This is a genomic window from Psychroserpens sp. Hel_I_66 (assembly GCF_000799465.1).
Classification (GTDB): domain Bacteria; phylum Bacteroidota; class Bacteroidia; order Flavobacteriales; family Flavobacteriaceae; genus Psychroserpens.
This window is the reverse complement of sequence record NZ_JUGU01000001.1, coordinates 1550001-1607671: the sequence shown is the minus strand read 5'-3', so window position 1 is coordinate 1607671 and position 57671 is coordinate 1550001. Positions and strand designations below refer to the sequence as shown.

Here is a 57671-nt window from a genome sequence, read left to right as displayed (position 1 = left end):
GGCTCTACCTTTTCTTTCATGTTAAAATATTGGTCTTTTATTTCAATTTTGATGACTTCTCGTTCATATTGCTCATTGATATCGTTTGTAAGATTGAGCATCACTTCTTTTCTTGCTTTGAAATGATCTTTATCGTGGTCGCGAATGATGTACTGTAAAACAGTTTCATCAACTTTTCCCTCTATATTGTGGAGATGGAAAAACCCTTGGTAATCTTCGGTATGCTCTGGAGTTTCCAGTCTTGGCAGTGAATTAATAAATTCTGTAGCGATGTACATTGAATTTACCATTTTACCTTTTGCATAACCGGGATGTACGATTTTACCTTGTATAGTGATTTTTGCGCTTGCTGCATTAAAGTTTTCATATTCCAGTTCTCCAATTTGGCTGCCATCCATCGTATAAGCCCAATCTGCTCCAAATTTTTTAACGTCAAATTTGTGTGCTCCACGACCAATTTCCTCATCTGGCGTAAAGCCAATTCTTATGTTTCCGTGCTTTATTTCTGGATGGTTGATGAGGTATTCCATAGCGGAAATTATTTCGGTAATTCCAGCTTTATCGTCTGCGCCAAGTAACGTTGTACCATCTGTAGTGATAAGCGTTTGTCCTTTGTAGAGAAGAAGATCTTCAAAATAGTCTGACGAGAGCACGATGTTTTCCGCAGCATTTAAGATAATATCCTTTCCATCATAATTCTCAATAATTTGAGGTTTTACGTTGGCTCCCGTGAAATCTGGCGTGGTATCAAAATGAGACACAAAACCAATTGTTGGTACTTTATGATCAACGTTGCTTGGTAGTGTAGCCATGATATACGCATTATCATCTATAGTGACATCGCTCAAACCAATTTGTTTTAACTCTTTAACGAGTGCATTTGCCAAATCCCATTGTTTTGCGGTGCTTGGTGTGGTGTCACTTTCTGGATCTGATTCTGTATCAACCGTAACATAGCTTATAAATCGTTTTGTGATGTCTTTTTTGTTTATCATTTGTAATCTAAATTATATGAATATAAAGTTACCGATTTTAATCAAATCTGTATTATTTTTGCAAAAGAAATGATTTCTTATGTACAAGCTTCTATTAAGACCCATATTATTTTATTTTGATCCCGAGAAGGTGCACCATTTCACATTTTCATTAATTAGAAATATTTCAAAAATACCGGGATTTACAGCATTATTCAGAAGTTTGTATGTGGTAAAAGACCCATCTTTGGAGCGTGATTTCTTCGGAATTAAATTCGCGAACCCAGTAGGTTTGGCAGCAGGTTTTGATAAAAATGCGGTACTGTATAATGAGTTGGCGAACTTTGGGTTTGGTTTTATTGAAATAGGCACCGTAACACCAAAAGGTCAAGTAGGAAACCCTAAAAAAAGATTGTTTAGATTGAAGGATGATAAAGGGATCATCAACCGAATGGGTTTTAATAATGACGGACTTGAAGCTGCAATCTCCCAGCTTAAAAAGAATAAAGGAAAATTGATTATTGGCGGAAACATTGGTAAAAATACCGATACAAAGCCAGAAGATTATACCAGAGATTATTTACAATGCTTTAATAGTTTACATCCTTATGTAGATTATTTTGTACTAAATGTGAGTTGCCCAAACGTTGGCAGTCACGCTAAATTAAATGACAAAGATTATTTACTGGAGCTCATTAATGCGGTGCAAAAAGATAATGGAAATTTTGGTGAGCAAAAACCGATTTTATTGAAAATCGCTCCAGATTTGAACGACCAGCAATTGGATGAAATTATCGAAATCATTGCTGAAACAAAACTTGACGGAGTTATAGCAAGCAACACATCTACTGATAGAACAGGTTTAAAGGTGTCTAATGAGCGTCTTGCTGAAATTGGAAACGGTGGATTAAGTGGGCAACCCATTAAAGCAAAATCTACACGAGTTATAAAATATTTGGCAGAGAAAAGCAATAAATCGTTCCCGATCATTGGAGTAGGAGGTATTCATTCCTCAGAAGATGCCTTGGAGAAAATAGAAGCGGGAGCAGACCTCCTTCAGGTTTATACTGGATTTATTTACGAAGGTCCTAAGTTGATTAAAAACATCAATAGAGCACTTATAAAAAAAGCGAATTCACTGTAAAGTCAATTCGCTTTTGAGTTTTAATATTTCCGAAGCATTAATTTTTATAATTGTATTTATAAAACAACTAATTTACTTTAAAAAAATAATTGATAGACTTTAATATCCTTTTATCATTTGCTGTAGCAACTTCAATTCTCGCAATATCTCCAGGTCCAGATAATATTTACGTATTGATGCAAAGCATTGTTAATGGTAAAAAATATGGTTTGGCAACCGTTGCAGGTTTAATTACTGGCTGCTTAGTGCATGCCACATTGGTTGCCTTTGGCGTGTCTGCCATTATAAAAGAAAGTGACATCCTTTTTTTTGTAATTAAGCTATTTGGCGCACTTTACTTATTGTATCTGGCTTACAAAGTCTATAAATCTAGTGATGAGTTGAGTATAAGTAGCGATAACATTCCGAAGAAAAATCTATCGCAACTCTTCAAGCAAGGTTTCGTTATGAACGTTTTAAACCCCAAAGTATCTATCTTTTTTTTGGCGTTTTTCCCTGGGTTTTTATTTAGCGAAACCATAAGTACCGTAATTCAATTTTATGTGCTTGGTCTTTTGTTTATGTTAGTTTCTGCGATTATTTTTTCGTCAATTGCAGTTTTGGCTGGTTCAATTTCAGATTATATTACGCAACATAAGCGTATCGGGTTTTACTTAAAATGGCTCCAAATAATTGTCTTTGTTGGGATTGCGATTTTAATTTTTACTTCGGAAAAATAAAACCATCTTTTCCCCAATATTGCTATCTTTGAACAAGATGAGCAAACCTGTAAAAATAATCGAATGTCCTCGTGATGCCATGCAAGGTATCAAGGATTTTATTCCTACGGAAAAAAAAGTGCAGTACATCCAATCGTTATTGAGAGTTGGCTTTGATACGATTGATTTTGGGAGCTTTGTCTCGCCAAAAGCAATTCCGCAAATGGTGGATACTACAGAGGTTTTGTCGCAGTTGGATTTAAGTAAAACAACAAGTAAGTTATTGGCAATTATCGCCAATACAAGAGGAGCAGCAGATGCTTGCCAACATCCAGAAATTGATTATTTGGGCTATCCGTTTTCAATTTCAGAAAATTTCCAGATGCGAAATACACACAAAACAATTGCACAGTCGGTTGTCACACTTTCTGAAATTCTGGAACTCGCCAACAAACATAATAAAGAAGTTGTCGTCTATATTTCAATGGGATTTGGTAATCCATATGGAGACCCTTGGAATGTTGATATCGTAGGCGAGTGGACAGAACGGTTAAGCAAAAAGGGAGTGAAAATTCTTTCACTTAGCGATACCATTGGTAGCTCAGATCCCGAAAATATTGATTATTTGTTTTCTCATTTGATTCCACAGTATTCTAATATTGAGTTTGGTGCGCACTTGCATACTACACCAACAACATGGCACGAAAAAGTAGATGCTGCGTTTAAAGCTGGTTGTTTCCGTTTTGATGGAGCGATTCAAGGTTTTGGCGGTTGCCCAATGGCAAAAGACGAACTTACAGGCAATATGCCAACCGAAAAGTTATTATCTTACTTCACGTCTTCAAAACATAATAACCTCAATGCGATGAGTTTTGAGAGTTCATATAACGAGGCCACAAAAATCTTTTCCCAATACCATTAAGAGCGTTAAATTGAAATTTTAACATTCTCTAATTTTCAGAAAATTAAGGACTTATATCTTAATTTAAAAAGTTATTTAAATTTAATCTAAATAAACTTTGAGGATTAAAAGATGTGTTTTATTTTTGCAATCGAAATACAATTATTATTTGTATCAAGTCTAAATAAAAACAAAAAGACCAATCAAAAATGAAAAAAATCGCCTTAAGTTTATTAGTTATATCAAGTTTTTTAACATCCTGTTCAAGTGACGATGATAGCAATAATCTAGAACAACAAATTGAAACACCAGCAACCTACAGCTTTGAAAGAGATGGAGCGTCTACGGTAGATTTTAATGGGCAGTCAACAAGAATTGCAATGGCTGGAGAACTAACATCTGCATTAAAAATAGAGACCAATACAGAAGCTCAATTAGATGGTATGTTTGCACACGTTGAAGGAAATGATGATTTTTCAGAAGCAAGTTTAAATGCATCAGATAAAGATATTAGATCAAAAGTAGCTGCATCCCGAGATTATTTTTCTTCAAATGCCACATTGTCTAATGCTATTAAATCAGATTTCGATTTATGGATTGCAGATCAAGCAAATAATGTTTTTTCAAACTGGAATACCATTGCTACTGCGGGAAATGCTGGACAATTACAACAAGCAGGTGGTGGAGCTGTTCGTTATATCAATGCAAAAGGTTTTGAGATTAATCAATTGGTTGCTAAGGGGTTAATTGGTGGTTTGATGACCGATCAAATACTTAATAATTATTTAAGTCCTTCGGTTTTGGATGAAGGTTCCAACATTGAAGATAACAATAGCGATGTTGTTGTAACGGGAAAATCTTACACAAATATGGAGCACAAATGGGATGAAGCTTTTGGCTACCTTTATGGTGCAGAACTAGATGCATCAATGCCAGTGTTGGGAGCAGATTCTTTTCTTAACGAATATCTAGATCGTTTAGAGGCAGATGATGATTTTGCAGGAATCGCACAAACGGTTTTCAATGCCTTTAAATTGGGACGTGCAGCCATTGTTGCAAAAGATTATGACCTTAGAGATGCGCAAGCCAATATTATAAAAGAAAACCTTTCTAAAGTGTCTGCTGTAAGAGCAGTACATTATTTACAGGCAGGAAAAGTAAAATTAAATGAAGGTGATATGGCAAGTGCTTTTCACCAGTTATCTGAAGGTTTTGGATTCATTTACAGCTTACAATTTACAAGACAGCCAAACTCATCTAATCCGTATTTTACAAATGCAGAAGTTATGGATTATATCGCAGAACTTTCCGAAGGAAATGGGTTTTGGGATGTCACACCGGAAACTTTGGATATGATTTCCGAAGATATTGCAGCACGTTTTAACTTTACAGTTGAAGCTGCAAATTAATTATTAAGTTGTCTAAAAAGCAAATGCATCTCATTAGGTTGAACGCATTTGCTTATTTATCTTTGCAAACTGAAAAAAGAAAATTTAAATTATGATTAAAAAAATTGTTTTAAGCGTATTCGCCATCGCACTTATGGTTGCGTGTTCAAAGTCTGATGATTCTGGATCTGGATCACAATCTGATGGTTTTGATAGACAAGCCATGTTGACCAATTGGGCAGATAATATTATCATTCCAGCTTTTCAGGATTTAAATTCGAAATTATTGACTTTAAAAACCGATAAGGATACGTTTTTGGCGACTCCCAATCTAACCAATCTAGATGTGCTTAGAGCGTCTTGGTTAGAGGCTTATAAAACTTGGCAGTATGTGGAAATGTTTGATATTGGTAAAGCAGAAGAGCTTAACTATGCAGATCAAATGAATATTTACCCAACAAGCGTTACACTTATTCAAAATAACATCACGACAGGAGAATATGATCTATCAAATCCAAATCTTAATGCTGCGGTTGGTTTTCCAGCTGTAGATTATATGTTATATGGGCTTGCAAATAATAATACAGATATACTAACCACGTACAATAATGCTGCAAATGCACAGTATTTATCAGATTTGGTTGATCAAATGCAATCATTAACTGCTATAGTATTAAATGATTGGACAACAGGTTATAGAAATGTTTTTGTAAATAGCACAGCAAATACAGCTACGAGTTCTACAAATAAATTGACTAACGATTTTATCTATTATTACGAAAAAGGATTAAGAGCTAATAAATTCGGTATTCCTGCTGGAGTGTTTTCAACAACCACATTCAATGACAAGGTTGAAGCATTTTATAATAAAGAAGTATCTAAGGTTTTGTCTCAAGAAGCACTAAAAGCTGTTCAGAATTTTTTTGTTGGTATATCCTACAACACATCCGTAAATGGAGATAGTTTTAGTTCGTATTTAAACTATTTGAATACTATTAAAAATGGGGAAGATTTGAATGAGTTGATCAATAACCAATTCAATATTGCAGAAGGGAAAATTCAGCAATTAGATAATAATTTTTCTCAACAGGTTGAAACAGATAATACTAAAATGCTCCAAACTTATGATGAACTTCAAAAAGCAGTAGTGCTTTTAAAAGTAGATATGGTTCAAGCAATGAACATCAGTGTTGATTTTATTGACGCAGATGGAGACTAGTAAAGGTTAACATAATACACCTGAGATTCTTTAGTGATAACATTCGCTAAAGAATCTTTTTTTTAAATGACTATTAAAATCAAAACATATTTAAACAAAACTACAAATGCTGCGCCTCTTGCAGTATTTCGCATCTGTTTTGGTTTAATGATGTGTTTTAGTCTTATTAGATTTTGGTACCATGGCTGGATAGAAAAATTATACATTCAACCAAAATTCCATTTTAAATATTATGGTTTTGAATGGATCAAATCTTTAGGAGATTATAATTATCTACTCTTTTTTTTCTGCGGAATCGCTGCGCTTTTCGTCGCATTGGGGTTTAAATATAAAATAGCCATTATCGCTTTCTTCTTAAGTTTTACTTACATCGAACTTATAGATAAAACCACTTATCTCAACCATTATTATTTTATAAGCGTACTTAGTTTTTTAATGATTTTTCTACCTGCCAACGCAAGGTTTTCAGTAGATAATATACTTCGGAAGAAAAGCTACCAAAATATCCCAAATTGGACGATAGATAGCATAAAATTACTTTTAAGTATTGTTTATATCTACGCAGGTATTGCAAAAATAAACAGTGATTGGTTATTAAAAGCAATGCCCTTAAAAATCTGGTTGCCTTCTAAATATGACCTACCAATAATTGGGAGTAACATAATGCAACAAGATTGGTTTCATTTCGCGATGAGCTGGTCTGGTATGTTGTACGATCTCACCATTCCGTTTTTATTATTATATAAACGCACTCGTGTTTTTGCTTTTGTTTTAGTGGTTATTTTCCATGTGTTTACGCGTGTTTTGTTTTCAATTGGGATGTTTCCATATATTATGATTGTGGCGACCTTGATCTTTTTTGATGCCAGCGTTCATGAAAAAATAATTGTTATAATCAAACGTGTTATTAAACCTTTCCGAAGAAAAATAAAAGCATTCCAAACAATTGAAACCTATAAATATTCAAACAGAAAGCTCTTAATCCCAATTGTCGCTGTATTTTTCGCATTTCAAATCCTATTTCCCTTTCGATACCTATTTTACAAAAACGAGTTATTTTGGACAGAAGAAGGCTACAGACTATCGTGGAGAGTGATGCTCATGGAGAAAGCAGGCTTGGCAACGTTTAAGGTCGTTAATTCAAAAACAGGATCGTATTTTTACGTGCAAAACTCAGATTTTTTATCAGCTTTTCAAGAAAAGCAAATGAGTTTTCAACCCGATTTTATATTAGAATATGCTCATTTTTTGGGCGATCATTTCACAGCACAAGGTCATGAGAACGTACAGGTTTTTGTAGATAGTTACGTAGCGTTAAACGGAAGATTGAGCAAGCAGTACGTTGATCCAACCGTAGATTTATACCAAGAAAAAGAATCATTCAAACCCAAAGATTGGATATTACCATTTAAAGATGACATTAAAGGATTTTAAATTAATTATAGCGTTTATTTTATTCAGTTTACCAATTTTAGGTCAGACCAAAGTTTCGGGTTATATCACAAACGGTACAAACAATGAAGTCATCCCAAATGTTCAAATATTTGATAAAGTTTCGGGATTATTGACAACTTCAGATCGTAATGGATTTTATGAATTTTCTACTGAAAAATCACAATTAACGTTAGTATTTTACATTTCAGAATTTGAAATATTAGAATTAGATCAAACTCTTGAAAAGGATACCGCACTTAATGTCAATTTATTGCCTTTACAAGAAGACCTTTCAGAAATAATAATTAGCGCAAGACGAGCAAAAGTTTTTGAGCTCAATAGATTAAAGGATGTTGATGAAACCGCTATTTATGCAGGTAAAAAAACAGAGGTTGTGCTCGTGGATCAATCTATGGCAAATTTGGCAACTAACAATGCGCGCCAAATTTACAGCCAAGTTGCAGGTTTGAATATCTTTCAAAATGATGATGCAGGTTTGCAACTCAATATTGGAGGTCGAGGTCTGGATCCAAATCGAACTGCAAATTTTAATACCAGACAAAATGGTTATGACATTAGTGCAGATGTTTTGGGATATCCTGAAAGTTATTACACACCAGCAGCCGAAGGTTTAAAAGAGATTCAAGTAATTAGAGGCGCTGCATCTCTGCAGTATGGAACGCAGTTTGGCGGACTCATAAACTTTAAAACAAAAGATCCAAACCCAAATACACCCATTGAGTTGATTACGAGAAATACAGTGGGAAGTTTTGGTTTGTACACCAATTTCACGAGCCTCAGCGGTACAAAAGATAAATTTAGTTATTATACGTATTTCAATTATAAAAACGGGGATGGGTTTAGACCAAATTCTCAGTTTGAATCCAAAAATGTTTTTGCACATTTAGGTTACAAATTCAATGAAAAAACGAATATTTCAGCAGAGTTTACACATTTATATTACCTTGCTCAACAAGGTGGTGGATTGACTGATGCGCAATTTAACCAAGATGCTTTTCAAAGTAATAGATCGCGTAATTGGTTTAAGGTCAATTGGTTATTGTATAATTTAAAATTGAGCCATAAATTTTCAGAAAAAACGAACTTCACATTTAATGCTTTTGGACTTAACGCATCACGTGATGCGCTTGGGTTTAGAACCAATCGCGTGGATCAAATTGACCCAAATAACGAGCGTGATTTGATAAAAGGTGATTTTAAAAATTATGGTGCCGAAGCACGTTTACTGAGTAAATATAAATTCTTCGGAAAAGAAGCCACTTTCCTAATTGGTTCTAAATTTTACAAAGCGAATAACAACGAACAGCAAGGTCCAGGCTCTGATGGAAGTGGTCCGGATTTTGAATTCTATAATGATCAATTTCCAAATTATCCATCGCAGTCAAAATTTGATTTTCCAAATTTGAACGTCGCTGTATTTGGTGAAAACATCTTTTACATCAATGATAAATTCTCTGTAACGCCAGGTTTTCGATTTGAATATATAAAAACCGAGAGCGATGGTTTTTTCAAGCGCATAAATACAGACGCAGCAGGCAATGTCATTTTTGAGGAAACGATTGAAGACAATCGTGATTTTGAACGCAATTTTGTGTTATTGGGTGTCGGGTTAAGTTACAAACCAACAACAGCTCTAGAAATTTATGGAAATATATCCCAGAATTACCGCTCGGTCACATTCTCAGATATCAACATCAATAATCCCGCTTTTGCAGTAAATCCCAATATTACAGATGAAGATGGTTTTACCGCCGATTTAGGTTTTAGAGGCAATTATAAAAATTTGATTTCCTACGATTTAGGCGCTTTCGCGTTGTTTTATAACGGAAGAATCGGTTTTATACAAAAAGAATTTGATGATGGAAGAATTATAAGCGAACGTGGAAATGTTGGTGATGCAAGAATTCTTGGTATCGAATCTTTGGTAGATTTCAATTTGAAGAAAATCTTAAAAATGAATAACGATTTCAGCTTTAACTATTTTGTAAATGCATCATTTATTTCTTCGGAATATACCCAATCGCAACAATTGGGAGTAGAAGGCAACGAAGTAGAATTTGTGCCAGATGCAAATATAAAAACCGGACTTCGATTTGGGTATAAAAATCTTCAGGCAAGCGCACAATATTCTTATTTGGGGCGTCAGTTTACAGATGCTACAAATTCTCAAGACGCTAATTTGAGTGGTGTGATTGGTGCGATACCTCAATATGATATTTTAGATGTATCATTATCTTATACTTACAAGCGTTTCAAATTAGAAACAGGAATCAATAACATATTGGACGAAACCTATTTTACCCGTCGTGCGACCGGTTATCCTGGACCTGGAATTATTCCATCAGCTCCCAGAAATTATTATGCGACTTTACAAATTAAGATTTAATAGAGTGTTTACTTAATTCTTTTAATTATGTTGTATCTTTGTGCGCAATTAATTCTAATTGCATCATGACAGCACACGAAAATAAAATTGTTGGAGAAGGTCTCACTTATGACGACGTACTTTTGGTTCCAGCATTTTCTGAAGTTTTACCAAGAGAGGTAAACATCCAAACAAAATTCACACGTAACATAACTATAAATATCCCTGTGGTTTCCGCAGCTATGGATACAGTTACCGAGAGTAAAATGGCAATTGCCATGGCTCAAGAAGGCGGTATTGGCGTGCTTCACAAAAATATGACGATAGAGCAGCAAGCCGAAAAAGTACGCAGAGTAAAACGTGCTGAAAGCGGTATGATTATAGATCCCGTAACGTTGCCAATGACTGCAAAGGTGAGCGATGCTAAAAAATCTATGGCAGAGCATGGTATTGGTGGAATCCCGATTGTTGATGATAATGGTCTTCTAAAAGGAATCGTTACCAATCGTGATTTGCGATTTGAACATGAAAATAATAGACCGATTGTAGAGGTAATGACTTCGGAAAATTTAGTTACCTCAAAAGCAGGCACGTCTTTAAAGGATGCAGAGAAGATCCTTCAGCAAAATAAAATTGAAAAATTATTGATTGTTGATGACAACTACAAATTGGTAGGACTCATCACGTTTAGAGATATTACAAAGGTCACACAAAAGCCAAACGCCAACAAAGATACCTACGGAAGACTTCGAGTTGCAGCTGCTATTGGAGTAACTGGAGATGCAGTCGAAAGAGCTTCAGCACTTGTTAATGCAGGTGTTGATGCTGTAATTATTGATACAGCTCACGGTCATACCAAAGGTGTGGTGATGGTACTAAAAGACATTAAAAAGAAATTCCCAAAATTAGATGTGATTGTTGGTAATATTGCCACAGCAGAAGCTGCAAAATATTTGGTCGAGGCTGGTGCAGATGCAGTAAAAGTTGGTATTGGACCAGGTTCTATTTGTACGACTAGAGTTGTTGCAGGAGTTGGTTTTCCGCAGTTTTCCGCAGTATTGGAAGTCGCAGCAGCAATAAAAGGTTCTGGAGTGCCAGTCATTGCAGATGGTGGAATTCGTTACACTGGTGACATCCCAAAAGCGATTGCAGCAGGAGCAGATTCTGTGATGTTGGGATCTCTATTGGCAGGTACGAAGGAAAGTCCGGGAGAAACGATTATTTACGAAGGACGGAAATTCAAATCGTATCGAGGTATGGGATCTGTTGAAGCGATGAAACAGGGCAGTAAAGATCGTTACTTCCAGGATGTAGAAGATGATATCAAAAAATTAGTGCCAGAAGGCATTGTTGGTCGTGTGCCATATAAAGGTGATTTGGTAGAGAGTATCCATCAATTTATTGGCGGACTTCGTGCAGGAATGGGTTATTGTGGAGCAAAGGATGTGGCGACTTTAAAAGAAACAGGTCGTTTTGTAAAGATTACAGCTTCAGGGATTAATGAAAGTCATCCTCATGATGTTACGATTACCAAAGAATCTCCAAATTATTCTAGGTAGATATTAGTTTTGATAAATTAAAAGAAAGCTGGACTAATTTAAGTTCAGCTTTTTTATTTTGTTATTGAGATCCCTATGTTTTACTAAAATTTATAATGAAATAATTGGTACGAATTTCAAGTTTCGATAGACATCGTTATGGATTCTAGATAGGTAAGTTTTTGAAAAAATTTGATTAATTAAACAATTTAGAGAGGTTTTATTTTTGGGTGTTCGTTTAACGATTTTGTGTATGGTTAGTTGCGTGTTTCAGTAACTAATTTAGTAAAAATTACCGACCAAGAAAGTCCGCGAGGACTTTCGTAAGTAGGCAATAAGCCAGCAATAAATCATATACGGTGTTGTGTACAGTTTTTACTTATGATGCATTATTATGATTAGTTTACAATTCCAAAGCAGCTTTAATTATAACCATTATTTGCAAAGCTATATTTTCCATACCATAATCTCCGGGATGGATTCCAATGCCACCAGATTTCCATTTACTTTTATCTCCAGGGTAATCCAATTCATTTTTTGAATAATTTTCCTTTTCTAATAATACTAAATGAGATAAATCTGCAATAAAGCTGTTAGTCTTTAGTGCAACATTATTGATAACTTTATTTTTTTCTAACGAAGGAAAGAATGGCGTAGTACAAACAACAATAGGTTTATTGTTAGCTTTAACATAATTAATTAATTTAATATACTTTTGCTCAAAGAGAATTGGTGTTTTGATTGAGTCAAAAGACACATTTTCACCTAATTGGAAAATAATAACATCAGGTTTATAACCTTTTAAACTATCCATTTTTTTATAATTAAAAGTGTCAAAATTTCTTTCAAAACTTGCACCACCTGCAATTCTCATTGAAACTTTTCTTTCTGGCATTAAATCTGTTGTTTTTTTTAATATTATATGTACATAATCATTTCTGATATTACTTGCAGCCATTCCACTCTCATGTGTCCAACCAATTGTTTCCGAAATCCCATGATTTGTAATGCTATTTCCAATAACCAAAATTTTAAATAGTTTTCCGTCGTTTGTATTAATAGTATCTTTAAATGCTGCCATTTCAACTTTGTTCATTGGACTTAATTGTTTTTCAATATCAGAGTTTTCTTGGCAAATTAATAGACCATGAAATAGAAGTATAAAAATTATTATAATTAGTTTTTTCATATTATTTTTTTAATTGTAAACAATGCTCTGATAAAAAATCGTTTCAATGTTTTTTATCAATTGTTAAACGAAGTTCGTTTATTTTCTTGACAAAGTCAAATTGTATAATATTAGACGTTTGATACTAAAAATTAATTTTAATAGTTTGCTCAAATTATTGCATCCCACCACTTTCAAAGTCCTCATAACCCAACATATCATCAATAGTATTAACTGTCACACTATGATAGTTAGGTCTAGATTTTTTGTAAATAGCTAAAGCTTCATCCACTTTATCTGCACGCTTAAATGCCTTAAATAAAGTAGATACATACCAACGTCTCCCAACATGTATTAAGAAGTCTTCAATTTTTTGATCCACATTATTGCCATGATAATCATGGTTTATGGCTTGCTCGTACCAAACCATGGCGATATGTGAGTTTGTCGAGTTCGTAAAATTAAAAGCCTCATCTAATCTTGCTAAATCATCTGTAGTTATGGTTTCTGGGAAATTTCGAATAAAATGTACCCATTCTTGAGTCGTCCAATCTTTTGTTTTCGAAATGTCAATAGATTTGGTGTCTAAAAATTCTTTTAGCGTTTGTTCTGCATTTTCAAATTTATTGGATACAATTATTGCTTGGTTTGATGGGATACCTGGCTCGTAAACCCACTCTTTGACCTTAAAGTCAATGTTGTTAGGCTCTAGCAGGTTGGTGTTTAGATAGTCAACAAACTCTTCCGTAGTAACTGTAGAAAAGGCATTGGTTTTAAAATATTTTTTTAAGAAGGCATCAAATTTTTCCCTTCCAACTTTTTCTTCTAAAGTTCTTAAAAACAGATAGCCTTTATCATAGGCAATACTGTTCATGCCATCATCGGGATTTTTACCATCTAAATCCAATTTAAGTTTTGTCATATCAGGTTCATCCTTAAAGCCCTCAACTTCTTCTTCCAGATCTTGCCTCCCAATTAAAGCAATCATATTGGCGCGATCTTTTCCGTAGAGCGCTTCCATGATTCTAATTTCAAAATAGACCGTAAAGCCTTCGTTAAGCCAAAAGTCGTTCCAGGTGGCATTGGTCACCAAATTCCCAGACCAAGAATGTGCAAGTTCGTGTGCAATAAGCGACGTCAAACTTTTATCTCCTGCAATAACGGTAGGTGTTGCAAAGGTTAAACGCGGATTTTCCATACCACCAAACGGAAAACTTGGCGGTAAAACAATCACATCAAATTGATCCCAATCGTAATCGCCATATAAATTTTCAGCAGCAGCAACCATTTTTTCCATATCGCTAAATTCGGTTTGTGCCTTATCAATCATGGATTTCTCAGCATATACACCTGTGCGGTTACTCACTGCTTTATATTCAAAATCTCCAACAGCCAACGCAATGAGGTATGGCGAAATAGGCTGTTGCATCTTGAAATTATAAATCCCGTCACTTGATTTTTGCTTCGGGTTCTCTGCACTCATCACAGCCATGAGCTGTTGAGGTACTTTTACTTTTGCAGTATAGGTGATGCGAATTTGTGGACTATCTTGAATAGGAATCCACGTGCGTGTCAAAATCGCCTGACCTTGGGTGAATAAAAACGGATTGGTCTTATCTGCGGTTTGCTGCGGGTTGAGCCATTGCAAAGCCTCGGTTTTATGGGTTGTTTTATAGGCGATTGTTATGGTTTTTGTGTCTTCGGAAATTGGAATGCGTAAAGCTTCTCCCAATTGTTCATCAAATGCGTCTAACTTGAAGTCAACATTTTTTCCGTCTGCCTTGGTACTGATAATGTCTAGAAATTTGGTGTCCAAGACGATTTCCGAAGCATTATTGTTTGAAATTTGATAGGTTGCGGTACCTTCAATAATCTCTTGTTCAAAATCGACAACGATATCCAAATCCAAATGGGTAATTACGGAGTTGTTAGGTTTTGCGAAAGAGTGTGTTTCTTCAACATATTTAGGTGTTGTGCTCATATTCTTTTTTTCGGATTCGCAGTTAAAAATGAGAATAACGAGTAGGTATAAAAATGTGTGTTTTTTCATAAAAGTTTTATTCATTGTATAATTCTCCACGATGTGGTTTTAGGGCATCTCTAACAGGTTTCATTTCATCGTCTGTAACCACCATAAACGCGATGCTATGTGCATCACTAAGTTGTTGAAATCCTGTAATGTTGAGGTTTGTTTTTCTTATAACGATAAATTCCTTGAGATGTTTTTCATGGTGCTCAGCGATTTTTAGGGCATCAGGTCCTCTAAAATCCCAGATTAGTTTAAGTTTACGCATGGGCGACAGAAGTTCCTTTTTCTACAAAATTTTTAAAATCCTGCATGTATTTTAATGACTGTTTTTTAAAAGCTTTTGGCATTATAAAAAGCATGCAGCGCATCATGAAATTTAAAGGAAAGAACTCACTAACAGAAATCCATTTTGTGAATCCGTCACTGGTTTTTTCAAAATAGTTTTTTTGGACGTTATGCATGGACTTTGTGGTGTAATTGGCATGAAATTCTTTAGGGAAGTTACGCTTGGTGATGGTTTCAATGACCTGCATTTTTCGGTTTCCTAATTTAAAGGTGAGTTGCATTTTGGCTCCTAATTGACCCAAATCTCCAGAGATATGGGCTACAGATACCAAACCGCGTTGCCAGTGTTTCATGTTTTCAACACTGTCCATTTTTTTTATACATTCTTCTAAGGGTGCATTTACCTTTATTTCGGTAGAATATTTCATTTTGATTTTGAGAGGGATTGTTCAAATTTAAAGATAGTTAATTTTTAAAAATAGTAATGTATTGAAAGTTCAAAAACCATAATATTAGTTGAGCGGTAAAAGATAAAGCAATACGATGCTTTTTCTTACACTAATTAGATTGTATTAACGTTTATTAAAACCAACTTGTTTTATATCCTAATTGTTTTATTTTTGCTGAAATTGGATATACCAAATCAATTTATAGTTTAACAAACATAATCACTTCAAACCTTCTTTTGGCATAGTGAGTGATTATACTGCAACAAAAAATATATAATATTATATGAAATCATTAATTACGACCCTTTGTCTTTTTGTCGCATTATGTGCACAAGCCCAGGTAAATGAAAAAGATGTTCTGTTTACTGTAGATGGAGATCCTGTATTGGCTTCAGAATTTGTTAGAGTGTACAACAAAAATTTAGATTTGGTAAAAGATGAGAGCCAAAAAGATGTTGATGCATATCTTGAGCTTTTTATCAATTATCAACTTAAGGTAAAAGAAGCACGTCGTTTGGGATTAGATGAAGATGCCAATTACTTAAGAGAATTTAATAACTATAAAAAGCAACTTACTAAAAACTATATGTCTGATAATAAAGTAACAGACGCTTTAGTGATAGAAGCTTATGATCGCACAACCAATGATGTCAAGGCATCTCATGTCTTAATTAGGTTAGATCCATCTGTTACAGATACACTTGCAGTTTATAACCAAATGTTGGAATTACGCGAGCGAGTGATAAAAGAAGGTTATGAGACCGTGCAAAAAGAGGTCCATGACGGTAAAACTATTTTTGCCGAAGATCTAGGTTACTTTGGTGGTTTTAAAATGGTTTATCCATTTGAAACTTCAGCTTTTAATACACCTGTTGGTGAGGTATCAATGCCTTTTAGAACACAATTTGGATATCACATTGTGAAGGTTTTTGATAAGAGAAAAGCTTTAGGTGAAGTTACCGTATCACACATTATGGTGTCTACGCAACAAAAGGATAGTACTGTTGATCCAGAAACACGTATCAATCAAATTTATAATAAGATTAATCAGGGAGAGAAGTTTGAGTCGCTTGCAAAGCAGTTTTCAGATGATAAGAGCTCTTCTAATAAGGGCGGAATGTTAGCGCCTTTTACTGGTGGACAATTACGTTCTAAAGAGTTTGAAAATGTTTCGTTCTCGCTTGATAATAAAGGAGATATTTCAACACCTTTTAAAACAGATTTTGGATGGCACATTGTTAAATTGGTTGATAAAAGAGGAGTGCAGCCATTTGAGGAAGTGAAAAATGAACTTCAAAATAGAGTAAAAAGAGATTCTCGATCTGCACTAATAAATTCTGCTTTAGTCAAGAAATTAATGGATAAGTATGAAGTTAAGGAAAATAAAGAAGGTCTAGCATATATTGAAAGCATTCTTAATGAAGACTATTTTAAGCAGTCATGGAAAACACCAGAGGATATTAAAAAGGGGACACTTATCTCAATAAGGGATACCAAAATAACATTTAAGGATTTTGCAGATTATCTTATGGCAACTGAGCGTAAATATATGAATAGGTCTGTCGATTTTAAATCTTTGGTCAAAACTGAATATGATGCATTTTTAGAAAAAAAGGTTTTGGAGTTCCATGAAAATAATCTCGAATTTGAAAACCAGGATTTTGCATTTGTGCTGAAGGAATATAGAGATGGATTACTATTATTTGATCTTATGGAAAAAGAAGTGTGGAATGCAGCTTCAAAAGATTCAGTAGGTTTAGAGAATTATTTTAAAAATAACGCTTCCAAATATGTTTGGAAAGATAGAGTAGAAGCTGTCATATTATCTTCAGCTTCAGAAAAAGCTATTGAAAAGGCTCAAAAGGATTTAGAGAAAAATAGTTCCGTAGAAAATATAGTGACAAGTTTAAATGAAGATAAAAACTTAAATGTTATTTCTACAGCAGATACTTACGAGAGAGGAAACCAAACCTTGCCAAACGATTTTGAATTTAAAGAAGGTGTCTCTGAAATTTATGAGCATAATGAGGCATATCACGTGATTTTGGTCAACACCTTTTTGCCAGCGCAACCTAAAACGTTGGATGAAGCTAGAGGCAGTGTGGTGAGTGATTACCAAAATGAAATTGAAGAAAACTGGGTAAAGACATTACGTGATCGTTTTAAGGTAAGTGTAGATAAGCAAACTCTAAAGCGTGTAAAAAAGCAACTTTCTAAATAATTAAATTGAGACAACTTATAATTTTCATACTGTTCACCTCACTGCTTGTATCGTGCGACTTTTTCAAAGAAACCGATGATAGAATACGTGTGGCTAGAGTTGGTGAAAAATATTTGTATGAAGAGGATATTAAGGATCTGGTCGCAGAGGGAACACCTGTAAATGACAGCATACAAATTATAAGTAGTTTTATAAACCGTTGGGCAACCCAACAACTGTTATTGGCAGGATCGGAACGTAATTTATCTGAGCAAAAACAAAACGATTTTAACAAGCTTGTAGAACAGTACAAGAATGATCTTTATACAAAAGCTTATTTGGAGGCTTTGGTAAAAAAAAGTATTGACACATCGGTTAACATGACTCAAGCCAAAGAGGTCTATGAAGCCAACCAAGAAACCTTTAAACTTAATGAGGAGCTGGTAAAGTTTAGATATATTACAATACCTCAAAACGCAATCAACGAAGATGAAATAATAAAACGCTTTAAGCGGTTCAATATTGAAGACAAGCAATTTTTAGATTCTATCTCTGTGCAGTTCAAAGGATATTCACTAAATGATTCGTTATGGATTAAGGCATCTCAAATCACCGAGAAAATTGCGGTATTAAATTCTGAAAACAAAAAAGAACTGTTAAAAAAATCTAATTTTGTACAACTCAAAGATTCATTAGACCTATATTTGATGCAAATAGAAGACGTCCTTTCACAAAACGATTTGGCGCCTTTAGAGTACGTAAAACCTACAATTAAACAGATTGTCATAAATAAAAGAAAATTAGAGTTGATCAAACAACTTGAAAAAGATATTACTAAAGATGCAATTAAGAATAAACAATTTGAAGTCTATCAATAAAACAATGGTTCTAGCGCTGATTTTTTCAGTTTTTGCTATACATGTAACTACCTCACAAGAAATTATCGAAGATGTCGTTGATACATCAAAAAAACAAAGAGACACAACCAATACAGGCGGTCGTAAAAAGGTAGATGGTGTAGCAGCTGTAGTTGGTGATTTTGTGGTTTTGGATTCTGATATCGATAAAGAATATATCCAATTACAGGCAAGAGGTGTATCTATCAAGGATATTTCTCGTTGTCAACTCTTCGGAAAATTGCTCGAAGACAAATTATACGCTCACCATGCCATACAGGATAGTATAACCGTGAACGAATTAGAAATTCGATCTAATATAGAACAGCAAATCAGTGCCTTTTTAGAAGAAAAAGGAGGTTCTATGGCAGAGCTTTTAGAGTTTTATAATAAAGATAGCGAGCAAAGTTTACGTGAAGAAATGTTTGAGATCAACAAAAACAATAAGCTTGCTGGCGACATGCAAAGAAAAATTGTAGAAGATGTTGAGGTCACACCAGAAGAGGTAAGAGAATATTACAATAGTATCCCTAAAGATTCCTTACCAATATTTGGAACGGAACTTAAAGTAGCTCAAATTATTGTCATCCCAGAAGTGACAGAGGAAGCTAAGCAAAACGTTATTGAAAAACTTAAAGAATATAAAGCAGATGTTATAGAAAATGGCGCAAGTTTTACCACTAAAGCTGTATTTTATTCAGATGATACTGCTGCAAGATCAAAAGGTGGTGCTTACACGTTAAATCGTAAGCGCCCTCAAATGGTAAAAGAATTCCGTGACGTTGCATTTTCTTTACAGGAAGGTGAAATTTCAGAACCTTTTGAGACAGATTTTGGATATCATATTATTTTGTTGGAAAAAATTAGAGGTCAGGAATATGATATCAGACACATCCTGTTACGTCCAGAAATAACAGAGGCATCAATATTAGAAGCAAAAGAGGAAATTACCAATGTAAAGGAACGTATTGAGTCTGGCGATTTAACTTTCTCAGATGCTGCTCGTGAGTTTAGTGATGAGAAAGAAACAAAATTTGAAGGTGGTCAATTAATCAACCCATACACTCAGGATTCTAGTCTTGAGCTTACAAAAATGGATCCTGAACTTTACGGTCAAATCCAAGATTTAAAAGATGGAGAGATTAGTTTGGTTCTTCAGGACCAGGATCGAGTAAACCCAATAAAATTTAAAATATTAACCGTTACAGATAGAATTAATGAGCATGTCGCAGATTTTGCTCGTGACTATCTTAAAATCAAGGCACTTGCTTTACAGGAAAAGCAATTTAAAGCAATTGAAACGTGGCAAGAAGAAAAGATTTTTGATACGTACGTAAAAATCAATGCTGATTACAAAGGTTGCGAATTTAAAAGTAACTGGTTAAAAACAGAAAAAGAATAATTTATGTCTGATGTTGCTGCAATAGAACAGTTTGTAAAAAAATATAAAGCCCTAAAAACCGAAGTAGCCAAAGTCATTGTTGGACAAGATGAGGTTGTGAACCAAATTTTGATTTCTATTTTTTCTGGTGGTCACTCCCTTCTAATAGGAGTTCCAGGATTAGCAAAAACTTTAATGGTAAATACCATCGCACAGGCTTTAGGATTAGATTTTAAACGTATTCAGTTTACACCAGATTTAATGCCTAGTGATATTTTAGGTAGTGAAATACTTGATGAAAATAGACAGTTCAAATTTATAAAAGGGCCAATCTTCGCTAATATTATCTTGGCAGATGAGATCAACCGTACACCTCCAAAAACACAGGCAGCCTTGTTGGAAGCTATGCAGGAACGAGCTGTTACAGTTTCTGGTCATCATTATAAATTAAGTTTACCTTATTTTGTCCTGGCAACCCAAAACCCAATTGAGCAAGAAGGTACCTATCCTTTGCCAGAAGCGCAATTAGACCGTTTTATGTTCGCTATTAATTTAGAATATCCTTCGTTTGCAGAAGAAGTTCAAGTTGTAAAATCTACAACTACAGATGTTAGAGCAACCGTAAATGCATTATTTACCGCTCAAGAAATTATAGACTTTCAAAATGTGATACGTCGTATTCCCGTTGCAGATAATGTGATAGAATATGCGGTTACTATGGTTAGTAAAACACGACCAAAAGCATCAACCGCATCCAATCTTGTTAAAGAATTTGTAGATTGGGGAGCAGGACCAAGAGCCTCTCAGAATTTGGTTTTAGCTGCAAAAACACATGCTGCGATTAACGGTAAATTCTCACCAGATATTGAGAATATTCAAGCTGTAGCATCTGGAATATTACGCCACAGAATTATCAAAAACTACAAAGCAGAAGCAGAAGGCGTAGGTGACGAGCAAATTATCAAAAGTTTATTTTAAATAAATTTAAGGCGACTTATTCCTGCGGGTATTATTTTACTGTTGGGTATTGGAGCAACAATAACAGGTTCGCTTTTTAAAATCCAGCATTGGCCTTATGGCTCAGAAATTTTAACTTTTGGAACACTTTTAGAACTGGTTGGTATTATATTGGCAATTGTTGTATTGATTAAAATGTATCGAGCTAAATAGATATCAGTTCATTAGAAATGGCATATTGCATAAATTCTTTTTCTTCGGAAAACATCTCAATTTAATTCCTATTCTTTGATTCGCATTGGTGGACTAACAGAAGGTCTGGAGGTGAAAAATAAATTCATAGTCTGTGCTTTTCTTATTGTTTAATCACCTTTTATATACTTTCTATTCTTATTCATAAATTCAGAATATACCAACAAGTCCTTATACAAGAAATCGGTCATAAATTTAAATATGCGTTTCGTAGCCAAAAGCGCATCATCAAAATTCCGTAGTAATGTAATTGATGAAAAGTTTTTTTCTTCGGAAAGTGGATCAACTTAAAAAGTAACTCTCTATTCAATTGTATATTTTATGGTAACACTACTATTGTCGTACTTGCTACAGATAGGTTTTGAGAGACTAATGACAGATCTTAGCGATAAATCGAAAATTAAGAACCATTTTAAATAAGAGATAATTGTTAATTTAATAATTATAGTGATGATTTGATGTTAAAAATTTAATTTTATGCTGTATTACTTCCGTTTTATTGATTTATATTTATGTTTATTCACATTTTGTTACATATTTTCAAATCTCCTTTAATTTTTGTAATTTTGTTAACCCGAATTCTCGGGATTTAAAACAAATAATCAACCTTTAAATACAACTTATGGCATTTGATATAGACATGATTAAAAAGGTTTATTCTAATATGACAGAGCGTGTAGATACAGCTCGTGATATTGTTGGTAAACCATTAACACTTTCAGAAAAAATATTATACTCACATCTTTGGGATGGAAAACCGAGTAAAGCGTTTACAAGAGGTAAAGATTATGTAGATTTTGCGCCAGATAGAGTAGCGTGTCAAGATGCAACTGCCCAAATGGCATTATTGCAATTTATGCAAGCTGGTAAAAAAAATGTTGCTGTTCCAACTACAGTGCACTGTGATCACTTGATTCAGGCAAAAAATGGAGCATCAATAGATTTACAACATGCAATAAGTACAAGTAACGAGGTTTTTAACTTCTTAGAGTCTGTATCCAATAAATACGGAATCGGTTTCTGGAGACCAGGAGCAGGTATTATTCACCAAGTTGTTTTAGAAAACTATGCATTTCCAGGCGGAATGATGATTGGTACAGATTCACATACAGTTAACGCTGGAGGATTGGGTATGGTTGCCATTGGAGTAGGTGGTGCAGATGCTGTAGATGTAATGGCTGGTATGGCTTGGGAGTTGAAATTTCCGAAGTTAATTGGAGTGCGATTAACCGGAACCTTATCTGGTTGGACAGCACCTAAAGACGTGATTTTAAAAGTAGCAGATATTTTAACCGTAAAAGGTGGAACAGGAGCTATTGTAGAATATTTTGGACCTGGAGCAAAAGGAATGTCCTGTACAGGTAAAGGAACCATTTGTAACATGGGAGCAGAGATTGGAGCAACAACTTCAACTTTTGGTTATGACGAATCTATGGAGCGTTATTTACGTGCTACAGATAGAGCAGATGTTGCAGATGCTGCAAACAAAGTTAAAGAGTATTTAACTGGAGATGATGAAGTGTATGCAAATCCTGAGCAATATTTTGACCAGGTTATTGATATTAACCTTACTGAGTTAAACCCATTATTAAACGGTCCTTTCACACCAGATTTGTCTACAGCAGTAGGTTCTACAATGGGCGAAAAAGCTAAAAAGAACGATTGGCCTATAAAAGTAGAATGGGGATTGATTGGTTCTTGTACCAACTCTTCTTATGAAGATTTATCTCGTGCCTCGTCGATTGCACAACAAGCTTTGGATAAAGGTTTGAAAATGAAATCTGAGCTTGGAATCAATCCAGGATCGGAAATGGTTCGATACACCACCGAGAGAGACGGGATTTTAGAAATTTTCGAAAAACTGGATGCTAAGATTTTTACGAATGCCTGCGGACCATGTATTGGTCAATGGGCTCGTTATGAAGATCCTAAAAATGCACCAAAAAACAGTATCGTTCACTCTTTTAATAGAAACTTTGCTAAGCGTGCAGATGGTAACCCAAATACACATGCTTTTGTGGCATCACCAGAAATAACTGCTGCGATTGCTCTTGCAGGTCGTTTGGATTTTAATCCAATGACAGATAAATTAATCAATCAAAACGGTGAAGAGGTAATGCTTGACGAACCAACAGGATGGGAATTACCTCCAAAAGGTTTCGCAGTAGATGATAATGGTTACTTAGCTCCAGAAGAGGATGGTAGTCATGTTCAAATCGTGGTTGATCCAGATTCTGAGCGTTTAGAACTGTTGACACCTTTTGAGCCATTAGGTAATGACATTACTGGTGCAAAACTGTTAATTAAAGCTTTTGGCAAATGTACAACAGACCATATTTCTATGGCTGGACCTTGGTTACGTTTTAGAGGACATTTAGATAATATTTCTAATAACTGTTTAATTGGAGCGGTTAATGCCTTCGGGAAAAAGACCAACTTTGTTAAAAATCAATTGACTGGAGAATTTGGTGGTGTGCCAGATACAGCAAGAGCTTATAAGGCTGAAGGAATTAAATCGGTTGTTGTGGGAGATCATAATTATGGAGAGGGTTCATCTCGTGAGCATGCTGCAATGGAGCCAAGACACTTAGGTGTTGCTGCAGTGATCGTTAAGTCCTTTGCACGTATACATGAGACCAACCTTAAAAAACAAGGAATGCTAGGTCTAACGTTTGATAATGAGTCAGATTACGATTTGATCCAAGAAGATGATACATTTAACTTTATAGATTTAAATGAATTTGCTCCAGATAAGCCACTTCATATAGAAGTTGTTCATGCAGATGGAAGCAAAGACACTATAAAATTAAACCATACCTACAATCAAACACAAATTGATTGGTATAACGAGGGTTCTGCTTTAAATTTAATTAAAAAGCAAAACGCAGCATAACATAATAATTTCTTCGGAAATGAGCCTTTGAGAAATCAAAGGCTTTTTTATTTACTAAAACATTTGATTTTAAAGAGTGAAAACTGTACAAGTCTCTAAGCTTAAATTTTAAAATTAGCACCGAAACTTATTTAAAAAAAAAGAAATGTCAAAACCTAAACGAATTAAAACCTCAAGTATCCTATTTATAATAATAATTGCATTAATGATCATACCTCAAACCAGAAAGCCCATTCAAGTATTTTTACAAAAAGGAATTGCAATGATAGTTAAACCGAATGTTATTGATGCTTCGGAAAGATTAAAACTCGAAAATTACGACTGGAAATTAAGTGATCTCAACGGAAATGATTTCGATTTTTCCTCTGCCGAAGGAAAGGTAATCGTCATCAATTTTTGGGCAACTTGGTGTCCTCCATGTATTGCTGAAATGCCTAGCCTTGACAAATTGTATCAGAAGTATGAAGACAATGAAGGCGTTGTGTTTCTATTTGTCTCAAATGAAGAAACTGAAGTCATTGTAGATTTTATTAATGAGAAATCATATACTTTTAAAGCTTATCAGCCTTTGTCAACTTATCCCGAACAATTTAATATAACTTCAATACCAAGAACATTTATCATAAGTAAAACTGGAGAAATCGTGATTGATAAATCTGGTGTTGCAGACTGGAACAGTGAAAAGGTAATAAGTACAATCGATGAATTACTTAAAGCGTTTTAAAGAAAGCTTTGATAAAGCTCCAAGAAAATAGGGACATCATGATTTTTAACTCTTCAGCAAAAGTAGATTCCTCGTCCAAAAAACGAAACATGGTCTGTACAGAGTTTTTATCATAAAACTGTTGGAAAATCCATTCACCTTTATAGTTTTCATCTTTGAGAACTTTTAAAAATACCTTATCATAAAATTTATATTTTCTTCGGAATAATCCTTTTGATGGTACATTCCCAGATCTTAGATTATCGATAATTATCGCTACTTTTTTCTCGGTGTGCTTAAAAGAATAACCTGTTGAACCTTTTACCCAACCACCGCCTGTACCGATTTTTGTAATTTTATTTGTGTTGAATTTTGAAAAATCATAGTTGGTCATTGGGATTTGACCCATTTCGGTCTCTATGATGGAGTAGTTTTCTGTTTTTAAAAAATCGTTTATATAAATTTTGATAAATGAATCGTAAACTGCTTCTTTAACTGTACGCTCTGTAAAATAGGTGAATTCTACCAATGCTTCGTTTTTAGAGAATGGAAGTACGTAGGTAAAAGTGGTCTGATTTCCGTCTTTGAGACGATAATCCATCATTATGACTTTGTTCTCGTCAAAAGTATCTTTATCGGTTTTTATGACCCAACCTTTAAAGTGCTGAATAATTGAAATGGCATCTTTAGATTCCGAAGAAAAGTTTTCAGGAATTCTACTATCAAAAACATGGTTGGCTGTGTAAGAGTTTGTCTCTGTTTCTATATTGACAAGAGTTTCGGTTTCTATAACTGCTGTTGCGCTATCGAGTATAAATTGGATATTTGGCTTTTGTTGGAGCTGTGCTTTAGCTTCCGTATAAAAATCTATGGCACGAATGGTTTTATAGTTATATGGTTTGAGGTTTAGCTCTATGTTTTTTTTGGAGGTTATGACTGTGGCTTTTTCCCATGATTTATGAATGATATGATTCCATTGTGATGGTTCTTGCTCCCAAAAACTCCATGTCTTGTCATTAATAGCTTTGGTTGAGGGGTCTATTAATGCTATTGTTTTTTGTTTAAGGCTCGTTTCCGAAGTTAACTTTAAGGCTAATTGAAGTCCTGCCAGTCCATTTCCTATAATGATATAATCGAAATGGGAACGTAATGTCATAAAAAATAATTAGGTGCTATCTTTTGAAATACTTAAATGGTACAAATAACATCCCAAAGCACTCACCTTTATTTTTGCCAAGATGTTTGTGGTGTATTTTGTGGGCACGTCTCACGCCTTTGGCATACCAGTTATTTGCGTTTCTAAACAATTTAAAACGTTGGTGTATAAAGATGTCGTGCACAACGAAATATGCTGCTCCATATGCCATGATTCCCAGTCCTATAGGTAAACAATACCAGACGCCTTCATAGCTCCAAAGGTAGAAACACACCATACTTACAATGGCATAGAAAATGAAAAAGGCATCGTTGCGCTCAAACCAACTGTCATGGTCTTTGTGGTGGTGATCTTTATGTAGACTCCATAAAAAGCCATGCATGATGTATTTATGTGTAAACCAAGCCATAAATTCCATAATGCTAAAAACGCCTAAGAAAATTAATATCCAATATATAGTTTGCATGTAATTACATTAAATTTAATTGATATTTGACATAGCTCCTGGTGAGCAATTCAAACTTTTTATAATTTGGTACTCTAATTCGAGCAGATTTTATCTCTAAAGCAGGTGTCTTTTTGAGTTTTTTAAGTAGTTGGCTGTAATAGCGATATGCCATAAAAACGCCAAATTTCGCTTCTAAGGGCAAACGTTTAATACCTTCAAGTCCAGCGGAAAAATCATTTTCAATATCCAAAATTATTGCTTGCTTAGAATCTTCGTCTAAGTGGTTTAAATCTGTATTTGGAAAATAGGTACGACTTAAGTCTTCAAAATCTGCTTTTAAGTCTCTAAGAAAATTAACTTTTTGAAAAGCAGACCCCAAACTCATTGCAGAATCTTTCAAGGACTCATATTTTTCGTTATCACCTTTAACAAAAACCTTTAAGCACATAAGCCCAACAACATCTGCAGAACCGTAAATGTACTGTTTGTATTCATCATCTGTTAAATAGGTGCTTTTATGTAAATCTGTACGCATACTTTTCATAAATGCGTCTACTTGACTTTTGTCTATATTGTATTTATGATAGGTCTCTTGAAAAGAGTTTAAAATGGGATTTAAACTAATTTTTTGCTCTAATGCCAATTCTAAATCTTTGGAGAAATTATCAAATAATGTCTGTTTATCGTAGTCGTGAAACGTATCAACAATCTCGTCAGCAAATCTTACAAAGCCATAAATATTATAAATATCCTGACGTATTGAGTCTGACAACATTTTAGTTGCTAATGAAAAAGAAGTACTGTAAGATTTTGTTACGGTCTTACTGCACTTATGGGAAACAGAATCAAAAATTGACTTCATATTAATTACTGTGGTGTTTTTTAATAAGTTCTGCCACTAATTTTCCTGAAATTAATGAAGGCGGAACTCCTGGTCCTGGAACCGTTAATTGTCCTGTGAAATATAGGTTGCTCACTTTTTTACTTTTCAATTTGGGTCTTAAAAATGCAGTTTGTAAAAGCGTATTTGCCATACCATATGCATTGCCCTTATATGAATTGTAATCTTTGATAAAATCATTTACACAAAAGGATTCTTTAAATATAATATTTTTTTTGACGCTTTGAGAGGTTAGATTTTCAAATCTATCAATAATCTTGTTAAAATATGCTTCACGTAGCTCTTGAGTGTCTTCTAATCCTGGTGCTAACGGAATTAAAAAAATGCCAGCCTCTTTGCCATCTGGGGCAGAGCTTTCATCTGTAATAGATGGGAAACTTGCATAAAATAAGGGGTTGTCTGGCCATTTAGGGTTGTCATAGATATCTTTGGCGTGGACATCAAAGTCTACATCAAAAAATAAGGTATGATGGTTTACGTTTTTTAATTTTTTATCAAAACCAACGTAAAATAATAGAGAGGAGGGAGCAAAGGTCTTTTTCTCCCAATAATTTTCAGAATATTGAACGTATTTTGAGTCTAATAGTGTTTCGGTATGATGATAATCTGCTCCACTCAAAATAATATCACTTTTATAAATGTCTCCATTAACAGTTATACTGGTTGCCTTACCATTATCTACGTTAATTTTATCAATTGAGTTTTCTGTTTTGATCTTTACGCCCAAGCTTTTAGCGAGACTTTCCATTGCCAATATAACTTGGTACATTCCTTTTTTAGGGTGAAATGTGCCGATACCAAAATCGGCATAATTCATGAAACTATAGAAGGATGGCGTGTTATCTGGTTTGGCACCAAGAAACAAAACGGGAAACTCTAGAATCATAGCCAGTCTGTCATTTTTGAATTCTTTTCTAACATCCTTTTTTATGGTGCTGAAAAACTGACCTATTTTTTTTATGGTTACGGGAGTGACCAATTCAAATGGAGATACTCCTGGTCTATAAACTAAGTCTTTTATGGCAACGTCGTAATTATTTTGAGCGTTGTCTATAAATTTCATTAACTTTTTGGAACTTCCTTTTTCTTCCGCTTCAAATGCAGCACAAATTTTTTCTAAGGTGTCCTCAATGGTGATGTAATCCTCTTTTCCGAAGTAAACGCTATATGCAGGATTGAGTTTTTCTAAGGTATAGTAATCTTCTGGTTTTTTATTGAAGTCTGAAAAGAATCGTTCAAAAACATCTGGCATCCAATACCAGGTTGGACCTATATCAAACGTAAAGCCATCCTTTTTGAATTGTCTAGCTCTACCACCAATAGTACTGTTCTTTTCGAAAATAGTGACGTCAAAACCATCTTTTGCTAAATAGCATGAGGCAGCCAAAGCAGAAAATCCTGAACCAATAATTGATATACTTTTTTTCATTGTCTAACAAATTTAAAAAAAAGTTAAACAAAGTTAACTTTAGCTGTGAAATTTTATAGTTTTTTAACTAAATTTTTTATGGAATCAAAAGCTTGAATTTGCTTTGGGAGAGTTTTGATGTCTATTTCACTTAACATTCTGCCCAAAATCCAAAATTTTGTATGCGGATGGTTCAATATTGTATTAGTGAATTCATCAATATAAGATTCAATATTATTTTTATCTGGCTTAACTGTAAAGTAAGAGACATATGTAATATCGTCATAGTAGCCTAAAATATCTTTTAAGCTTTTTATTGGTACACTCTGGCCGAGATAGATACTTTGATGGCCACTTGCAATTATTTGATAATTGAGAAACATGAGACCTAGCTCATGAACTTCATTATCTGGTAAATAGAGTACAAATACTTTTTTGGATTTAATTTGATTTTGAGATTGAATTTTCTCTGTGTTTATTAATATCTTTTGTCGAATTAACGTTGTAGCAAAATGTTCTTGAGCGGGTGTAATGGTGTCTGTTTGCCAGAGCATGCCAATTTCAGAAAGTAGAGGGATGAAATCTTCGTAAAATATAGATTCAAAAGATTTTACATCTACTAAGCTGCTATAGGTATCATAAAATAGCTTTTGATCAAAATTAACCATTGCGAGCTTAAAAGTACTCAATGTATGATTGTTGGTTTGATCTTTAATTGCTACTTCTTTTACCAGATCAGGAATTTTCGAACTTTCATAAGATGCTATTTTTGAGATTTTATAGCCATTATTATTTAAATAACTAATATTTAAAAGTTTTTGTAGGCTGCTTAGCGAATAGCATCTAATGTTGGTGTCAGTTCTTTCTGGTTGGAGTAGATTGTACCTTTTTTCCCAAATTCTAATAGTATGAGCTTTTATGCCAGTAAGATGTTCGAGATCCTTTATGCTAAAGGTGCTTTTTATATTGTTCATATTTGGTTTAAGAAGGTTAAACAAAAATAAGCTTTTTTTAACATTTTTCTACTGTTATTTCAGATATAATCAAAAGAATACAACTTATGAACTATTGAAATGAGCAATTGAAATTATATGATTTGGGAAAAATAGACCTTGATAAATATCAATAGAATTGTGATTTTATTAAAGGTTTTAAAGTGATTTAAATAAAGTGCGCACGAGAAGACTCGAACTTCCACGGACTAATGTCCACTAACCCCTCAAGCTAGCGCGTCTACCAATTCCGCCACGTGCGCATTATTTCAGTAAAGATAAAAAAAAAGTTAAGCGAAGTGCTTAACTAATTTTTTGTGACCAGTCTGGGGCTCGAACCCAGGACCATCTCCTTAAAAGGGAGATGCTCTACCAACTGAGCTAACTGGTCAATAAGTTTCTCTAACGAGGGTGCAAATATAAAACGTTTTATTAAAAATCCAAACGTATTATTAGATAATTTTTTGTTTTTTTGTTTAAGTATTAGTTATGTTTTTAATAATCAATTTATAAGAAAAAAATGATTTTATTTTTAGTTGGGTATATGGGTTCTGGAAAATCGCTAATTGGTAAAAGCTTAGCCAATATTTTGGATTTCGATTTTATAGATTTGGATCATTATATAGAAACAAAAGAAAATGCTTCGATAAAATCTATTTTTGAATCTAAAGGTGAAATATATTTTAGAAAAATAGAAAGCCAATCTCTCTTAGATATGCTTTCTTTGAAAAATACTGTTGTTTCTTTAGGAGGTGGAACACCATGCTATGGTAATAATTTAGAAATAATGACATCATCAAAAAATATAAAAACTATATACTTAAAAGCGACTATAACAACATTATCAAAAAGATTGTTTTTGGAAAAATCTAAAAGGCCCTTGATTTCTCATATAGATGATATTGAGGAATTATATGAATTTATCGGAAAACATTTGTTTGAACGTGCACCATATTATGAAAAGTCAAATTATAAAATCAGTACAGATGATAAATCTGTTAACCAAATCATCGAAAAAATTTTATTAGGTCTATTTTAGTATGGCTTTATAATTTTTGCCTGATAATTCAATCTCAATATGCTCTTGAAGAGAAGTAGATAGTGAAATGCCTTTAAAATCTGCCTTAACAGGATATTTTTTGTGATTTCTATTTACTAATACAGCGGTTTTAAATTGTTTTAAGGGTACATCCAGAAAATGTTTTACGCCATAAATCAATGTGCCTCCAGAGTTGAGAACATCATCAATTAGAACTATAGATTTATTTTTATATTCTGCTTCTGTAAGTGAAGTGGACACATTGTTCAAGGGATTTTTTTTGTCAATCACCACTTTACAAAGAATAGGTTTGAGATCAGAAATTTTCTCAAGTGATTGTTTTAGTTTTTTTGCGAGGATAAATCCGTTATCCGCTATCCCAGCAAGAATAATTTCCTCTTCATAAACATTAGCTTCATAAATTTGATAAGCAATACGTTTAATCTTGTTTTGTATCTCTTGATGGTTAAGAATAATGTCTTGAGTAGTATCCATTTTGGCGGTTTATTTTTTCAAAGTTAATAAACGGTTTTGTTAATTTTATAAATCTTCTTCAGGAGTTTCGTAAAAATCATCAAGATCACGTCTGTCTTTTTTTGTAGGACGCCCAACGCCTTTTTTCCTATAGTATTCTTTAGAGTACTTTAGCATTTCATTTGCTTCAAACGCTTCTTTTGGAGTGACGTCGGTAACATATAAATTGACAATTTTAGCGCCAACTCTGCTTTCTGGTAAGTCATTGACTATAAGTTGATAGTTTATTTGGTTTTTTCTGAACTCTATTTTATCAGTGGCATAGACATCTCTACTTGGTTTTGCAGTTTGCCCATTGATTTTTACATGACCCTTTTTACAAGCATTTGTTGCAATACTTCGTGTTTTACAATATCTGGTACACCAAAGATATTTATCTATTCTCATATTAAAACTGTGAAATTGACGTTAATTGTATAGCGCAAAAATATTATATTATTGTATCTTGCGCCTTAAAAATAAGCAATAATCAACAATTCAAATCTCTTTTGAATTTAAGACCATTTAATGACTATGAATTACAAAAATATATTCATATTAATAACCACAATCGCTGCTGTGTTTTTTGCATGTACACCAGATGATGATGAAGTAAGCATTCCACCTCCACGTGATAGAGGAGAACAGCAAATTACAGATGATGAACTTCTTTTAGAATATTTGCAAACCCATTATTATAATAAATCTTTTTTTAGTGATCCTACTATAGATTATTCTAAAGAAGATATTATTATATCAGAATCTCCATTAGATGAAGATGGTAACCCTAATGAATTGTTATGGAATGATGTAACATTAGGTATGACATCATATCTAGAACAAGATTATGTATACTACGTTTTAGATTTAAATCCTGGCTTAGGAGGTCCTCAACCAAATTTCACAGACAATATTAGCATAAATTACACGGGATTATTACAAGATGGAGATATTTTCGACAGTTCTGTCAATCCAGCAGTATTTAATTTGTTAGGTGTCGTACCAGGTTGGAAGGATGTTTTACAGGATTTCAAAACTGCTGAAAGCATATTTGAGAATTCTGATGGTACCGTCACCTATTCTAATTATGGTTTTGGTGTCATGTTTTTACCATCAGGTTTAGGATATTTCAACCAAGGTCAAGTAGGAATTCCTTCCTATTCGAATTTGATATTTAAGTTTGAATTATATGATTCTAGTCCTGTAGATAATGATAGTGACGGTGTGCTCACTCATATAGAAGATGTAAATGGTAATGAGAACATTGCAGACGATGATACAGATGGTGATGGCGTGCCAAACTTCCTTGATGTTGATGATGATGGCGACGGTGTATTGACTATATACGAAGATCTTAACAATGACGGTGATCCAACTAATGATGATTCAGATGGAGATGGGATCCCAAATTATTTAGATGCAGATTCTACTGAGAGTAACCAAACAGATACCTAAATAATTTTTTTTGTTCTAAATAAGAAAATAAAAAAGACGCCATTAGGCGTCTTTTTTTTACTTTTTTTAAATCCGAATCATTACAGGGCAATAGACAAACTCAAAATCAATTGATCTGGTCTGGTATCAATTCTACTAACAGCGCCCTCGCCTAAATTATTACCAATAAAAGTCGCTTCATTTTCACTAAATCCTCTTTCGTATCTCAAATCGATTCCAATTTTATTAAAGTTTAATCCAATTCCAAAATTTAAACCAACCGAAAAATCATCTTCAACATTACCAATATCTATTCCATCAAAATCAGTATCCAAAATATATTGAAAAGAAGGTCCAGCAAACACGCTAATTGGACCAATAATCTTAGCGCCAACTAATAAAGGTGCATCAATCTTTTTAACAACAAATTCATCACTCTCATAATCACTTTTTGTGTTTGTATAAATAAGCTCTGGTCTTAAATAAAAATCATTTCCAATCTTACCAAAGACACCAATATGGTAACCAATGTTGCGATCTGGGTTTTTGGCATTGTCTCCAATAGATTCAAAATAATCGCCATTGGCACTATAATTTAAACCTCCTTTTATTCCAAAAGCGCTCCCTTCTTGCGCATTGGCAGTAAAACATAATAACGTTAATAAAAACGCACTCATAACTAATTTCTTCATAATATTCGTTTTTTGTGATTTAGATGTACAATATCAAAAACGCTGCCAAAGGATAATTATTTCTTTTTCTTCGGAAAAATTAAATCTCAAATAATGTCATAAAACAAAAAAATCCAGCTTAAAGAAACCGGATTTTTTTAATAGGATTAAGATAGATTATTTTCTTTTCATCACTTTTTCTGAAGCTTTTACAATAGCATCAGCATTGAGTCCGTATTTTTCCATCAGGTTTTCTGGAGTTCCAGATTCTCCAAATGTGTCTTGTGTTGCAACAAATTCTTGAGGAGTTGGTTTTTTAGTTGCCAAAACTCTAGCAACACTCTCTCCCAAACCTCCTAAATAATTGTGCTCTTCGGCAGTGACAATGCATCCTGTTTTTGAAACAGACTCTATAATTGCCTTGTCGTCTAAAGGTTTTATGGTGTGGATATTTATGACTTCCGCAGAAATTCCTTTATCATTCAATGTTTTAGCAGCTTCGAGAGCTTCCCAAACCAAATGGCCAGTAGCGACAATGGTAAGATCATTTCCTTCGGTAAGTTTAACAGCTTTTCCTATTTCAAATTTTTGATCTTCCGCAGTGAAATTCGCCACTTTTGGCCTTCCGAAGCGAAGATAAACAGGTCCATGGTGATCTGCAATGGCTAGGGTTGCTGCTTTTGTTTGATTGTAATCGCAAGTGTTGATTACGGTCATTCCTGGCAGCATTTTCATTAAACCAATATCTTCAAGAATTTGGTGTGTTGCACCATCTTCTCCCAAAGTTAATCCCGCGTGAGATGCACAGATTTTTACATTTTTATCTGAGTAGGCAACACTTTGTCTAATTTGATCGTAAACACGACCTGTAGAAAAGTTTGCAAAGGTACCCGTAAATGGAATTTTACCTCCAATGGTCATTCCTGCTGCAAGCCCGATCATATTGGCTTCGGCAATTCCTACCTGAAAAAAACGTTCGGGATGGTTGGCTTTAAATTCATCCATTTTTAAAGATCCAATAAGATCTGCACAAAGTGCAACAACGTTTTCATTGGTTTTACCTAATTCTGTTAATCCCGCTCCAAAGCCTGAGCGCGTATCTTTATTTCCTGTATTTGTATATGTATTCATAGTTATGCCCACTTGAGTGGTTATCTATTTAATTAAAAGTTGTATTAGTAATCTCCTAAAGTTTCAGCATTTTGAGCTAAACCAATTTCCAATTGTTCATCATTAGGAGCTTTACCGTGCCAAGCATGGGTGTGCATCATAAAATCTACTCCGTTGCCCATAATTGTTTTAAGGAGTACGCAAACAGGTTTTCCTTTGCCTGTCTTTGATTTTGCAACTTCCATTCCTTTTAGGATCTCATCAATATTGTTACCTTGATTGATCTCAACAACTGTCCACCCAAAAGCTTCAAATTTTCCTTTAATGTTTCCCATTGGCAAGACAACATCTGTTGGGCCATCAATTTGTTGACCGTTTAAATCAATTGTTGAAATGATATTATCAACATTATTTGCTGCAGCATACATGATGCCTTCCCAATTTTGGCCTTCTTGTAATTCACCATCACCATGCAAGCTATAGACTAAATGTTTGTCGTTATTTAATTTTTTGGTTTGCGCAGCACCTAAGGCAACGCTGAAGCCTTGACCTAATGATCCTGAAGCTACCCGAATTCCCGGTAAACCTTCATGGGTTGTAGGGTGTCCTTGTAAGCGGGAATTTATTAATCTAAATGTGCTAAGTTCATCTACAGGGAAATAGCCAGATCTAGCTAAGACACTATAAAAAACTGGCGAAATATGACCATTTGATAAAAAGAATAGGTCTTCTCCAATTCCGTCCATATCAAAGGTGTCTTTTCTATCCATAATCTCTTGGTAGAGTGCTACAAAAAATTCGGCACATCCTAAGGAGCCTCCTGGATGACCAGAATTTACTTTGTGAACCATTCGTAAAATATCTCTACGAACTTGTGTTGTTAAATCCTGTAATTGTTGTGTGTTTGGCATATAATGAGTGTGATTATTTTCAGCTTCAAAAATAAAGTTTTAATGAGGCTAATCAAAAATAGAGAGCTTGCACTTATTAACGATTTTAGTCAGTTGCTAACAATTTTTATTTAAATGAAATATGAAAACTAGATTTTATGTTTCCGAAGCATAATTTTATTAAATGTTTAAGACCTAAATACGTCTAGATAATTATCTTTGCGCGTTGATGGGCTTTTTAAAGAAGAATATATTTGGCATTTTAGCGATTATAATTGGGATAGTTCTCCTTATCAATTCCATATTGGATATTGATGAGATTCAGAATTTCAATGAATTCATTAAAGTAGGAGAATACATCTCAGCAGAAAAAAACGTTGTGCCAAATCTAATGACTGGTATACTAAAGATGAGTCTTTGGTTTTTACTGTTTTTATTGGTTCCCGTTGTGCTCTCTATCGTTCATAAAAGAAGACAAGCAAATAATAAAATATTGTATGTAGCTATAGTTTTTGTGTTGGCCAATTTTTTGGTTTTCCCTTATTTACTAACCCTATTTTACAATTCAACTCAAAGTATTTAATGAATTTCGAATTAAAAGCAAGTGACCCTCAAAGTAAAGCTCGAGCTGGTGTGATGACAACAGATCATGGTAAGATTGAGACACCTATTTTTATGCCTGTTGGTACGGTTGCCTCTGTGAAAGGTGTACACCAGCGAGAACTTAAAAATGATATTAATCCAGATATTATTTTAGGAAATACTTATCACTTGTATTTAAGACCTCAAACTCCAATTTTGGAAAAAGCTGGTGGTTTGCACAAGTTTATGAACTGGGACCGCAATATTTTGACCGATTCTGGAGGTTATCAAGTCTATTCATTATCTGCCAATCGAAAAATTAAAGAAGAAGGTGTAAAATTTAAATCCCATATTGATGGGAACTACCATGTTTTTACTCCGGAAAATGTAATGGAAGTCCAACGCAGCATCGGTGCAGATATCATCATGGCTTTTGATGAATGTACACCTTACCCATGTGATTACAATTATGCTAAACGCTCGATGCATATGACGCATCGCTGGTTAGAACGGTGTTTAAAGCATTTAGATAAAACGCCTTTTAAATATGATTACGAACAAACGTTTTTCCCAATTGTTCAAGGAAGTACGTATAAAGATCTAAGACAACAATCTGCGGAATATATCGCAAACGCTGGAGCTCAAGGGAATGCCATTGGAGGCCTTTCAGTTGGAGAACCAGCAGAAGAGATGTATGCCATGACAGATGTAGTTTGTGAAATATTACCTTGGGAAAAACCACGTTATTTGATGGGAGTTGGCACGCCAATAAACATTTTAGAAAATATTGCACTTGGTGTCGATATGTTTGATTGTGTAATGCCAACTCGAAACGCCAGAAATGGGATGCTCTTTACAGCTCACGGTAGCATTAACATAAAAAACCTAAAATGGGCAGACGATTTTTCACCTATAGATGAAATGGCAATTACATTTGTAGACACTGAATATACCAAAGCCTACCTCAGGCATCTCTTCACGGTAAATGAATTATTAGGAAAACAAATCGCGACAATCCATAACTTAGGGTTTTATTTGTGGCTTACAAGAGAAGCAAGAAAGCATATCATAGCAGGAGATTTTAGAGAATGGAAAGATAAGATGGTGAAACAAATGGATAAAAGATTATAGGTGAAAATATTAGATTGGTACATATTAAAACGCTATTTATTTACATTTTTGATGATGTTGCTGCTGTTTATTCCCATTGGGATTACAGTAAATCTTGCTGAAAAAATTGGTAAAATATTAGAACGTGAAGTGCCTTTTGGAGCAGTGGCGCAATACTATCTTGATTTTACGATTTATTTTGCCAATCTTCTATATCCAATATTTTTATTTATTTCTGTGATATGGTTCACCTCCAAACTCGCCAATAATACTGAAATTGTTGCATTTTTGAGCTCAGGCGTTTCATTTTGGAGATTTTTAAGACCGTATATGATTGGTGCAACCATCATTGCGAGTTTGGCCTTAATTATGGGATTATATCTGGCGCCAAATGCAAGTAAGGGGTTTAATGAGTTTAAATACAAGTATCTAAAAAATAATGCCAACGTTACCAAAACCACAAATATTTATCGACAAATAAACGATAATGATTACATCTATGTAAGTAGTTTTAATCCTGTAACAAAACGAGGTTCTAATTTTACATTAGAACATTTTGAAGGTAATAAGCTCATCTACAAAATTACTGCGCAATCTATTACAGATCGTGACAGCACATATCGTTTAATAAATTATACAAGGCGAACCTTCGGCAAAACAGAGGATATCATTGAAACTGAAAATAGAAAGGAGATGCAGTTTGAGTTTGATACAGACGATCTAACGCCAGAAGAATATATTGCCGAGACCCTTCAATATGATGAACTTACAAAATTTATAGAAAAAGAGAAGCGCAGAGGATCATCAAACATTGGACGTTATCAAGTGGTGAAGTACAAAAAATGGAGCTTACCGGTTTCAGTATTTATATTGACGATTATTGCAGTTTCCGTGTCTTCGATTAAACGACGTGGCGGTATGGGAATCAACCTTGCTTTTGGGATCACCGTAGCCATGGTATTTGTGTTTTTTGATAAAGTTTTTGGTGTTATGGCATCTCAATCCAGTTTTTCGCCAATAGTTGCTGTATGGTTACCCAATGTTGTTTTTGGTATCTTAGCAGCTTATCTGCTCTTCAATGCAAAACGATAAATTAAAGAATTATCTTCATTTACACCTGCTTGTTTTTATTGCTGGTTTCACTGCTATTTTAGGAGAATTAATATCTATAGGTTCAACTGCTTTGGTTTGGTACCGAATGCTAATTGCAGGAATTTTAATGTACCTATATATTAAAATTGTTAAGCTGAAAATTAAAGTCTCAACAACAGCCAAGCTAAAGTTTTTTGGAGCAGGAATTATCATAGCACTTCATTGGATTACCTTTTTTGAAGCCATCAATCAATCCAATGTTTCAATCACATTGGCCATGTTTTCAACAGGCGCTTTTTTTGCGTCTTTTATTGAGCCTTTAATTTATAGGCGAAAGATTATTTGGTATGAGATCATTTTTGGAATCATCGTAATAATAGGAATATTTCTAATCACGCAAAGCGAAATAAAATACATAAATGGTATTTTACTCGGTATTTCTTCAGCATTGTTCTCAACGTTATTTGCAGTGATCAATGGTCGTTTTATAGCACAACATCGTGCCACCGTTATATCATTTTATGAGTTTATTAGCGGAGTTGTGTTTCTGACATTTTTCATATTGATATTTCAAGGTGGATTTTCTGCGGAATTTTTCACCCTAAAAACATCAGATTGGATGTATTTGCTAATACTGGCATCTGTTTGTACAGCCTACGCGTTTATTGGTTCTGTTGGCGTAATGAAAAATTTAAGTCCTTATACAGTGATATTGACCTATAATTTAGAACCTTTATATGGTTTAGGATTGGCGTTATTTTTATTTCCTGAAACCGAACTTATGAGCACACAATTTTATTATGGTGCATTTTTGGTATTGACCACAGTATTAGCCGATGGCATACTTAAAAATTACAAGACTTATAAAAATCGAAGAGCCTTTACAAATAAACCAGATTAAAGTTTTTATATTTGTATTAACTAACTAATTTTAATTTAAAACTATCAAAATTTCTATGGAATATTTAGATTTTGAATTACCAATAAAAGAACTTCAAGAACAACTTGAGAAATGCGAGTTAATAGGCGAGGAGAGTGATGTTGATGTCACCCAAACCTGTAAGAAAATTGAAAAAAAGCTTCTTGAAACCAAAAAAGAGATTTATAAAAACTTAACAGCTTGGCAGCGTGTGCAGCTGTCTAGGCATCCAGATAGACCATACACTTTAGATCATATTAAAGCACTTTGTGGAGAATCATTTTTAGAACTGCATGGTGACCGTAATGTCAAGGATGATAAAGCGATGATTGGTGGCTTAGGTAAAATAGGAGACCAATCTTATATGTTTATAGGTCAACAAAAAGGTTTTAATACTAAAACGCGTCAGTATAGAAACTTTGGAATGTCAAATCCCGAAGGCTACCGTAAAGCATTACGTTTAATGAAATCTGCCGAAAAATTTGGAATACCTGTGGTCACTCTAATTGACACACCAGGAGCATATCCAGGGTTGGAAGCAGAAGAGCGCGGACAAGGAGAAGCCATTGCCAGAAATATTCTCGAGATGACAAGGCTTAAAGTGCCAATTATTACAATTATAATTGGTGAAGGTGCATCTGGTGGAGCACTAGGGATAGGAGTAGGAGATCGCGTTTTAATGTTAGAGAACACGTGGTACTCAGTAATCTCACCAGAATCTTGTTCATCCATTTTATGGAGAAGCTGGGAATATAAAGAGCGTGCTGCAGATGCATTAAAACTGACTGCTCCAGATATGAAGAAACTCAAGTTGGTAGATGATATTATAAAAGAACCATTAGGAGGAGCACATACAGATAGAAGAGCTGCTTTTTTAGCAGTAAAAGAAGCCATCGAAAAAAATTATGAGATACTTAAAAACTTATCACCAAAAGATTTGGTGAATCAACGTATGGAAAAATACTTAGAGATGGGAGTTTTTAAAGGCTAATCCGTTTTAAAATATAGCATTCATTTAACCGAAGCATTATGTTTCGGTTTTTTTTATGGCTATTAACAATATTAACAAGTTATCAACAGTTAAATTGTTGATGACCTGTTAAGATTGAAGATTTTAAAAATTCAATTTTAGTTTACAATTTATTTACATTCGCAGTTATGAAACAACCTAACCAACTACAAGGCTACAAAGTCGATAAAAGCACTATCATTAGTTTAGAGAAAGGAAAAATACCACCTCAAGCTATTGATTTAGAGGAAGTTGTGCTTGGTGCAATGATGATTGATAAAAAAGGTGTTGATGAGGTTATTGATATACTAAGTACAGATGCTTTTTATAAAGATGCCCATAAACATATCTTTGAAGCAATTTTCAAATTATTTGAAAACAGTGAACCGGTCGATTTATTAACCGTTTCCAGTCAATTAAAAAAAGACGCAAAGTTAGATTTAGTTGGTGGTGATTTTTACTTGATTTCATTAACTCAACGTGTATCGTCATCTGCGCATATTGAGTTTCATGCACGTATTATTCTTCAAAAATATATTCAGCGTAGTTTGATTAAAATTTCCAACGAAATTATAGAAGAAGCATACGACGAGACTAAGGATGTTTTTGATTTATTGGATAATGCAGAAGCAAAATTGTATGAAGTTACGCAAGGTAATGTCAAAAAATCTACCGAAACCGCACAAAGCTTAGTTATCCAAGCCAAAAAGAAAATTGAGGAAATCTCCAATAAAGAGGGGATGAGTGGGATTCCAACAGGTTTCACCAAATTAGATCGATTGACTTCGGGTTGGCAGCCAAGTGATTTAATCATTATCGCAGCACGTCCAGGTATGGGTAAAACCGCATTAACCTTAACAATGGCGAGAAATATTGCAGTAGATAGTAATATTCCGGTAGCGTTCTTTTCATTAGAAATGTCATCGGTTCAATTGATAACGCGTTTAATTTCTTCGGAAACGAGCCTTTCTTCAGAAAAGTTAAGAACAGGAAAATTGGAAAAGCACGAGTGGGAACAGTTGAACGTTAAAGTGAAAACTTTAGAAAAAGCACCGTTATTTATTGACGACACACCATCACTTTCTATTTTTGATTTACGTGCAAAGGCTAGACGTTTAGCTTCACAATACGGAATCAAGGTCATAATGGTAGATTACTTACAGTTAATGACAGCTGGAGGAAGTCAAAAAGGAGGAAATCGTGAGCAAGAAATTTCAACAATTTCCCGAAATCTTAAAGCTTTGGCTAAAGAATTATCTATACCTGTTATAGCGCTATCGCAATTGTCACGTGCAGTTGAAACCCGTGGAGGAAGTAAACGTCCGTTACTTTCAGATTTACGTGAATCTGGAGCGATTGAGCAAGATGCAGATATTGTAAGCTTTATTTACAGACCAGAATACTACAAAATTGACGAGTGGGATGATGAGGAACGTTCACCAACCGAAGGTCAAGGAGAATTCATAGTCGCTAAGCATAGAAATGGTGGATTGGAAAACATACGATTAAAGTTTGTTGGTCATTTAGGTAAGTTTGATAACCTTGATGATTTTGATACACCATTTGGCGAATTCCATTCTAAAATGAATGCAGCAGCAAACGATGATACGTTTACTCCAGATAAATTTCCGTCTGCAAATGATGCTTTTGGTGCACCAGAAGAGGATGATAATGATGTGCCTTTTTAAATTTTAAGATAGTCTTAATTCAATTAAAGACATTTTCCATTAAATTTGCATTTGCTATTAAGAAAACAAACATTGCCTCATGTTAGAACAAAGACGTACTACTAATGTGCTACTATTATTTATAGTGGTTCCTTTGGTATTTTATCTACTCAAGATTTTATCATTTATATTTATTCCTTTAATTTCTTCGATGTTTATTGCATTATTGTTTTTGCCATTAATGCGTTGGTTGGGACGACGAAATGTACCAAGATTAATAAGTATCATCATCGTGATTTCGCTCATTGTTGTTGGCGTCATGATAGGAGTGGAGTTGGTGCAATTATCAAGTAAACAAATTCTATCAAATAATACAGGTTTTTTCGCTAAAGCAGAAGTTAAAATTAATGACTTAATGCTTTACATGCAAGATAAGGTTGGGATGGAGTATAATCCAGACGGTAATTTTTTGTCACAATTTTTTGCAAAAGATAATATAGGTTCTACAGTGGATTTCGTTAGAAAATTTCTAACCAATATTTTGATGATTGTTTTTTTTACTATTCTTTGGTTATCAGAGTCTATAAACATGCATCAAGTTTTGAACAATACGATTTTAAAGCGCAAGCATACCTCAGTAAAAGCGTTTATAAAAATAGAAAGAGATTTAATCACCTTTATTAAAGTTAAGTTTTTAGTTAGCGCTCTTACGGGATTATTTACTGGTTTAGCTTGTGTATATTTTGAAGTGAGCTTCCCTATATTTTGGGGTCTCTTTGGATTCTTAATCAATTTTGTACAAATGGTAGGCTCATTTATTTGCGTTATCCTGTTATCTATTTTTGCTTTTGTAGAATTAGATCCTACAAGTGCCTTATTGTTCTTTATTATTTCAATAACAGGAGTTCAGGTTGTTTTTGGAGCTATTTTAGAGCCTATATTTATGGGTAAATCATTTTCGATAAATGTTATAGCTGTGCTTATTATGCTCATGCTTTGGGGATTTATCTGGGGAATTCCAGGATTGATTATGGCAATTCCAATTACTGTGTTTATTAAAATTATTTTAGAGCAATTTCCAAATACCAAAACAATTGCGTCTCTACTCTCTGGTCCCGAGCGTTCCATAAAATCAATAAAAAAGTAGTATTTAATTACTTTGTAAATCTTAAAATTCTCTCACAAAATAATTATCTTTCTAGAATCAATTTAAGTATTAAATATGGTTCACGGTACGCACAATGCTGTCGCAGATGACAGAAATAAAGACATAGAGATTTATGTGAATGGAGACTATTTCCGAAGAGAAGATGCAAAAATATCTGTATTTGATAGCGGTTATCTTGTTGGAGATGGGATTTGGGAAGCGTTGCGTTTGCATAAAGGTGTTCTGGTTTTTTTAGAAGATCATTTAGATAGATTGTGGTCTTCTGCAGCAAGTGTTGGTATGGTATTTCCGTTTTCTAAAAAAGAACTGACTGCAATTGTCTGGGAAGTTTTGGATAAAAATAAAATGACAGATCATGTTCACGTTAGAATTATGATTACAAGAGGCATAAAAAAAACACCATCACAAGATCCTAGACTTACAATTTCCGGACCTAATATTGTTATTATACCAGAGTATAAAAAAGCTTCCCAAGACAGTAAAGAAAAAGGAATCACGCTTTTTACATCTACAATTAGACGTGGTTCGCCAGATTATTTAGATCCCAGACTTAATTGCCACAGTAAATTACACGAGGTCCAAGCGCTCATTCAAGCCATTGAAGCTGGAGCAGATGAAGCGTTAATGCTGGACGTCAATGGATTCGTTTCAACCTGTAATGCAACAAACTTTTTCGTCATAAAAAACAACGAAGTATGGACGTCTACCGGTAAATATTGTATGAACGGGATCACGAGAGCTAAAGTGATTGAGGCCTGCGAACGTAACGATATAGAGTGTCATGAAAAAGATTTTTCATTGTTTGATGTTTACGGAGCAGATGAGGCTTTTGTTACAGGAACTTTTGGAGGTCTAACTCCAGTGACAAAAATTGATGGTCGCACAATTGGTGACAAATCATATGGCGATATGACCAAAAAGTTAAGTAGATTATACAATGATTTAATTGCAGAAGCTGTTTTAAATGTCAAATAATGTAAAGCGAATTTCGGTTTGGTCTGGACCGCGTAATATTTCGACAGCTTTGATGTACAGTTTTGCACAACGTAAGGATACAAAGGTTTTTGATGAGCCTTTATATGGTTATTATCTTCGGAATTCTAAAGCTAGTGAATATCACCCTGGAGCAGAAGAGATATTAGCGACAATGGAGAATGATGGAGCAAAAGTGGTGGATATGATGCTTAATTCTTCGGAAGCAGAAGTGCTTTTCTTCAAGAATATGACGCATCATTTGTTAGATTTAGACCGTTCATTCATGAGCAAGTTGACTAATGTCATCCTTACTCGCGATCCAAAAGAAATGTTACCCTCGTTTGATAGAGTGATCAAAAACCCAACAATTGAGGATGTTGGCTATAAACTGCACGTAGATTTAATTAAAGAGTTTAAAAGCAAGAACATAGACTTTGTAGTTCTTGATGCCAAAAATGTATTGTTAAATCCTCAAAGTGTCTTGAGGAAATTATGTGATCATGTAGAAATTCCATTTGATGAACATATGCTTAATTGGCAACCCTCAAAACGTAAAGAGGATGGCGTTTGGTCTACATATTGGTATGAGAATGTGCATAAATCTTCTGGTTTTGCGAAATATGAGCCAAAAAAAGATTCATTTCCGAAGCATTTAAAATCATTATTAGAGGAGTGTTTACCTTATTATAATGAATTAAAAAAGTTAGCCTTAACCTAAAAAAAAGGTTTTAGCCAAAAAACTTTTAAAACTATATTAAACTATTAAGCTTCGGAATAATTTTTGAGTATATTTCAATTATGAAAAAGATAGTAACCCTAATTGTATTTTTATTTATTGTGGCACATTCTTATGCGTCGTATATATTAATCCCTATGGATGCTGAAGGTCAAAGCAATCATTTAAAAGCGTATGGTGTAACCTATTGGACGCTTGAAAAACAATTGAAAGTAAAATGGCTTTTAAACTATAAAGGAGGATCATTTTTGTTGCCAGATAGTGAAGAAATCCAAAGGGAATGCCAAATTAGAGGTGTGAGCTTTGAAGTGATATCTAATAGTAAAGCTGAAGAAATTCTGAATATGATTGCCAGTCCGTCACAAAATATGGAAGCGGTTGTCTTGGAAAAAGCCCCAAAAATAGCGGTTTATACACCTAAAGGTTTACAGCCTTGGGACGATGCTGTGACCATGGTTTTGACATATGCTGAAATACCTTACGAAACCATATACGATGAAGAAGTATTGAATGATGCTCTCCTTTTATACGATTGGTTGCATCTTCACCATGAAGATTTTACTGGACAATATGGCAAGTTTTATAGAGCTTATAGATCTGCTTCTTGGTATATCCAAGAAAAGAAAGAAGCTGAAGCTTTAGCAACAAAGTTGGGTTATTCTAAAGTTTCCGAAGAAAAATTAGCGGTTGCTAAAAAAATTAGGGAATATGTTATTGGTGGCGGTTTTATGTTTGCAATGTGCAGCGCTACAGATAGTTTTGATATTGCGCTGTCTGCCGATGGAGTGGATATTTGTGAACCTATGTTTGATGGTGATGGGAGTGATGCTGGCTACCAAAACAAGATTGATTATTCCAAAACCATGGCTTTTAAGGATTATTTGTTAGAAACAAGTCCCAATGTTTATGAGTTTTCTTCTATTGATATGACTAGAAAACGACGAATTCCGAAAACTACTGATTATTTTTCTCTTATGGAGTTTTCAGCAAAGTGGGATCCAATTCCTGCAATGCTCAATCAAAACCATACTGCTTTGGTAAAAGGTTTTATGGGACAAACGACCTCTTTTACTCGAGAAGAAATTAAGTCAAATGTGTTAGTATTAGGTGAGAATAAAACCAATGGCGAAGCTAAATACATCCATGGCATAAAAGGAAAAGGTTTTTTTACGTTTTATGGAGGACACGATCCTGAAGATTATACACACAAAGTAGGTGACCCAAAGACTGAATTAGATTTACATCCAACATCTCCTGGATATCGATTAATACTTAATAACGTGTTATTTCCAGCAGCAAAAAAGAAGAAACAGAAAACTTAATATGAAGTGTTTCTGGATTTCTTTTGTCTTTATATTTTTTCAAGTCTCTTTTGCACAAAATGATAGCTTATTTATTGATGGGCAACAACTTATTTATGAAAATAAATTTGATGAAGCTATCGACTTTTATAAAAATAGATTAGCAGAAACAGAAAATAGAGAACAGACTTTCGAAAGCTATATGGGATTAGCAGAAGTCTATAAACTGAATCTCGATTACAACCAAGCCAATGATTTTTATTTAAAAGCTTTTGAAATTGTCAAAGAAACCGATAACCCTCAACTTAAGTTTCTTTACCACGTAAAAATGGCGGAGTTTTACAGAAAACGAACGCTATTCAAAGAAGCAAGTACCGAGTTAGATAAGGCATCTTTAATTTTAAAGTATAATACGATTAGTGATGCGAGTCTGGTAAAATTCTACAGCAGGAAAGCAGCACTTTTCACTGAATATTTCCATAAACAAGATTCGACTTTGTTATATGCCGAAAGGGCATTAAAATTGGCCAAAAAAATCAATGATAAGGATAATATATTTTATTCTACCCTTGAAATTTCGGGAGTTTACGAAGATCAAAAGGAGTATGGTAAAGCCATTAGCTATCTCCAGGAGTTAATTGTATACGCACTAGAGAATAAACTTATTCAGCAAAGAGCAGATGCTTATGTTAATTATACAAGACTTTTAATAAAAGATAACCAGTTAAATAAAGCACTAACCGAAAGTCTAAAGGCTTTAGACTTTGCGAAGAAAAATGAATTGTTATATAACGAAATTCTTTTTACAGACAATACGCGTAATATCTACGAAAAATTAGGCAATACAAATAAAGCTTACGAATATCTGAAAATCAGGCTTCAACTTACAGATCAGTACTATCAATTGGAGCATAATAAATTTTTATTCGAACTCGAAGAAAAATATAAACTTGAAGACAAAGAGAACCAAATTAAAATCAACACACTTGAGATCGACAATCAAAACAAGGCTTTAGCAACTAACAAAACTAAGTTGTATGTAAGTATTGTGTTCTTGGTGTTTGCAATAGCTATTGCAATTTTAATTGCTCATTTCTTAAAAAAGGAAAAAAACAGTAATAAACAATTACAGGATTTATCACAAGAAAACGAGTTTTTATTAAGCGAGGCCAATCATCGCATAAATAATAATTTGCAATTGGTGGTGATTCTTATTTCAGATCAGTTAAAGAAAACTAAAGGTCAAGAAGGTTTTCAATTGAAAAATATCTTGACCAAAGTAGAAGCAATATCAACATTACACAAACATTTATATAAAAATGAAGACAAGAAAAAAGTTGATATTCATGATTATTTGAATGATGTTAAAGCTACCTTTTTTGAAGTTTTCAAGGAAAATGATATTCAGAATAAATTTCATATAGCATCCGCAGAAACTCCTACAGATTATGCCATGTATTTAGGTTTATTACTGACCGAACTTTACATCAACTCCATAAAACATGCTTTTGGATCACAAGATCATAAAGAAATTGATTTTGAATTAAAGTACGACGAAAACAATTTTTTATATTTCAATTATTCAGATAATGGAACACAGGCTAAGGGTAAAAAAATACAGCCAAAACTGATAGACAAAATCTGTCGCCAGTTGAAAATTGAATATGATATAGATACTACTAATGGTTTTAATTTTTCCTTTGAAAAAAAACTAAACAATGACTAACCAAAACTCCATTAAAATTCTAATTGTAGAAGACGATATCATCATTGCAGATTATATTGCAGAAATTTTACAAGACGCACATTTCAAAAAAATTAAAATTGCCAATGACCGTGAAAACGCTTTATTAGAAATGGCTTCTTTTTTACCAGACATTATTTTAATGGATATTAATTTAAGCGGTGTTAATTCTGGGATTGAACTTTCTAATTTAAAAAACAATAATGCAATCGTCATTTTCGTAACAGGTCAATATGATTTTGCTTTGATGAATGAAGCTTTAAAAACAAATCCTGATGCTTATTTGACAAAACCAATTAAGAAAGTAGATGTTTTGGCATCCATAAATTTAGCTTTACAGAAAAAACAAATACAGACCTTTCGGTTCAAAGATGGCTATGATACTGTTAATATAGAGTATTCGGATATTTTATATCTAAATGCAGATGGTAATTATGTACACATTGTTACAGATAGAAAAAAATATACCATCAGGCAATCTCTCAATGCAATGTTGAATAATCTTCCTTCGGAATTATTTAAACAAACCCACAGATCGTTCGTTGTAAATAAACAAAAGGTTCAGCGTCTATCAGCTTCTTCTGTAGTTATCGATAATGTGGAAATTCCTTTGTCTCGATCCTTTGCTAAGCAGTTCAAAAGTTTGTAAGACATTAACCCTAATATTAATATACTTTCTTCAATATTAAATATTCAATTCAGAAAACAATATTTTATCGTTTAAGTGTAAGTTATAACGATTAAAAGTCATTCACATACATAATATTGCACTTCAACCCTGTTTATTTGTATTTCATAGAGTTTGATTTAGTTTTGAGTAGTATTAAACTAATCTAAACAAATACCTATGAAATTTAAACTTTACTTTTTTTTATTGGCTTTTATAAGTCTAAATTTTGCGGTAGCGCAAAATTACGATCATGTATACAGCAAGGTCATTGGGATATATCAGCAACCGAGTTGGGTAACTGGACAAGAGTACGAAATCGAAAATTTTTCAAATTTCTCAAAATGTCACACAAATATTGATGTCAATTACACATTTAATCTCGAGGCAGGTGCTACTGGAGTTATTAAAATGTATGCGGTAAATAGTACTGGTGAAAATTTAATAAATTCTATAAATGTAACTAACAATCCTGTGAGTGGTTCCTTTACAATACCAGCAGGTTTATTGCCCATAGATCAATTTTTAATTAAATGGCAAATTGGTAATACCACTTCATCTAATTTCATTTATGAGAATTTCACGTTTACTGTTAATAGTCCAGAAGCATCGATGCCAACGGAGCCAGTTGTAGAGGATGTTTATTACTCTGTTGGAGAAGTTTCGACGGAGTTGTCTGCTAATGGAACAGACCTTAAATGGTATACGTCAAATACAGGAGGAATGCCAAGTACAACAGCGCCAATACCAAATACAAATTCTATTGGTATTACTACTTATTATGTAACTCAAAGTGATGCAGGAGGTTGTGAAAGCAGAAGAAAACCAATAAATGTCTATGTAGCAGAGCTTGCCACTCACTTAAATTTTGATGGTATAGATGATTATGTTGCTTTACCAAACAATGTCGGTAGTACATTAAGTGGTGGTACAGAGTTGACTATTGAATATTGGTTCAAAGGAAGTAGAGTACAAAGCGCTGTTCGTTTTCAGAATAATCCAAACGATTTTATAGTAGCTGGTTGGGGTGGAGGAAATCCTCAATTTATAGTTTCTACAGATGGAGGTGTTAATGGCTTAGAAATAGGAACTACATCAGAAGTTGAAGACAATACATGGCATCATGTCGCATGTGTATGGAAAAAGAATGATGTTTTCGCAACTTATCTGGATGGTGTTTTACAAAACTCCCGCCCAGCTGCAGATGTAAATCTTCCTGTTTTTTCAGGAAGTGTTGGGAATCTAGGAAATTTACCAGGCTTTAGTGAATATACCAATGGTAATTTAGATGATGTACGTATTTGGAATGTTGCTAGAACAGCAGAACAAATTAGCGCAAGTAAAAATTGTGAATTACAAGGTAATGAAACGGGATTAGTAGCCTACTATAATTTTAATCAAGGTTATGCTGAAGTAGCAAACCCAAGTATTAGTTCATTAACAAATGCTACTACCAATGTTAATGATGCAACATTAACAAATTTTGCATTATCAGGTTCGAGTTCAAACTGGTTAGCTGGTTCTCCAGTAACAACAGGTTCAATAATTCCTTCCGAAGCAACAGTAACTACAGCAGTTATTTATACTCAAGGTGATATAGCCCAAGCCCTAACAGCTTCAATAGGTACAAACGGTACAGGATTGTTATGGTACACATCAGCAACTGGTGATACAGGTTCTACAACAGCACCTACACCAGATACAGCAACAGTTGGGTCAACGTCTTATTGGGTATCAAGTACTAACGCCAATGGTTGTGAGAGTGAAAGAACAGAAATTATAGTTGCAGTGGTGTTACCTGCAACACATTTAAATTTTGATGGAGTTAATGATTATGTTCCTTTATCTACAACCCCAACCAATATTCCAAGTGGAAATTCAAACTATACCATTGAAGCAATGATAAATCCATCTCAAATAGGAGACAGAGGTATTGTTGGATGGGGAGATTATGGTATTACAAATAAAACAAATGCTTTTCGACTTACTACAACTGGTTTAGTTAATTATTGGTGGGCAAATGATTTGTTTATTCCATACACTTTTATAACTAATACATGGTATCATGTGGCAGCAACCTATGATGGAACAACAAGAAGTATTTATGTTGATGGAGTTTTAATAGGTTCAGACACTCCTACTGCTTCTTCACATAATTTAACTAACACAAGTAATGTAACCATTGGTAGAACTTTGAATTCTGAATATTTTAGCGGTTCTATAGATGAGGTTCGCATTTGGAATGTTCCAAGAACAGCAGAACAAATTAAGGGTTCAAAAAATTGTGAATTACAAGGTTCTGAAACTGGGTTAGTAGTCTACTATAAATTTAACCAAGGAAGCGATGCATCGGGAAATACGAGTGTATTAACTCTAGCAGATGCTAGTGCCAATGCAAATAACGGAACTTTAACTAATTTTGATAACAGGAACAACTTCAAATTGGGTTGCTGGTTCTCCAGTAACAACAGGTACAATAATTCCTTCTGAAGCTTCAGTTTCTACACCAGTAATCTATAATCAAGGTGATACTGCAGCACAATTAACAGCTACAACAGGAGCAAATGGTTCAGGGTTACTATGGTATACTACAGCAACTGGTGGTACAGGCACAACAACAGCACCAATACCAGATACTTCAACAATAGGTTCAACATCCTATTGGGTATCTAGCACAAATATTAATAATTGCGAAAGTGAACGCGAAGAAATAGTAGTAAATGTTGAAGAAACTTTGGGTGTTGAGGAAAATGAATTATTTAGTAATATTCGTGTTTATCCAAATCCAACAAACGGTTTACTTAATATATCCAATGCTTTGGAAGCTGATTTCCAAATTTCGGTTTACGATATTAATGGAAGATTGCTGTTAAGTAAAACTTGCGAACAAACTTTAAATACAATGAACATTTCAAGTTTAAGCAACGGAATGTATCTTATAAAAATAAAATCGGAATTTGGCGAAATTTCGAAAAGAGTGATTAAATTTTAGGGATAATCATAACTTGGGAAAAAGGGCGCAGTGATGCGCCTTTTTTTTTCTGGTAGCAAAGAGATATTTTTAAATATAGTTTTATATCAATCCTTCAAAAAGTAGAAATAAAAAACTTCCATTTTTAAAAAGTATGTTTGGTAAACTAATTAAAAATAAGATTATAAAGTAATAATAAAGTCATTTGAATCAATTTAAATGGCTTGTTTTATTTAATTTTAATGCTAAAATTAATACGATGGCAACAAAAGAAATCATTTTAAACAAAATCCAGATTCTAATCACAAACCATTTTAAAACTCCTGAGGCTGCTTTCGCGTTTTTTGACGAAAATAGCGATGGTAAATTATCCAAATCTGAAATTAAGGAACTTTTAAAACAGGCAGAGATAAGTGGCTTTATAAGAGGAATGGTAGCTGGTAAACTTATAGAAGGATATGATAAGGATGGTGATGAATTAATTGATTGGACAGAGTTCAAGCTTGCGATTAATGAAATTTCAGATACCAACAATAAATAAATAACTCGTGATATTCGCCCTAAAACAATTTTTTAAACTCTTTTTCTATTCGATTTTATTCTGGTCGTTTGCTTTTTGCTTTTTTATTTTAATAAGATATTATGGCAGGCATCAGGAGCAGGTGAGCGCTGTTAATTTGAGTAAATCTATTTCAGTGATAGAGTATTTGATGTTTGGCGTTATTTTGGGTATAATGGTAGCGATAGTTTATAGTATCATAGAATTCCTTTTTGACAAACTTCTCTCTAAGATACTGCACTTAGGACTTATAGTTCTTTTCAAATCGTTTATATATTTTATTTTTTTAGTTTTTTCTCTAACACTAGTAGCTCATTTAGCAGAAGGCTACATAAACGTAGATTTTCCCAATCATAGAGGCTGGTGGTTGACTAATAGAATATTTTGGATGGTTACAGCATATTTTATAATATGCTCTTTGTTGTTTTCCTTTTTAAGAATTGCTAATAATAAATTTGGAAAAGGGGTAATCTTAAACATGATTTTAGGGCGTTACAGAAATCCTAGAGAAGTTGAGCGCATTCTTATGTTTATTGATTTGAAGTCGTCAACTACCATAGCGGAAGAATTGGGTCATTTAAAATACAGTCGTTTTATTCAAGACTGCTTTTATTATCTTAATAGGATCATTACTAAATATGATGCAGAAATATATCAATATGTAGGTGATGAAGCAGTAATAACCTGGAAACTCAAAAAGGGGATTAAAAACTTAAATTGTATTAATTTGTTTTTTGATTACGATAGGAAGATAAAGAAACATTCTAAATATTACATTAAAAAATATGGTGTAGTACCAGAGTTTAAGGCTGGATTACATTCAGGAAAAATTATTATAGCAGAGGTAGGTACCGTAAAAAAAGAATTGGCCTATCATGGAGATGTTATCAACACAACGTCAAGAATACAGGAGCAATGTAATGTGTATAAAGAGTCTTTGTTAATTTCTGAAGACCTATTAAAGCTAATAAATCTTTCAGGAAAATACCAATCAATCTCTTTAGGTGATGAGCTTTTAGAAGGAAAGACCGAAGAATTAAAATTACATGCAGTTCATAGATTGTAAATCATTAATTCAAGAAATTCAAATAAAAAAACCGACTCAGAAGTGAGTCGGTTTTTTTTATAAGCGAATTGTTATTGTTATTAGGCGAAAGCCTTTATTTAACTTTGTTTATTATTGCTTCAAAAGCTTCTGGATGATTCATAGCTAAATCGGCAAGAACCTTACGGTTTAATTCGATATTATTAGCTTTTAATCCTCCCATAAATTTTGAATAGCTCATTCCATGCTGTCTTGCACCTGCGTTAATACGCATAATCCATAACGAACGGAATGTTCTCTTTTTAACTCTGCGGTCTCTATACGAGTATTGCATCGCTTTATCAACCGCATTTTTTGCTACTGTCCAAACGTTTTTACGTCTTCCAAAGTAACCTTTTGCTTGCTTAAGAACCTTTTTTCTTCTGGCTCTTTTTGCTACTGAATTTACTGATCTTGGCATTTCTTAATTGTTTTTTTGTAGTAGGCGACCGAAGTTTTCGATACTTGCTAAATTTTTTTGCCTAACTCCAGGGTTTATAATTTGTTTTAACCGCTTAAAACAATATTACTTTAAACGTAACATTGTTTTAATGTTATCCTCATCTGCTTTGTGTACTAAAGCATCATGGGTTAACCTTAGCTTACGCTTTTTAGATTTTTTTGTCAAAATATGACTCTTAAAAGCGTGTTTCCTTTTAATTTTACCAGTACCTGTAAGCTTAAAACGCTTTTTGGCACTAGATTTTGTTTTCATTTTAGGCATTGTTTCCTATTTTTATTTACGATTCGCTTATTATCTTTTATACTGTCTCGAAGCGTCGAGTTCAGTTTACTTTACTTTTTTTGGAGCGATGAACATTGTCATTCGCTTTCCTTCCAATCTAGGCATTTGTTCAACTTTACCCAATTCTTCCAAATCTTGGGCTAATCTCAATAATAAGATTTGTCCTTGTTCTTTAAATATGATTGAACGTCCTTTAAAAAACACAAAGGCTTTTAATTTTGCTCCATCTTTTAAAAACTTTTCGGCATGTTTCTTTTTAAACTCGTAATCATGATCATCTGTTTGAGGACCAAAACGAATTTCCTTGATTGTTACCTTAGTGGCTTTAGATTTTAGAGCTTTATCACGTTTCTTTTGTTCATAAAGAAACTTCTTATAGTCCATAACCTTGCACACTGGAGGATCAGCTTTAGGTGAAATTTCAACAAGATCTAACCCTTGCTCATCCGCAATGGCTAAAGCGTCTTTTGTTGCATAAATACCAATCTCTACATTGTCGCCTACAAGTCTTATCTTTTCGGCTCTAATTTTAGAGTTAATTTTGTGTTGATCTTCTTTTACTACTCGCTTAGAGTTGTGTCTTCTACGTATTGCTATGGCTTATATATTTTAATTAAACTTATTTATTTAAATGTTTTTAATGTCTTTTTGACTTCATTATCAATAATTTCTGAAAACTCTTGTACACTAATCATGCCCAAATCTTCACCACCATGTTTCCTAACAGAAATCTTATTGTCATTCTCTTCATTCTCGCCAATAATAACCATGAAAGGTATTTTGTTCATTTCCGCCTCACGGATTTTCTTACCTATAGTTTCATTTCTATTATCTGCAAGGGCGCGAATTTCGTGATTTTCTAGCAAATTTAAAACTTTTTCAGCGTATTTTTCATATTTCTCACTTAATGATAACACAATAACCTGCTCAGGGACCAACCATAGCGGGAAATTCCCACCGGTATGCTCTAGCAAAATAGCAATAAACCGTTCCATACTTCCAAATGGAGCACGATGAATCATAACTGGCCTATGTAGTTCGTTATCACTTCCTTTATATGTCAAATCAAATCGCTCAGGTAAATTATAGTCTACTTGAATTGTACCAAGTTGCCAATTTCTCCCTAAGGCATCCTTCACCATGAAGTCTAATTTAGGGCCATAAAAAGCAGCTTCTCCAGTTTCTACAACATAATCTAATCCTTTATCTATCGCTGCATTTAGTATCGCATCTTCAGCTTTTTTCCAATTTTCATCGCTTCCAATATATTTCTCTGGATTTTCAGGATCTCTTAATGAAACCTGAGCTTTAAAATTTTCAAATCCTAAAGAACCAAAAACATACAATACCAAATCGATAACATCTTTAAATTCTTTATCTAATTGATCGGGTGTGCAAAAGATATGAGCATCATCCTGAGTAAATCCTCTAACCCTTGTAAGTCCATGTAATTCTCCACTCTGCTCATATCTATATACAGTGCCAAATTCGGCATATCTTTTAGGAAGTTCTTTGTAAGAGAAGGGTTTTGTGTTATAAATTTCACAGTGATGAGGGCAGTTCATAGGTTTCAGCAAAAATTCTTCACCCTCATTTGGTGTTTTTATTGATTGAAAACTATCTTCACCGTATTTTGCGAAATGTCCTGAAGTCACATAAAGTTCTTTTTGTCCAATGTGAGGAGTTACCACCATTTCATAACCTGCTTTTTTCTGCGCACTTTTTAAGAAATTTTCAAGTCGTTCTCTTAAAGCAGCTCCTTTCGGTAGCCATAGAGGCAGACCTTGTCCAACTTTTTGGGAGAAGGTAAAAAGTTCCAACTCTTTTCCTAGTTTTCTATGATCGCGTTTTTTCGCTTCTTCAAGTAACTCCAAATACTCTGTTAATTCTTTTTGCTTCGGAAAAGAGATACCATAAACTCTAGTCAGTTGTTTGTTGTTTTCGTCACCTCTCCAATAAGCACCCGCAACGGATAGTAATTTTACAGCTTTTATAATTCCTGTATTAGGAATGTGACCTCCTCGGCATAAATCGGTAAAAGTGGAATGATCACAGAAGGTGATTGTACCATCTTCTAAGTTTTCAATCAGTTCAACTTTGTATTCATTATTTTGAGACCGGTATAATGATAAAGCTTCCTCTTTTGAAACAGATCGCATTTTAAATTCATGCTTACCTCTTGCTATTTCTAGCATTTTATTTTCAATAGTCTTAAAATCTTTCTCTGAAATTGAATGGTCACCAAGATCAACATCATAATAAAAACCATTTTCAATAGCAGGGCCAATTGATAATTTTATACCTGGGTAAAGTTCTTCAAGTGCTTGCGCCAATAAATGGGAAGACGAATGCCAAAAGGCTTTTTTGCCTTCTTCGTTTGACCATGTATATAATATTAATGAACCATCTTTATATAATGGAGTAGAAGATTCAATAGTGTCATTATTGAAATTTGCTGAAATCACATTTCTAGCAAAGCCATCACTAATGCTCTTTGCAACATCCATAGGGGTAGTACCTTCTTCAAAAGTTTTAATTGTACCGTCAGGTAAAGTAATATCTATCATAATAGTGACCAAATAATTAAGAGGTCAAAGATAGTGTCTTAAATATTTACATACAATATATATTATGTATTAATATGTTGATATTATAATTAACCTTTTGGAAAGAAATATTCCACCTAACCAGTTCAGAATAAGGGTGTGTGGTTTGGTTATAAAAAATAATCAAAAAAAAGGCACAAAAAGTTTTGGTCGTAATAGAAAAGAGGTTGTATATTTGCACCCGCTAAGCGCATAAGCTTAGTCAAGTTCTTTAGCAGGTTTCGTTTTTTATTGGGTTTGAAAAAAAAAACAAAAAAAACGTAATAAGTTTTGCGGGAATAAAAAAAGGGTTTTATATTTGCACCCGCTAAAGCAGTAAAGTGCTTTTGCAAAGAGAAGATAAAGTTCATTAACATATTGAATTGACAGCGTAAGTAGGTAACCGGAAACGGTTTCCTACAGACAAAAGAACAGACCATTTTGAGTACTGAAATTAAACAATTTCGATTAGTTGTTAAGACACAGTCGCAAGACTAAAAATTTAACGATGAAGAGTTTGATCCTGGCTCAGGATGAACGCTAGCGGCAGGCCTAACACATGCAAGTCGAACGGTAACATTGGTGCTTGCACCAGATGACGAGTGGCGCACGGGTGCGTAACGCGTATACAATCTACCTTTTACAGGGGGATAGCCTTTAGAAATGAAGATTAATATCCCATGGCATAACGATATGGCATCATATTGTTATTAAAGTTTCGGCGGTAAAAGATGAGTATGCGTTCTATTAGCTAGATGGTGTGGTAACGGCACACCATGGCAACGATAGATAGGGGCCCTGAGAGGGGGATCCCCCACACTGGTACTGAGACACGGACCAGACTCCTACGGGAGGCAGCAGTGAGGAATATTGGACAATGGAGGCAACTCTGATCCAGCCATGCCGCGTGCAGGAAGACTGCCCTATGGGTTGTAAACTGCTTTTATACAGGAAGAAACCGCCCTACGTGTAGGGCTCTGACGGTACTGTAAGAATAAGGATCGGCTAACTCCGTGCCAGCAGCCGCGGTAATACGGAGGATCCAAGCGTTATCCGGAATCATTGGGTTTAAAGGGTCCGTAGGTGGATAATTAAGTCAGGGGTGAAAGTCTGCAGCTCAACTGTAGAATTGCCTTTGATACTGGTTATCTTGAGTTATTATGAAGTAGTTAGAATATGTAGTGTAGCGGTGAAATGCATAGATATTACATAGAATACCAATTGCGAAGGCAGATTACTAATAATCAACTGACACTGATGGACGAAAGCGTGGGGAGCGAACAGGATTAGATACCCTGGT

General features: G+C 34.0%; 52 protein-coding genes, 2 tRNA genes and 1 rRNA gene (2 of these 55 cut by a window edge). 34 read left to right on the top strand and 21 right to left on the bottom strand.

Annotation, left to right across the window (positions count from 1 at the left end; genetic code table 11):
• Positions 1–995: the 5' portion of a peptidase T gene (gene pepT, locus GQ40_RS07310; protein ID WP_047547086.1), read on the bottom strand. The gene continues 250 nt to the left of window position 1, outside the view; the window shows 995 of its 1245 coding nt (coding positions 1–995); its start codon is at positions 993–995; its stop codon lies beyond the left edge, outside the window.
• A gap of 79 nt (positions 996–1074) precedes the next feature.
• On the opposite strand from pepT, the gene GQ40_RS07305 reads away from it, so the two are divergent.
• The 8 genes from GQ40_RS07305 to guaB all read left to right on the top strand — a co-directional run bounded on the left by GQ40_RS07305 (position 1075) and on the right by guaB (position 11703).
• On the top strand, positions 1075–2118 hold the full coding sequence (locus GQ40_RS07305; RefSeq protein WP_047547084.1) for a quinone-dependent dihydroorotate dehydrogenase: 1044 nt from the start codon (positions 1075–1077) through the stop codon (positions 2116–2118).
• Positions 2119–2210: 92 nt separating this feature from the next.
• A complete protein-coding gene (locus GQ40_RS07300) occupies positions 2211–2837 on the top strand; it encodes a LysE family translocator (RefSeq protein ID WP_047551650.1) in 627 nt (208 codons plus the stop codon).
• A gap of 37 nt (positions 2838–2874) precedes the next feature.
• Complete coding sequence (locus GQ40_RS07295) at positions 2875–3738, top strand: hydroxymethylglutaryl-CoA lyase (protein ID WP_047547082.1); 864 nt, start codon at positions 2875–2877, stop codon at positions 3736–3738.
• A gap of 188 nt (positions 3739–3926) precedes the next feature.
• On the top strand, positions 3927–5126 hold the full coding sequence (locus GQ40_RS07290) for a DUF4856 domain-containing protein (protein WP_047547080.1): 1200 nt from the start codon (positions 3927–3929) through the stop codon (positions 5124–5126).
• A 91-nt stretch (positions 5127–5217) separates the two neighbouring features.
• Positions 5218–6324, top strand: coding sequence for an imelysin family protein (locus GQ40_RS07285; protein ID WP_047547078.1), 1107 nt, complete (start codon positions 5218–5220; stop codon positions 6322–6324).
• A gap of 66 nt (positions 6325–6390) precedes the next feature.
• On the top strand, positions 6391–7758 hold the full coding sequence (locus tag GQ40_RS07280) for an HTTM domain-containing protein (protein ID WP_047547076.1): 1368 nt from the start codon (positions 6391–6393) through the stop codon (positions 7756–7758).
• Positions 7739–10165: a TonB-dependent receptor domain-containing protein gene (locus GQ40_RS07275; RefSeq protein ID WP_052184180.1), complete on the top strand. Its 2427-nt coding sequence runs from the start codon at positions 7739–7741 to the stop codon at positions 10163–10165. The genes GQ40_RS07280 and GQ40_RS07275 overlap by 20 nt, the downstream gene beginning before the upstream one ends.
• Positions 10166–10230: 65 nt before the next feature.
• The gene (guaB, locus tag GQ40_RS07270; RefSeq protein ID WP_047547074.1) at positions 10231–11703 is read left to right on the top strand and encodes an IMP dehydrogenase; all 1473 of its coding nucleotides are present in this window, start codon (positions 10231–10233) and stop codon (positions 11701–11703) included.
• Between the two features lie 382 nt (positions 11704–12085).
• Here guaB and GQ40_RS17095 read toward each other — a convergent pair whose 3' ends face one another.
• The 4 genes from GQ40_RS17095 to GQ40_RS07250 all read right to left on the bottom strand — a co-directional run bounded on the left by GQ40_RS17095 (position 12086) and on the right by GQ40_RS07250 (position 15592).
• Positions 12086–12871: an SGNH/GDSL hydrolase family protein gene (locus tag GQ40_RS17095; protein ID WP_052184179.1), complete on the bottom strand. Its 786-nt coding sequence runs from the start codon at positions 12869–12871 to the stop codon at positions 12086–12088.
• A gap of 154 nt (positions 12872–13025) precedes the next feature.
• Positions 13026–14900 (bottom strand): M1 family metallopeptidase, encoded by a 1875-nt coding sequence (locus tag GQ40_RS07260; protein WP_047551641.1) that lies wholly within the window; start codon positions 14898–14900, stop codon positions 13026–13028.
• A gap of 7 nt (positions 14901–14907) precedes the next feature.
• The gene (locus GQ40_RS07255) at positions 14908–15144 is read right to left on the bottom strand and encodes a hypothetical protein (RefSeq protein ID WP_047547072.1); all 237 of its coding nucleotides are present in this window, start codon (positions 15142–15144) and stop codon (positions 14908–14910) included.
• Positions 15137–15592, bottom strand: coding sequence for an SRPBCC family protein (locus tag GQ40_RS07250; RefSeq protein WP_047547070.1), 456 nt, complete (start codon positions 15590–15592; stop codon positions 15137–15139). The genes GQ40_RS07255 and GQ40_RS07250 overlap by 8 nt, the downstream gene beginning before the upstream one ends.
• Positions 15593–15896: 304 nt before the next feature.
• Between GQ40_RS07250 and GQ40_RS07245 the strand changes: the two genes are divergently transcribed.
• The 7 genes from GQ40_RS07245 to GQ40_RS07215 all read left to right on the top strand — a co-directional run bounded on the left by GQ40_RS07245 (position 15897) and on the right by GQ40_RS07215 (position 24916).
• Positions 15897–17834: a peptidylprolyl isomerase gene (locus GQ40_RS07245; protein WP_047547068.1), complete on the top strand. Its 1938-nt coding sequence runs from the start codon at positions 15897–15899 to the stop codon at positions 17832–17834.
• Positions 17835–17839: 5 nt separating this feature from the next.
• Positions 17840–18691, top strand: a complete 852-nt coding sequence (locus tag GQ40_RS07240) for a peptidyl-prolyl cis-trans isomerase (RefSeq protein ID WP_316931464.1) — start codon at positions 17840–17842, stop codon at positions 18689–18691.
• Positions 18654–20111 (top strand): peptidylprolyl isomerase, encoded by a 1458-nt coding sequence (locus GQ40_RS07235; protein ID WP_047547064.1) that lies wholly within the window; start codon positions 18654–18656, stop codon positions 20109–20111. The genes GQ40_RS07240 and GQ40_RS07235 overlap by 38 nt, the downstream gene beginning before the upstream one ends.
• Positions 20112–20114: 3 nt before the next feature.
• On the top strand, positions 20115–21068 hold the full coding sequence (locus tag GQ40_RS07230; protein WP_047547062.1) for an AAA family ATPase: 954 nt from the start codon (positions 20115–20117) through the stop codon (positions 21066–21068).
• Between the two features lie 42 nt (positions 21069–21110).
• The gene (locus tag GQ40_RS17920) at positions 21111–21260 is read left to right on the top strand and encodes a GldL-related protein (RefSeq protein WP_410523949.1); all 150 of its coding nucleotides are present in this window, start codon (positions 21111–21113) and stop codon (positions 21258–21260) included.
• Between the two features lie 661 nt (positions 21261–21921).
• Positions 21922–24192: an aconitate hydratase gene (locus tag GQ40_RS07220; RefSeq protein WP_047547059.1), complete on the top strand. Its 2271-nt coding sequence runs from the start codon at positions 21922–21924 to the stop codon at positions 24190–24192.
• 145 nt (positions 24193–24337) lie between these two features.
• On the top strand, positions 24338–24916 hold the full coding sequence (locus GQ40_RS07215) for a TlpA family protein disulfide reductase (protein WP_047547057.1): 579 nt from the start codon (positions 24338–24340) through the stop codon (positions 24914–24916).
• Here GQ40_RS07215 and GQ40_RS07210 read toward each other — a convergent pair.
• The 7 genes from GQ40_RS07210 to GQ40_RS07180 all read right to left on the bottom strand — a co-directional run bounded on the left by GQ40_RS07210 (position 24903) and on the right by GQ40_RS07180 (position 30191).
• The gene (locus GQ40_RS07210; protein ID WP_047547055.1) at positions 24903–26051 is read right to left on the bottom strand and encodes a lycopene cyclase family protein; all 1149 of its coding nucleotides are present in this window, start codon (positions 26049–26051) and stop codon (positions 24903–24905) included. The genes GQ40_RS07215 and GQ40_RS07210 overlap by 14 nt on opposite strands.
• Positions 26052–26067: 16 nt before the next feature.
• Positions 26068–26517, bottom strand: a complete 450-nt coding sequence (locus tag GQ40_RS07205) for a sterol desaturase family protein (RefSeq protein ID WP_047547052.1) — start codon at positions 26515–26517, stop codon at positions 26068–26070.
• Between the two features lie 4 nt (positions 26518–26521).
• A complete protein-coding gene (locus GQ40_RS07200; RefSeq protein WP_047547050.1) occupies positions 26522–27361 on the bottom strand; it encodes a phytoene/squalene synthase family protein in 840 nt (279 codons plus the stop codon).
• A 1-nt stretch (position 27362) separates the two neighbouring features.
• Entirely contained in the window at positions 27363–28829 is a 1467-nt protein-coding gene (locus tag GQ40_RS07195; protein WP_047547048.1) for a phytoene desaturase family protein, read from the bottom strand.
• Between the two features lie 53 nt (positions 28830–28882).
• A complete protein-coding gene (locus tag GQ40_RS07190; protein ID WP_047547047.1) occupies positions 28883–29782 on the bottom strand; it encodes a MerR family transcriptional regulator in 900 nt (299 codons plus the stop codon).
• Between the two features lie 197 nt (positions 29783–29979).
• A tRNA-Leu gene (locus GQ40_RS07185) sits at positions 29980–30063 on the bottom strand.
• A 55-nt stretch (positions 30064–30118) separates the two neighbouring features.
• Positions 30119–30191, bottom strand: a tRNA-Lys gene (locus tag GQ40_RS07180).
• A 129-nt stretch (positions 30192–30320) separates the two neighbouring features.
• Between GQ40_RS07180 and GQ40_RS07175 the strand changes: the two genes are divergently transcribed.
• A complete protein-coding gene (locus tag GQ40_RS07175; protein WP_047547045.1) occupies positions 30321–30839 on the top strand; it encodes a shikimate kinase in 519 nt (172 codons plus the stop codon).
• Here GQ40_RS07175 and GQ40_RS07170 read toward each other — a convergent pair.
• The gene (locus tag GQ40_RS07170; protein ID WP_047547044.1) at positions 30831–31334 is read right to left on the bottom strand and encodes a phosphoribosyltransferase family protein; all 504 of its coding nucleotides are present in this window, start codon (positions 31332–31334) and stop codon (positions 30831–30833) included. The genes GQ40_RS07175 and GQ40_RS07170 overlap by 9 nt on opposite strands.
• A 45-nt stretch (positions 31335–31379) precedes the next feature.
• Entirely contained in the window at positions 31380–31760 is a 381-nt protein-coding gene (locus tag GQ40_RS07165) for an RNA-binding S4 domain-containing protein (protein ID WP_047547042.1), read from the bottom strand.
• A gap of 126 nt (positions 31761–31886) precedes the next feature.
• Here GQ40_RS07165 and GQ40_RS07160 point away from each other — a divergent pair, with 126 nt between their 5' ends.
• Complete coding sequence (locus GQ40_RS07160; protein WP_052184178.1) at positions 31887–32807, top strand: FKBP-type peptidyl-prolyl cis-trans isomerase; 921 nt, start codon at positions 31887–31889, stop codon at positions 32805–32807.
• A gap of 80 nt (positions 32808–32887) precedes the next feature.
• Here GQ40_RS07160 and GQ40_RS07155 read toward each other — a convergent pair whose 3' ends face one another.
• From GQ40_RS07155 to GQ40_RS07145, 3 genes are all read right to left on the bottom strand, one after another.
• Entirely contained in the window at positions 32888–33478 is a 591-nt protein-coding gene (locus GQ40_RS07155; protein ID WP_047547040.1) for an outer membrane beta-barrel protein, read from the bottom strand.
• A gap of 156 nt (positions 33479–33634) precedes the next feature.
• Positions 33635–34588, bottom strand: coding sequence for a transketolase family protein (locus GQ40_RS07150; RefSeq protein ID WP_047547038.1), 954 nt, complete (start codon positions 34586–34588; stop codon positions 33635–33637).
• Between the two features lie 44 nt (positions 34589–34632).
• Positions 34633–35478 carry a transketolase gene (locus GQ40_RS07145; RefSeq protein WP_047547036.1) on the bottom strand — a complete coding sequence of 282 codons (846 nt, stop codon included), beginning with the start codon at positions 35476–35478 and terminating at the stop codon, positions 34633–34635.
• A gap of 208 nt (positions 35479–35686) precedes the next feature.
• On the opposite strand from GQ40_RS07145, the gene GQ40_RS07140 reads away from it, so the two are divergent.
• From GQ40_RS07140 to GQ40_RS07065, 16 genes are all read left to right on the top strand, one after another.
• Entirely contained in the window at positions 35687–36040 is a 354-nt protein-coding gene (locus tag GQ40_RS07140; RefSeq protein WP_047547033.1) for a hypothetical protein, read from the top strand.
• Positions 36040–37170 carry a tRNA guanosine(34) transglycosylase Tgt gene (gene tgt, locus GQ40_RS07135; RefSeq protein WP_047547031.1) on the top strand — a complete coding sequence of 377 codons (1131 nt, stop codon included), beginning with the start codon at positions 36040–36042 and terminating at the stop codon, positions 37168–37170. The genes GQ40_RS07140 and tgt overlap by 1 nt, the downstream gene beginning before the upstream one ends.
• A complete protein-coding gene (locus GQ40_RS07130) occupies positions 37171–38241 on the top strand; it encodes an LptF/LptG family permease (RefSeq protein ID WP_081990185.1) in 1071 nt (356 codons plus the stop codon).
• Positions 38228–39142 carry a DMT family transporter gene (locus GQ40_RS07125; RefSeq protein WP_047547027.1) on the top strand — a complete coding sequence of 305 codons (915 nt, stop codon included), beginning with the start codon at positions 38228–38230 and terminating at the stop codon, positions 39140–39142. Before GQ40_RS07130 ends, GQ40_RS07125 begins: the two co-directional genes overlap by 14 nt.
• A gap of 55 nt (positions 39143–39197) precedes the next feature.
• A complete protein-coding gene (locus GQ40_RS07120; protein ID WP_047547024.1) occupies positions 39198–40151 on the top strand; it encodes an acetyl-CoA carboxylase carboxyltransferase subunit alpha in 954 nt (317 codons plus the stop codon).
• 167 nt (positions 40152–40318) lie between these two features.
• Positions 40319–41857, top strand: a complete 1539-nt coding sequence (dnaB, locus tag GQ40_RS07115; RefSeq protein WP_047547022.1) for a replicative DNA helicase — start codon at positions 40319–40321, stop codon at positions 41855–41857.
• A 79-nt stretch (positions 41858–41936) separates the two neighbouring features.
• The gene (locus tag GQ40_RS07110; protein WP_047547020.1) at positions 41937–42983 is read left to right on the top strand and encodes an AI-2E family transporter; all 1047 of its coding nucleotides are present in this window, start codon (positions 41937–41939) and stop codon (positions 42981–42983) included.
• Between the two features lie 75 nt (positions 42984–43058).
• Entirely contained in the window at positions 43059–43979 is a 921-nt protein-coding gene (locus GQ40_RS07105) for an aminotransferase class IV (RefSeq protein WP_047547017.1), read from the top strand.
• Positions 43969–44697 (top strand): hypothetical protein, encoded by a 729-nt coding sequence (locus tag GQ40_RS07100; RefSeq protein ID WP_047547015.1) that lies wholly within the window; start codon positions 43969–43971, stop codon positions 44695–44697. The genes GQ40_RS07105 and GQ40_RS07100 overlap by 11 nt, the downstream gene beginning before the upstream one ends.
• 155 nt (positions 44698–44852) lie before the next feature.
• Positions 44853–46037, top strand: a complete 1185-nt coding sequence (locus GQ40_RS07095; protein WP_047551635.1) for a hypothetical protein — start codon at positions 44853–44855, stop codon at positions 46035–46037.
• 1 nt (position 46038) lies between these two features.
• Positions 46039–47742 (top strand): sensor histidine kinase, encoded by a 1704-nt coding sequence (locus GQ40_RS07090; RefSeq protein ID WP_047547014.1) that lies wholly within the window; start codon positions 46039–46041, stop codon positions 47740–47742.
• The gene (locus GQ40_RS07085) at positions 47735–48409 is read left to right on the top strand and encodes a LytR/AlgR family response regulator transcription factor (RefSeq protein ID WP_047547011.1); all 675 of its coding nucleotides are present in this window, start codon (positions 47735–47737) and stop codon (positions 48407–48409) included. Before GQ40_RS07090 ends, GQ40_RS07085 begins: the two co-directional genes overlap by 8 nt.
• A gap of 198 nt (positions 48410–48607) precedes the next feature.
• Entirely contained in the window at positions 48608–50917 is a 2310-nt protein-coding gene (locus tag GQ40_RS07080; RefSeq protein ID WP_047547008.1) for a LamG-like jellyroll fold domain-containing protein, read from the top strand.
• Positions 50847–51419, top strand: coding sequence for a T9SS type A sorting domain-containing protein (locus GQ40_RS07075; protein WP_047547005.1), 573 nt, complete (start codon positions 50847–50849; stop codon positions 51417–51419). Before GQ40_RS07080 ends, GQ40_RS07075 begins: the two co-directional genes overlap by 71 nt.
• 238 nt (positions 51420–51657) lie before the next feature.
• On the top strand, positions 51658–51939 hold the full coding sequence (locus tag GQ40_RS07070) for an EF-hand domain-containing protein (protein WP_047547003.1): 282 nt from the start codon (positions 51658–51660) through the stop codon (positions 51937–51939).
• Positions 51940–52093: 154 nt separating this feature from the next.
• Positions 52094–53023, top strand: a complete 930-nt coding sequence (locus GQ40_RS07065) for an adenylate/guanylate cyclase domain-containing protein (protein ID WP_231565553.1) — start codon at positions 52094–52096, stop codon at positions 53021–53023.
• Between the two features lie 94 nt (positions 53024–53117).
• Here the strand turns inward: GQ40_RS07065 and rplT are convergent, their stop codons facing one another.
• The 4 genes from rplT to thrS all read right to left on the bottom strand — a co-directional run bounded on the left by rplT (position 53118) and on the right by thrS (position 56353).
• A complete protein-coding gene (rplT, locus tag GQ40_RS07060) occupies positions 53118–53462 on the bottom strand; it encodes a 50S ribosomal protein L20 (protein ID WP_047547001.1) in 345 nt (114 codons plus the stop codon).
• 105 nt (positions 53463–53567) lie between these two features.
• Positions 53568–53765, bottom strand: coding sequence for a 50S ribosomal protein L35 (gene rpmI, locus GQ40_RS07055; protein WP_047546999.1), 198 nt, complete (start codon positions 53763–53765; stop codon positions 53568–53570).
• A gap of 66 nt (positions 53766–53831) precedes the next feature.
• Complete coding sequence (gene infC, locus GQ40_RS07050) at positions 53832–54377, bottom strand: translation initiation factor IF-3 (protein ID WP_081990183.1); 546 nt, start codon at positions 54375–54377, stop codon at positions 53832–53834.
• Between the two features lie 32 nt (positions 54378–54409).
• Positions 54410–56353 (bottom strand): threonine--tRNA ligase, encoded by a 1944-nt coding sequence (thrS, locus tag GQ40_RS07045; RefSeq protein WP_047546995.1) that lies wholly within the window; start codon positions 56351–56353, stop codon positions 54410–54412.
• A gap of 523 nt (positions 56354–56876) precedes the next feature.
• Between thrS and GQ40_RS07040 the strand changes: the two genes are divergently transcribed.
• Positions 56877–57671: ribosomal RNA gene (locus tag GQ40_RS07040) — 16S ribosomal RNA — on the top strand; it runs 727 nt beyond the window's last position.

Coding starts and splice junctions, on each gene's coding strand:
- GQ40_RS07305 (WP_047547084.1), top strand. CDS start 1,075: ATGTACAAGCTTCTATTAAGACCCATATTATTTTATTTTGATCCCGAG.
- GQ40_RS07295 (WP_047547082.1), top strand. CDS start 2,875: ATGAGCAAACCTGTAAAAATAATCGAATGTCCTCGTGATGCCATGCAA.
- GQ40_RS07290 (WP_047547080.1), top strand. CDS start 3,927: ATGAAAAAAATCGCCTTAAGTTTATTAGTTATATCAAGTTTTTTAACA.
- GQ40_RS07285 (WP_047547078.1), top strand. CDS start 5,218: ATGATTAAAAAAATTGTTTTAAGCGTATTCGCCATCGCACTTATGGTT.
- GQ40_RS07280 (WP_047547076.1), top strand. CDS start 6,391: ATGACTATTAAAATCAAAACATATTTAAACAAAACTACAAATGCTGCG.
- GQ40_RS07275 (WP_052184180.1), top strand. CDS start 7,739: ATGACATTAAAGGATTTTAAATTAATTATAGCGTTTATTTTATTCAGT.
- guaB (WP_047547074.1), top strand. CDS start 10,231: ATGACAGCACACGAAAATAAAATTGTTGGAGAAGGTCTCACTTATGAC.
- GQ40_RS17095 (WP_052184179.1), bottom strand. CDS start 12,871: ATGAAAAAACTAATTATAATAATTTTTATACTTCTATTTCATGGTCTA.
- GQ40_RS07260 (WP_047551641.1), bottom strand. CDS start 14,900: ATGAAAAAACACACATTTTTATACCTACTCGTTATTCTCATTTTTAAC.
- GQ40_RS07255 (WP_047547072.1), bottom strand. CDS start 15,144: ATGCGTAAACTTAAACTAATCTGGGATTTTAGAGGACCTGATGCCCTA.
- GQ40_RS07250 (WP_047547070.1), bottom strand. CDS start 15,592: ATGAAATATTCTACCGAAATAAAGGTAAATGCACCCTTAGAAGAATGT.
- GQ40_RS07245 (WP_047547068.1), top strand. CDS start 15,897: ATGAAATCATTAATTACGACCCTTTGTCTTTTTGTCGCATTATGTGCA.
- GQ40_RS07235 (WP_047547064.1), top strand. CDS start 18,654: ATGCAATTAAGAATAAACAATTTGAAGTCTATCAATAAAACAATGGTT.
- GQ40_RS07230 (WP_047547062.1), top strand. CDS start 20,115: ATGTCTGATGTTGCTGCAATAGAACAGTTTGTAAAAAAATATAAAGCC.
- GQ40_RS07220 (WP_047547059.1), top strand. CDS start 21,922: ATGGCATTTGATATAGACATGATTAAAAAGGTTTATTCTAATATGACA.
- GQ40_RS07215 (WP_047547057.1), top strand. CDS start 24,338: ATGTCAAAACCTAAACGAATTAAAACCTCAAGTATCCTATTTATAATA.
- GQ40_RS07210 (WP_047547055.1), bottom strand. CDS start 26,051: ATGACATTACGTTCCCATTTCGATTATATCATTATAGGAAATGGACTG.
- GQ40_RS07205 (WP_047547052.1), bottom strand. CDS start 26,517: ATGCAAACTATATATTGGATATTAATTTTCTTAGGCGTTTTTAGCATT.
- GQ40_RS07200 (WP_047547050.1), bottom strand. CDS start 27,361: ATGAAGTCAATTTTTGATTCTGTTTCCCATAAGTGCAGTAAGACCGTA.
- GQ40_RS07195 (WP_047547048.1), bottom strand. CDS start 28,829: ATGAAAAAAAGTATATCAATTATTGGTTCAGGATTTTCTGCTTTGGCT.
- GQ40_RS07190 (WP_047547047.1), bottom strand. CDS start 29,782: ATGAACAATATAAAAAGCACCTTTAGCATAAAGGATCTCGAACATCTT.
- GQ40_RS07175 (WP_047547045.1), top strand. CDS start 30,321: ATGATTTTATTTTTAGTTGGGTATATGGGTTCTGGAAAATCGCTAATT.
- GQ40_RS07170 (WP_047547044.1), bottom strand. CDS start 31,334: ATGGATACTACTCAAGACATTATTCTTAACCATCAAGAGATACAAAAC.
- GQ40_RS07165 (WP_047547042.1), bottom strand. CDS start 31,760: ATGAGAATAGATAAATATCTTTGGTGTACCAGATATTGTAAAACACGA.
- GQ40_RS07160 (WP_052184178.1), top strand. CDS start 31,887: ATGAATTACAAAAATATATTCATATTAATAACCACAATCGCTGCTGTG.
- GQ40_RS07155 (WP_047547040.1), bottom strand. CDS start 33,478: ATGAAGAAATTAGTTATGAGTGCGTTTTTATTAACGTTATTATGTTTT.
- GQ40_RS07150 (WP_047547038.1), bottom strand. CDS start 34,588: ATGAATACATATACAAATACAGGAAATAAAGATACGCGCTCAGGCTTT.
- GQ40_RS07145 (WP_047547036.1), bottom strand. CDS start 35,478: ATGCCAAACACACAACAATTACAGGATTTAACAACACAAGTTCGTAGA.
- GQ40_RS07140 (WP_047547033.1), top strand. CDS start 35,687: ATGGGCTTTTTAAAGAAGAATATATTTGGCATTTTAGCGATTATAATT.
- tgt (WP_047547031.1), top strand. CDS start 36,040: ATGAATTTCGAATTAAAAGCAAGTGACCCTCAAAGTAAAGCTCGAGCT.
- GQ40_RS07125 (WP_047547027.1), top strand. CDS start 38,228: ATGCAAAACGATAAATTAAAGAATTATCTTCATTTACACCTGCTTGTT.
- GQ40_RS07120 (WP_047547024.1), top strand. CDS start 39,198: ATGGAATATTTAGATTTTGAATTACCAATAAAAGAACTTCAAGAACAA.
- dnaB (WP_047547022.1), top strand. CDS start 40,319: ATGAAACAACCTAACCAACTACAAGGCTACAAAGTCGATAAAAGCACT.
- GQ40_RS07110 (WP_047547020.1), top strand. CDS start 41,937: ATGTTAGAACAAAGACGTACTACTAATGTGCTACTATTATTTATAGTG.
- GQ40_RS07105 (WP_047547017.1), top strand. CDS start 43,059: ATGGTTCACGGTACGCACAATGCTGTCGCAGATGACAGAAATAAAGAC.
- GQ40_RS07100 (WP_047547015.1), top strand. CDS start 43,969: ATGTCAAATAATGTAAAGCGAATTTCGGTTTGGTCTGGACCGCGTAAT.
- GQ40_RS07095 (WP_047551635.1), top strand. CDS start 44,853: ATGGATGCTGAAGGTCAAAGCAATCATTTAAAAGCGTATGGTGTAACC.
- GQ40_RS07090 (WP_047547014.1), top strand. CDS start 46,039: ATGAAGTGTTTCTGGATTTCTTTTGTCTTTATATTTTTTCAAGTCTCT.
- GQ40_RS07085 (WP_047547011.1), top strand. CDS start 47,735: ATGACTAACCAAAACTCCATTAAAATTCTAATTGTAGAAGACGATATC.
- GQ40_RS07080 (WP_047547008.1), top strand. CDS start 48,608: ATGAAATTTAAACTTTACTTTTTTTTATTGGCTTTTATAAGTCTAAAT.
- GQ40_RS07070 (WP_047547003.1), top strand. CDS start 51,658: ATGGCAACAAAAGAAATCATTTTAAACAAAATCCAGATTCTAATCACA.
- rplT (WP_047547001.1), bottom strand. CDS start 53,462: ATGCCAAGATCAGTAAATTCAGTAGCAAAAAGAGCCAGAAGAAAAAAG.
- rpmI (WP_047546999.1), bottom strand. CDS start 53,765: ATGCCTAAAATGAAAACAAAATCTAGTGCCAAAAAGCGTTTTAAGCTT.
- thrS (WP_047546995.1), bottom strand. CDS start 56,353: ATGATAGATATTACTTTACCTGACGGTACAATTAAAACTTTTGAAGAA.